A 55,083-nucleotide genomic window follows, 5' to 3' on the forward strand; every position below is an offset into this window, starting at 1 on the left:
CGCTCTCGGCCGTGACCGGTGAACCTTGTAAACCCGCTACCGCACCGAGCGAAGCCGAAAAGAGTACAGTTCGCGCCATGGCCGGCAAGCTGGCACACGACGCAGGATGGTCAAATCCGGTTAACCACACAGGTCCCGGTTATGGACAGCTTTACCGTTCTAGCTGAACCCCGGGATGTTTAACCCGGGCGGCAGGCCCATGCCCGACTGCATCTTCGCCATCTCTTCACCTGCCACCTGATCGGCCTTGCCGCGCGCGTCGTTGAAGGCGGCGGTAATGAGATCCTCGAGCATCTGCTTGTCGTCGGGCACGATCAGGCTGTCGTCTATGGACACAGCGAGGATACGACCCTTGGCGGTGGCGCGCACCTTCACCAGTCCGCCACCGGCAGCGCCCTCCACTTCGAGGCTGTCGAGCTTCGCCTGGACGTCGCCCATCTGCTGCTGAATCGTTTCGGCGGCCTTCTGTGCGGCGGCTAGCATCTCTTCCATCGACTTCATGCGTTGCGTCTCCATGGGGGTGCGCCAGAGCCGTCCTCTTCAGGAACGAACTCGGCGTCGGGGAATGCGGCGAAGGCGGCTTCCACCAGCGGATGCGCGCGTAGTCGGGCGTCGGCGTCGTCCTTCGCCGCTTGCTCGCGCTCGACGAGGGTCGGCTCGCCGCCGCCATCGACCCGGTCCACCTGCCAACGCCGGCCCGTGAGGTCGAGCAACGCTTGGCGCAGTTCTGGTGCAAGATCCTGCGAGAAACCGGGCGCCTGTTCGTAGACCAGGTGGCCTCCGGTGATCTCCACGGGGCGGACCTGCATCCGCAGACGAGAGGCGAGGTGCAGAGAGCCGGTTTCGCGCTCGATACGCTCCACGAGTTCGAGCCAACTCATAGCAGGGGTGGCTGCTGCAGGGGCCGAGGCGCCTTCGCCCGACGCTGCGCCGGGTGCGAGGGCGGCACGCGCCGCAACGTCCTCGAGCCGCTTCGCCAGCGCACCGGGATCCGGCAATTCCGCGGCATGCAGCGCGCGCAACAGTGCCATCTGGGCGGAAACGAGCGGATCGGGCGCGCCCTTCACCTCGTCGTAGCCCTTGAGCAGGAGCTGCCACAGGCGATGAAGTTGACCGGGTGCAAGACGCGCGGCCCATTCCTCGATCACCGCGCGTTCCTCAGCGGTGGGTGCGTCGGGGCCGCTGCCGCCGACTTGCGCAACCGTGATCTTGTTCGTGAGGTCCATCAGCGACCGCATCAGCGCAAGCGGTTCCACCCCTAGCGAATACTGGTCCGCCAAGGCGGTCAGGAGGGTTCGCGAATCGCCTTCCAGAAGACTCGCGAACAGCCGTCGCTGCGCACCGCGGTCGGCAAGGCCGAGCATGTCGCGAACCCGCTCGGCAGTTACCCGGCCATCGGTATCCAGGTCGGCATGAGCAATCGCCTGGTCGAGGATGGAAAGCCCATCGCGCACAGAACCCTCCGCAGCACCCGCGATCAGTTGCAGCGCCTCCGCGTCGGCTTCGACGCCTTCCTGGCGGCAGACGCTGGCGAAATGCTGTTGGAGCAATTCGGCGGGAATCCGGCGCAGATCGAACCGCTGTGTCCGGCTGAGCACCGTGACCGGCAGCTTTTCGACTTCCGTTGTCGCAAAGAGGAACTTCACGTGGCTCGGCGGTTCCTCAAGTGTTTTGAGCAACGCGTTGAAAGCATTGCGCGACAGCATGTGGACTTCGTCGATGATGTAGATCTTGTACCGCGCGGTCACGGCCGCATAGCGCACGGCCTCTATTATTTCGCGTACGTCGTCGACGCCCGTGTTCGAAGCGGCGTCCATCTCGATGACGTCGATATGCCGGCCCTCCGCAATCGCCTGGCACGGCTCGCATTCGCCGCACGGATCGATCGTCGGGCCGCCCTTCCCGTCGGGGCCGATGCAGTTCAGCGCCTTGGCGATGAGCCGCGCGGTGGAAGTCTTGCCGACGCCGCGTACCCCGGTCATCAGGAACGCGTGCGCCAGCCGGTCGCGCTTGATCGCGTTGGCGAGCGTGCGAACCATGGGCTCTTGCCCGATCAGCTCGCTAAAAGTCTGCGGCCGGTATTTCCTCGCTAGCACCCGATAGGGTTGCGTGCTCGCTTCTGCCGGTGTCGAGGGAGGGGGCGGCGGCGTTGCCGGTGCTGGCTCGCCGAACATCGAATTCTGCCCCGCCGCCTCGAGCTCCGCCGTGGTCGGGCCGGGCTCCTGCTCGTCTTCGGGCGGGGTCTCGCCGAAAATGTCTCCGGATTCGGTCATCGGCCGACGCTAGGGGTTGGGGACGAGATTGTCATCGGCGAAGAGAGGAGCCGGCCGACCCGCCGCAACCCGTTGTGGCTGCTTCCTTCCGGACCTGACCAGGTTGGCGGACGCAAGCGTCCGACCGACTCCCGGCGGCGCATATGGCGGGGACCAAAGCTAAAATCAACTCAGCGAAAGTTGTCGGCGTAAGCCTGCAACTTGAGGCGCTTGGGCGGGGTCGGGATTACCCGCGCGGCGATGCCGTACTTGTCGGCATAGGCCCGCGCCTCGTCGCAGGAACTGAAGCTGAGCGATACCTGCGCCTGCGTGTCGCCGCTCCCCGCCCAGCCCATCAGGGGGTCGGGACGGCGGGCTTCGGACTGCTCGAATTCGAGAATCCATTGATCTGTCTGCGCCTTGCCGGACTGCATGGCGTTCTTCGGGCGTTGGTAGATTCTGGCGGCCATGGCGAACCCTTAGGTCAGCTTTCGGAGCGTTGGAAGGCGTTCTTGGTCTTGAGGCTGGGCTTCTCGGTCCACGGCTCGTCGGGCCAGCGGTGGCGGGGATAGCGGCCCTTCGTCTCCCGCTGCACGTCGCGCCAGCTTCCGCGCCAGAAGCCGGGCAGGTCCCGCGTCGACTGCAAGGGTCGTCCGGCCGGGCTGGTGAGCTTGAGCAGTAGCGGCGTTTCGCCGACCATTGGGTGGGCATCGAGACCGAAGAGAGCTTGCACGCGAACCTCGACGCTAGGCGCGTCGTCACCCGCATAGTCGATCGGATGCCTGGTCCCGGCGGGACTGGCGAACTCGCGCGGAGCGAGCCGGTCGAGCCTTTGCCGCGAGTCCCAGTCAAGCAGGCCGAGCAAGGCTTCGGTCACTTTGCCGAGCGGCAAGTCAAGGTCGCGGCGGCCTGCAACCAATGGCCTAAGCCAGACTTCGGCGTTTTCTCGCAGGGCTGCGGGGGAAAGGGCCTGGAGACCGGCAAATTCGGCGCGCGCAAGAAGCTCCGCTGGGATGACTGCCGACAGGTTCTCCAGAGCCTTGTCCACAAGCAGCCGGGCAACCGCTTCACCGTCGGGCGCGGGATCAGGACCGCTCGCCAACGTAATGGCGCCGATGCGCCGTTCGAGACGCGCCTCGACCCGCGCGCCGGTCCAGTTCAACACGCTGCGCCGCTCGACGCGATGCGCCAGCCATAGGTCGACATCGGCTGCCTCAAGCGCGAGCGCAGCGGTTATCCGAGCACCCTTGGCCGCTCCCTGGGCATCGCCGATCGCGAGCCATTCGGCGCGCGCCAGCGGGCTCGCTGGATCGAGCAGGTAGCCGCGGCCCGCGGCGGACAGCCATTGTTCGCCCGAAGCATCTCGCCGTCGTGCAAGGTTGCCGGGCCGGCCCTCGAGCAAGGCGACGGATACCGGCATGCCTTCCCGGCCGGACGGTGTGGCCAGATCGCGCGCCGTGCGTGCCCATCCGGCCGCCAGCTTGCGGCTGGCCTCCGCTCTGGGCGAGCGTTCGCCGCTCCACCGCTGGAGGCGCGCAGCCAGGTCTTCCCCGCGCCCGCCGAGGCCTCTTTCCTGCAACAGGAGCGCGACCCGCGCCGCATCGTCGGCCACCCCTGCTTCAGCGCCGGCCAGCACCATCGCCGCATGCGGGGGATCCAGCGGTAGCGCGGCGAGCTTGCGGCCGCGCTCGGTAATGCGCCCTTCCCGATCCATCGCGCCCAATTGCTCGAGGCGAACGCGCGCCGCGGCGAGCGCTGCGGACGGCGGCGGATCGAGCCACGGCAGAGTAGCAGGGTCACCTGCGCCCCACCGCGCCAGAGCAAGCACCAGCGGGGCCAGGTCCGCCCCGAGCATTTCCGGCGGGTCGAACGGCGGCCGCCCGGCATGCGCGGCCATCTCCCACAACCGATAGGCCACCCCGGGCCCTTGCCTGGCCGCGCGGCCCGCGCGCTGCGCGGCGGCAGCCTGGCTGGCCCGGCCGGTCAAGAGGTGCATGGTGCCGGCGGCCTTGTCGAACTCGGCTCGGCGCGCAAGCCCGGCGTCGACCACGACCGACACTCCATCGAGCGTGAGCGACGTTTCCGCGATTGCCGTCGCCAGCACGATCCGCCGTCGCCCCTCCGGATCGAGCCGGATTGCCGCCCGCTGGCCCGCAGGCTCGACTTGCCCATGAAGAGGGAGGATCGGTGTCTCGGGCAGGCGAGCCTCGAGCCGCTCGCGCAGGCGCTCGATCTCGCCGACCCCGGGCAGGAAGGCCAGGATATCCCCATCCTGCTCGCGCCAGGCGGTCAAAACCGCCATCGTCATGGCGTCCTCCAGACGCTTGTCAGGAAAGGAGCCCAACCATCTGATATCGAGCGGGAAAGCCTTGCCCCGGCTCTCGATTACCGGCGCGCCGTCGCCGAGCAGGCTGGCGAACCGGGCGCCATCGATGGTCGCCGACATGACGACCACCCGCAAGTCTTCCCGCAGCACCGCTCGCGCTTCCAGCGCCAGCGCGAGACCGAGATCGCCCTCCAGGTGCCGCTCGTGCGCTTCGTCGAACAGCAGCGCGGAAACGCCGGCGAGTTCCGGATCGTCGAGCAGGCGATTGACGAGAATCGCTTCGGTCACGACGAGGACCCGCGTTTTCGCCGAATACCGGCTGTCCATGCGGGTGAGGTAACCCACGGTCTCTCCTGCGCGCTCGCCCAGCAACTCGGCCATCCGCTCGGCGGCCGCGCGGGCCGCTACCCGGCGGGGGCCGGTGACGATGACCTGACCGGTGCACCACGGCTCCGACACCAGGGCAGGAGCGACGGCAGTCGTCTTGCCCGCTCCCGGAGGGGCGATGAGTACAGCGCCGGTCTGTTCGCGCAATGCCCCGATGAGCGCTGGCAGCACCGCCCGGATCGGTAGTTCGGTCACCGGCTTGGCACTCCGACCGGGGGGTCTTCAAAAACTTCGCCGGCCCGCGTGCTATCCGTAAAACGGTGTTTGCGGACCGTGCCGTCGTGATCTTCCAGACTATCGGCCGCAGCGCGGGTAGCGAAGGGAGCGGTGGCGAAGAACTGGATCACGCCGCGTCAATTGCACACCTGCGCGGCTGTAGGAAAGCGGCCTGGACGCAGCGCAGGCGCGCCGAGCGCGCCGGTTGGCTCAATACCCGCGCGCGACTGCGAACTCGGCGGCCTCCGACATCGCCCTTCGGGCGGCGCCGTCGGGAAAGATCGACAAGGCATCGATCGCGCGATCGGCGAAGTGGCGGGCTCGTTCGCGCGTGGCGGCAAGGGCACCGTGCTTGGCGATCAGGCGAGTGGCTTCGGCGAGCGCATCGTCGCCCTCGCGATGCCCGGCGATGGCAGCCTGCCAGAACTTGCGCTCCGTGTCGCTCCCGCGGGCGTAGGCGAGGATGACCGGCAGGGTCATCTTGCCCTCGCGGAAGTCATCGCCGCGCGCCTTGCCCATCGTGCTCGCATCCGAATCGTAATCGATCGCGTCGTCGACTAACTGGAACGCGATGCCGAGGTTGCGGCCATAATCGTCGAGCGCCTGCTCGCGCCGCTCGTCGGCCTCGGCGACCACGGCGGCGATACGGCTCGCGGCGGCGAATAGCGCCGCCGTCTTGGCGCCGATGATGGCGAGATAGCGTTCCTCGCTGGTTTCGATCTGGCGCTGAGCGGTCAGCTGGTCGACCTCCCCTTCGGCGATCACCGCGCTGGCGTGCGAAAGGATCTTCAGCACCTTGAGGCTGCCGTCTTCGACCATCAGCTCGAATGCGCGGCTGAAGAGGAAGTCGCCGACCAGCACCGTCGCCGGGTTACCGAAGACGATGTTCGCCGCGGCCTTGCCGCGCCTGAGGTCGCTGCCGTCGACGACGTCATCGTGTAGCAGGGTGGCCGTGTGGATAAACTCGACCGCGGCGGCGAGCTTGAAGTGGCGCGTGCCGTTATAGCCGACCAGTTCCGCCCCCGCGAGCGTGAGCATCGGCCGCAGCCGCTTGCCGCCGCCGGAAATCAGGTGCCCGGCCAGCGCCGGGATCAGCGGGATCTTCGACTGCATCCGGTCGAGGATCACCGCATTGACCGAATTCATCCCTTGCGCGGTCAGGCCGAGCATCGGATCCAGTGAAGGAGTGGCGGCGCCGCGACGCTTCAGCGGAACGATCTCGGCGGTCATGCGGCGCACATGGTAGGCCCTACCCCGCTTGGCAAGCGGGGAATCGCCGCTATCACAGGTTAGCAATGAGCAACGAGCCCGATCCCGTCCTGGCGGCTTATCGCAAGAGCATCGACAACTTCGATGCCGCGTTGATCCACATCCTGGCGGAGCGCTTCCGCATCACCCAGGCAGTCGGGACTTATAAGGCCGAGGCCAACCTGCCGCCCGCTGATCCCGACCGCGAAAGTGCGCAGATCGCTCGCCTGCGCGCGCTTGCCGAAGAAGCGCAGCTCGATCCCGAGTTCAGCGAGAAGTTCATTCGCTTCGTGATCGACGAGGTCATCCGGCACCACGAAAGCGCGCGCACCGCCTAGCCGGCGCTCATCGCGCCCGCGGCAAAATCAGTCGCACCAGCAGCCCGCCCAGGTCCTCGCTTTCGCCGAGCGTCACGCCGCCGCCATAGATCTCCGCCACGTCACGCACGATGGCGAGACCGAGGCCCGTGCCGGGCTTGCCCGTATCGAGCCGCGCGCCGCGGTCGAAGATACGCCCGCGCTCGGCCTCGGGGATTCCGACGCCGTCATCCTCGATCCAGATCACGCAGGCCTCTTCCTTGGGCTCGGCGTCGACCGTGACGAACACGCTTCCCCCGCCGTACTTGGCGGCGTTCTCGATCAGGTTGCCCAGGATCTCGTCGAGGTCTTGGCGCTCGATCGCCACACGCGCGTCGCGATTGCCGTCGAGATCGAAGCGAACGCTGGGATAAAGTCGCTCGACCGCCCGGCGGACGGCCTCGGCGCTTTCGCACACCGGCGTTACTGCGAGGCCGACGGCGCGACGGCCCACCGCGCGGGCGCGCGCGAGGTGATGGTCGACATGCCGCCGCATCGTGCCGGCTTCGCGGATTACCGTCTCCGGCAGGTCCGGGGCGTGCGCGGTGGCCGCATTGTTGATGACGGTCAGCGGGGTCTTCAGCGCGTGCGCGAGATTGCCCGCGTGGGTGCGTGCTTCTTCCGCCTGCCGCTCGGAATGCTCGAGGAGCGCGTTCAATTCCTCGACCAGGGGCTGCACCTCGAGCGGCAGGGGATCGGTCACCCGGTTGGCACCCCCCGCGCGCATATGCTGGATCGCCAGCCGCACGCGCCGCAACGGCCCTAGACCGTACCACGTCTGGAGCATGGCCATCCCCATCAGCCCCAACCCGAGCACGGCGAAGCTCCACACGAGGATCGAGCGGATGCGGGCTAGCTGTGAATCGAGTTCGCCGCGGCTTGCCGCCACGGTGAACCACCACGCGGTGTCGCTGCCCGGCAGCACGATCGAGCGCTCGGCCACACGGAGCGGCTCGCCGGGGAATTGATCGGAATCGTAGAGGTGCGTGTCGGAATCCTGGTGGTCGCGCCGCACCTGAAGGCTGCGGTCCCACAAGCTGCGGCTGGGGAAGTCGTCATGACCATCGCCGCTGATCTGCCAGTAGAGACCGCTATTGGGCTCGAGGAAGCGTTGGTCGCCGAGTGGGCGGTTGAAGAATACCTCGCCGTCCGGGCCGATCTCCGCCGAGGCGATCATCGCAGTCAGCATGTAGCCGAGCTGGTCGTCGAAGTTCTTTTCGACGAGGTTGGTCAGCGTGCGATCGAGCGTGAAGCCTCCGGCCAGCAGCAGGACGGCGATCCAGCCGAAGGCGATGAGCATCATCCGCCGCGACAAACTTCCGCGATGCGCAGCGGGGGCTAGCGCCCCGCTCACCGGCGCGTCGGCTGCCCCCGCAAGCGGGGCCGCCGATGCCGCCGGGTCAGTTGGCGCGCGGCTGTTCGTCGGGGTCGTCGAGGCTGTAACCGAGGCCACGGATGGTTGTGATGACGTCTGCACCCAGCTTCTTGCGGATGCGGGTGACAAAGACCTCGATCGTGTTCGAATCGCGGTCGAAATCCTGGTCGTAGATATGCTCGATCAGCTCCGTGCGGCTGACGACTTTGCCCTTGTGGTGCATCAGGTAGCTCAAGAGCTTGTATTCCTGCGCGGTCAGCTTGACCGGCTCGCCGGCCAGCGTGACGCGGCCCGAACGCGTGTCGAGGCGAACCGGTCCGGCCGTGAGCTCGCTCGAAGTGTTGCCGCTGGCGCGGCGGATCAGCGCGCGCAGACGGGCGATCAGCTCTTCGGTCTGGAACGGCTTGGCGAGGTAATCGTCGGCCCCGGCGTCGAGCCCGGCGACCTTGTCGGACCAACTGTCGCGCGCGGTCAGCACCAGGACGGGGAACTTGCGCCCCTCCTTGCGCCACATGCCGAGCACCGTGAGCCCGTCGATCTCCGGAAGGCCCAGGTCGAGGATCACGGCGTCGTATTCTTCGGTGGAGCCGAGGAAGTGCCCGTCTTCGCCGTCGGTCGACAGATCGACGGCATAACCGGTCTGTTCCAGCGTCGATTTCAGCTGCTTGCCGAGGGTCGGCTCGTCCTCGACGATCAGGATGCGCATGGTCGAGTAGTCCCTGTTTACCTTGCGACCTTGATGTGGGCGCAAGATATGAACGCGTCAACCGAAGCGCTGGTTTCCGAAGGCCTCAGCGGGACACCCCGAGGACGCGCCCGGTGCGCGCGTCGACATCGACGTAAGTCACCTGCCGTCCCTTTATGAACTTTAGCCGATAAGCCATCGCCGTGGAATCGTACGCCGGGCCGAGATACTGGTGCCCCTCGTAGTCAGGCAGCACACGCGCCTCGATTTGTCGCAGGCTCAAGACGTTGCCGGCGCGCATTTCCTTGCGCGCTTCGCCTTGGTCGTTGCGCTGGGCAAGCGCCGGAGCGCTCGGGAGGAGCGCCGCGGCAACCAGTATCGGGGCGAGCAATTTCTTCATGACGCTCAGATGCCTAGTTGCCGCGCATTGAACAACCCGTGAATGCTCCCTCCGCGCCCGGTTCAGGCGATCAACGAGTCATTTCGAAGGTGATCGAGACGGTCACTGACGTGCCCACCAGGCCGGGTTCGACGGGGGTCGCTTTGGCGTCGGCGGCCTGGCCTACCATCGGCCGCTCCATCATCGGTATTGGACGGCCCGGATTGACCGCTTCGCTGATGGATAGAAGGCGAACGCCGGAGAAGCCCGCCCAACGGGCATATTCGCCGGCCTGCGCCTGTGCTTTTTCGAAAGCCGCCTTGCGTGCCTGGGCTCGTGGACCGGCGTCGTCATCGATCGAGAAGTTCGGGCCGGCTATGTCAGTTGCCCCGGCGGCCACTAACGCGTCCAGTACAGGACCGGTGCGCTTCACCTCGCGCAACGTCACGCTGACCCGGTTGGAGGCTTGATAGGCCCGAAAGGTCGGTCGGTTGCGCGCCTGGTCGTAATCGTATTGCGCGCCGAGGTTGATGCCGGTCGTCTGGATGTCGTCGGCTGCAATACCGAGCGCCTTGATGCGCGCGATCACCGCCTCCATCGCGCGGGCATTGGCATCCATCGCGGCAACCGCCGTGGGCGCCTCGGTCGTCACTCCTGCGCTTACTTCGGCCAGGTCTGGCTTGGCTTTGACGGTTTCGGTCACCGCCAGTTCGACCACTGGCCCTTGCGAAGTGACCTGGACTTCGGTGGCTACGGCCGGAACGGCGATAGCGGCAGCTGCAAGCGGGAAGAGGACGCGGATCATAAGTTGCTCCAAGTTAGGAATACAGGTTGTGCAGGGCGCGATTACGCGCTGCTGAACCGGCTTGTTCCGCAGCGGGCAAGCAGCCAATGACAACGCAGAGGGGGAACCGATGTCGCCAATCCGCTTGCTTGCCTTCGTTGCCACGCTCCTGGTCCAAATCCCGCTACTAGCACAACCTCAGATGGAGCGCGTGCCCGAACGAACGGCGGGAGAGGGCGAAGGGCCCTTCACTACCCTGCTCATCACCGGCGCCACGGTGATCGACGGCACAGGTGCGCCCCCCATGCGCCCGGTGGACATCGAGATTTCGGGCGACCGGATCGCCACGCTCCACCCGGGCGGCGCGCCGGCCGAAGTCGCGGCCCGCGCTCAGCGGACGATCGACGCCAAGGGAATGTATGTCCTGCCGGGCTTCGTCGATGTGCACGGCCACAACGGCGACCCGATCAAGGCTCCGCAGCCGAGCTACGGCTACAAGCTGTGGCTGGCGCACGGGGTGACCACGGTGCGCGGGGTATCGTTCTATTTCGGCCCGGGCGACGATCTCAGCGACGCGGCGCGCAGCCGGGCGAACACCATCGTCGCGCCGAGGCTGGTTCCTTACGCCGCGTTCGGCGACAAGTGGTCGCAAGGAACCCCCGATACGCCGGAGAAGGCCCGCGCCTGGGTCCGCGCGATCGCGGCGCAGGGCTTCGAAGGCGTGAAGTTCTTCAACTCTGAGAGCCCCGCGGTTCTAGCCGCCGCGCTAGACGAAGCGAAGAAGCTCAAGCTCGGGACCGTCACGCATCTCAAGCAGGAAGGCGTGGCCGAGGTCAACGCAGCCAAGGCAGCCGAGCTCGGCATGGGAGGCATCACTCATTTCTACGGCCTGTTCGAGAGTCTTCTCGACGGCCGCGCGATCCCCGAATATCCGGCCGACTTCAATTACTACGACGAGCAGGATCGCTTCGGCTGGGTCGCCCGTACCGCGGACCAGGCGGTCGAACCGGGCAGTGCGAAGTGGGACGGCTTCCTTGACGGCCTCGTCGAGAAGAAAGTCACTCTGAGCCCCACGTTCAACATCTACGCCGCCAGCCGCGATGTCTCCCGCGCCCGCACGCTCGAATGGCACGACAAGTACACCCTGCCTAGCTTGTGGGACTTCTACCAGCCGAGCCTGACCAACCACGGCAGCTATTACCACGACTGGACCAGCGAGACCGAGGTCGCGTGGAAGAAGTTCTACCGCAAGTGGTTCGATCTCACGCGCGACTTCAAGAATCGCGGCGGCCGCGTGACTGCCGGCTCGGATCCCGGCTACATCTACCAGACGTGGGGTTTCTCCTACGTCTCCGAGCTGGAGATGCTGCGCGAGGCGGGGCTCACCCCGCTGGAGGTAATCCGGGCTGCGACGATCGACGGGGCGCGCGAAATCTACGATCCGAAGGGTATTGAGCCCCCGATGGGCAGCGTGAAGGCTGGCAAGCTCGCCGATCTGTTGATCGTACCCGAGAACCCGCTCGCCAACCTCAAGGTGCTCTATGGCACCGGCTTCCAGCGCCTCGACCGCGAGACGAACCAGGTCGAGACCATCGGTGGGGTGCGATGGACGATCAAGGATGGGGTGGTTTACGATGCCCCTGCCCTGCTCGCGGATGTCGAGCGAATGGTGGAGGAAGCCAAGGTTGCGGGCGGCGCCGCCAACCCCTAGGGGCCGCGCGTCATGGCGCAGCCTCCAATCCTAAGCTGGGAAGGCCTCGGCCTGCAACAGGGCGGACGCTGGCTGTTCGCCGACCTCGACCTCCACGTCGGCCCGCGCGACCGCATCGCGCTCATCGGCCGCAACGGGGTCGGCAAGACCACGCTGTTCAAGCTGATCGACGCACAGATCGAGCCCGACAAGGGCCTGCGCAAGGTCAAGCCAGGGACCCGCATCGTGCTGCTGGAGCAGGAGCCGGACTTCGCCGGCCACGCCACGCTGATGGACTGGGCTTTGGCGGGTGACTTGCCCCCCGCCCCGCACGAGGTCGAAGCGATTGCCGGCCAGCTCGGTATCGACATGCGCCGCGCCGCCGACAAGGCGAGCGGTGGCGAGCGGCGCCGCGCAGCGGTCGCCCGTGCGCTCGCCCAGGATCCCGACCTGCTGCTGATGGACGAGCCGACCAACCACCTCGACCTCGCAGCGATCGACTGGCTCGAGGACTGGCTGAGCCGCTTCAAGGGCGCGTTTCTCGTCATCAGCCACGACCGCACGTTCCTCAAGCGGCTGACCACCACGACGCTCTGGCTCGATCGCGGAGCTATGCGCCGCAAGGAAGTCGGCTTCGGCGGGTACGAGGCGTGGGAGGAGCAAGTCTACGCGGAGGAAGCGCGCAACGCCGAGCGGCTCGACGCCAAGCTCAAGATCGAGGCACACTGGCTCGAACGCGGCGTGACCGCGCGGCGCAAGCGCAATCAGGGCCGGCTCGAGAAGCTGTGGCAGATGCGCGCAGCCCGCGCGTCGATGCTCGGGCCGCAAGGGACCGCCAAGCTGCAACTCACGGTGGCGGAGGATTTCAAGTCGAAGTCAGTCATCGTCGCCGAGGATGTCTCGAAATCATTTGGCGAGCGGCGGATCATCCGCAACTTCAACCTGCGCATCCAGCGCGGCGACCGCGTCGGCGTGGTCGGCGCCAACGGTACGGGCAAGACGACGTTGCTCAAGCTGCTGACCGGCGAACTGGCGCCCGACAGCGGCAAGATCACTATCGCCAAGACCCTCACCGGCGTGCTGATCGACCAGCAGCGCAGCCTAATGTCGCCAGAGAAAACTGTCCGACAGGTCCTCGCCGAGGGCGGCGACTGGATCGATGTCGGAGACGGGCGCAAGCACGTGCAAGGCTACCTCAAGGAATTTCTGTTCGACCCCTCAATCGTCGACGCGAGGGTCGGCACTCTCTCGGGCGGCGAGCGCAGCCGGCTGCTGCTGGCGCGCGAGTTCGCCCGCAAGTCAAACCTGCTGGTCCTCGACGAGCCGACCAATGATCTCGACCTCGAAACGCTCGACCTGCTGCAGGAAGTAATCGCCGACTATGACGGCACCGTCCTCATCGTCAGCCACGACCGCGACTTTCTCGATCGGACGGTGACGATGACGCTCGGCCTCGACGGCAGCGGCAAGGTCGACGTGGTGGCCGGCGGTTACGAGGACTGGACGGCGCGGCGCAAGGCGGCGTCGGCGCCGCGGCCCGCAGCTAATCGCAACGCAAGCTCGGAAGGGGCGCCACCGCCGCCCCCGCCACCCCGGGCCGCAAAGCTCACCTACAAGGATCAGCGCGACTACGATTTGCTGCCGGCGCGGATCGAAGACCTGGAACGCGCGATCGCCGAAGGCGAGCGTGAACTGGCGGACGCGCAGCTCTACATGCGCGACCCCAAGCGCTTCGACGCGGTGATGAAGGCGCTCACCAAAGCGCGCGCCGAGAAAGATGCGGCGGAGGAGCGTTGGCTCACGCTCGCCGAACTGGTCGAGGGTTGATCAGGCGATCCGGTAGAAGTCGGCCACCCGGTCGAGCGCAAGCCGCAGAACGAGCTTGCCGCTGCGCGCGGGCCACGCGAGCGCCCGTTCAGCATGGGGCAGCGCTTCGCCAGCGCAGACAACGCGCCACAATACGTCTTCCAGCCCCTTGCCGGCGGCGGCAATCGCGCCGTCGAAGCGGGCCTTAGCGGCAATCTGACGTTCCCCCGGCGTGAGCTCATCATGGCCGGTGGTTCTCACTCGCACTGGATCCCAGCGCATCGTGATGCTGGGCGCGAGCTGCGCGCGCTCGTAGTCGGCACGGAGACGCTCACCCGCGGCGAACAGGCGGTCCTCCAGATGGCCGCGGGCGTGAAGCCAGGTGAGGGGCGATTCGGCGAGGTTTACGGTGACTGTCCGCGGTCGGCCTTTGGCCGTGCCCATCCGGCGGGGTCCTTCGGGGGTCAATTCGCGTTCGACGAGGTGGCGCATGCGCTTCTCCGGGTAGCTCGAATCGCGCTTGCCAAAGGCCGGATGCTGTAGGAAAGAGAAAACCGATTTGGTTAGGACTTTCGAGATGATAAACCGTATTCGTGACTTCCGGCGTGACAAGGGCATGACCCTTGCCGATCTGGCCGAAGCGTGCCGCCCGCCAACCACGGCGCAGACCATCGGTCGGCTCGAAACGGGTATGCGTAACCTTTCAACCAAATGGATGGACCGTATCGCCGCGGCGCTCGGGGTTGATCCGGAGATGCTGGTGCGATCCGAAGGGAACGCCCGCGCGCAAGTCGTAGCGCAACTGAGCGGGGGCGGGCCGGAGGCATTGCCCGCGCCCCGCGACGCCCTGCTTCCAACCGAGCTAGGCGGAAACGACATTCGCGTGGTGCTTACGATAGAAGCGGCGGCGGGAGAGTATCGGACAGGCGACCAGTTGTGGTTGCGGCAGATCGAACCGGATCAGGCCGGCAAAGCCATCAACCGCGACGTTCTCGTTCCCCGCAAGGGCGGCCGCTTTGCATTCGGGCGGCTGATCGACCGGCAAGGCGGCAAGGTCGGGGTGCTACCGGTCGGGACCGGACAGAAGCAGCAGGTAGTCGACGACCCGCCGTGGATCGCGGTCGCCGAGATGCTCGTCCGGAAACTCTAATCGTGAAGCCGCGCCGGGTTCTCTCGCTGGCGACGCTCTATCCTAACGCGGCCAATCCGCGCTTCGGGACATTCGTCGCGCGGAGTCTCGAGGCGCTGGCGGCCCAGGGCGACTGGCAAGTTACGGTCGTCAACCCGATCGGCCTGCCGCCAGTCGCGCTCGGCCGGTACCGGTCGCTGAAAGCCGCCGCCGTCGATGGGCGCGAGAACGGAGTGGAGGTTCATCGCCCGGTCTTCCGCACGATCCCGCGGCTCGGCGCAGCGATCAATCCGCGGCTCATCGCGCGCGCCATCCTGCCCCTTGCACGCCGGCTCCACGCCGCGCAGTCCTTCGACCTCATCGATGCGCAGTTCTTCTATCCCGACGGCCCAGCGGCCGCGGCCCTCGCCGCGGACCTCGGCCTCCCGCTGTCGATCAAGGCACGAGGTTCGGACATCCTTTACTGGAGTCTCCGAGACGATACGCGGCGCCAGATTCTGTCGGCGGGCGCGCAGGCGAACGGACTGCTCGCGGTCTGCGCGGCGCTGGCCGGGGACATGGTGGAAGTTGGCCTGCCGCGCGACCGGATCACGGTTCACTATACCGGGCTCGACCGCGACCGTTTCCGGCCGCTGCAGCACCCGCAACTCCGCCGGCGGCTTTCGCGCGAACTGGGAATTATACTTCCCGATGGCGCGCCGGTTCTGGCAACGGTCGGGGCCCTCGTCGCGCGCAAGGGCCAGTCCCTCGCGATCGAGGCGCTCGGCGGACTGCCGGATGACACCGTTCTCTTGCTAGTCGGAAGCGGCGAGGACGAAGCCAAGCTGCGTGCTCTCGCCGCTGCGCGCGGTGTCGCGGCTCGCGTTCATTTCCTCGGCAGCCTCGACCATGACTTGATGCCGCTGGTGCTCTCGGCCGCGGACGCGATGGTTCTGCCATCAGAAAGCGAAGGCCTCGCAAATGCCTGGATCGAAGCGCTCGCCTGCGGCACGCCGTTGGTGATCACTGACGCAGGTGGAGCGCGTGAGGTCATTATCGCGCCCCAGGCGGGCTGCATCGTCGCGCGCAATCCCGGTGCGATCGCTGCTGGCGTGCGCGAATTGCTGGCCGACCCACCCCAGCGTGAAGCGGTCGCCGCGATGGCGGATCGCTTCAGCTGGCAGGCCAACGCCGCGGCGCTGGCCGAGTACTACGAAACCCTGGTGGGCTAAGCCGGCTCGCCGCGCGCCGCACGTTCCGCCTTGTCGGGCCCTTCGTTAGGCACAAAGCTATCCGAGGTAACCCCCAGCCACAGCAGCAGCGGCGTCGACATGAAGATCGAGCTGTAGGTGCCGACGAAGATACCGAATGTGATTGCCGCCGTGAACCCGAAGATCACGTCGGGCCCGAGAATGAGCAGCGCCGCCAGAGTGATCAGCAGCGACAGCGATGTCACCACCGTGCGGCTCAAGGTCTCGTTAACCGACAGGTCGAGCAGCTCGGTGAACGGCATGCGGCGGTACTTCTTGAGGTTCTCGCGGATGCGATCGTACACCACGATATTGTCGTTGAGCGAGTACCCGATCAGCGTCAGCAGCGCGGCCACGATATTGAGGTCGAACTCCATCTGCGTCAGCGAGAACAGGCCGAGCGTCAGCGTCACGTCGTGCACCAGCGCGAACAGCGCGCCTATTCCGAACTGCCACTCGAAGCGCACCCAGATGTAGATCGAGATGCCGATCGCCGCGAGGAGCAGTGCGAGGATGCCGTCGCGGAACAGTTCGCCGGAAACCTTGCCGGAAACCGAATCTATGCCGTCGATGCGGACCTGCGGGTAGGCTTGGCGCACCGCCGAGACGATGTCGGTCGTCATCTTGGCCGCGAATTCGGTGCGGTTGGCTGAATCCTCGGGCAGCCGCATGCGGACGGAAATCTCGTTCGGCTTGCCGAACTGCTGGATAATCGGTTCGCCGTAACCGAGGTCGTCGATCCGCTCGCGCAAGTCGGCGAGCGGCGCGGCTTGCTGCTCGACGAAGGTCATGCGGATCATCTGCCCGCCGACGAAGTCGACACCGAGGTTGAGCCCTTTGGTGAACAGCAACCCGACCGAGGCCGCCATCAGCAACAGGCTGACCGCGTAGAATGGAACCCGCCAGCGCAGGAAACGGATGTTGGTGTTGTCGGGAATGAGCTTCAGGAGCTTCATCGTCCTGCTTTCCTAAAGCACGAGGTCATTGGGCCGCGTGCGCCGCAGCCACCCGGCGACCCACATGCGGGTCAGCGTGACCGCAGTGAACACCGACGTGACGATGCCAATTATGAGCACCACGGCAAAGCCGCGGATCGGGCCGCTACCGAAGATGAACATGATCACCGCGGCGATGGTGTTGGTGATATTGGCGTCGAAGATCGCGACACTGGCTTCCTTGTAGCCCATCTCGATCGCCTGAACGACCTTGCGCCCCTTGGCCCGCTCCTCGCGAATGCGCTCGTTGATCAGCACGTTGGCATCCACCGCCGCGCCGACCGTGAGAACGAGGCCCGCGATGCCCGGCAGCGTCAGTGCCGCCGCGCCGCCTAGCCAGGCCATGACGCCGAGGATCATCAACACGTTTATGATCAGCGCCAGGCAGGTGTACACTCCGAACCGACCGTAAGTGGCGATCATGAAAGCCATCAACAGGCCGAGACCAACGGCAAGCGCGATGGCCCCCTTCTTGATCGAGTCTGCGCCGAGGTCCGGCCCCACGGTCCGCTCTTCGATTACGGTGAGGTCGACCGGCAGCGCGCCGGACCGCAGCGCAATGGCGAGCTGGTTGGCGGTATCTACCGAGAAACCACCCGAGATCTGCGCGGTCCCGCCGCGGATCGGCTCGTTGATGTTGGGTGCGGAAAGCACCTTCTCGTCGAGGATGATCGCGAAGGGCTTGTTGACGTTCTGCGTCGTCAACTGCGCGAACTTGGCCGCACCCTGCTGGTCGAACTGTATCGAGACAACCGGTTCGTTGGTCTGGGGGTCGAAGGTCTGCTGCGCGTTGACGAGGTTATCCCCCTTGATCCCGCCCAGGCGGCGAACGGCGAGCGGCTGGCCCGGCGTCGCCGATCCTTCGGAGAAGGGGAATATCTGGCTGCCGGCGGGCGCGATGCCCTGCTGGACGTCGCTTGGCAGCGCATTTTCATCGACCAGCTTGAATTCGAGCTTGGCGGTCTGACCGAGCAGATCCTTCAATTGCTGCGGATCCTGGAGACCGGGAACCTGAACGACGATCCGCGTGTCGCCCTGGCGAATGATAGTCGGCTCGCGCGTGCCGAGGGCGTCGATACGCTTGCGCACCACTTCGGTCGCGCTGGTCATGGCGCTATCGACTGCCGCCTCGAGACCCTGGGTGGTCGGCGTGAGGACGAACCGGTTGCCGTCCATCACCTGCAGATCCCACTCACGAACGGTGCCGGTGCCGTTGATCGTAGGGAGAAGCAGCTCGCGCGCCCGGTCGAGCTGGCTGACATCGTCGAGCATGAAGCTCAGCCGGCCGCCGGAGGTCGAAACGTCGCCGATGCGGATGCGCGGGCTCGCCTGGCGCATCGTCGTGCGGACGGTCTCTTCCATGTTCTCGAGGCGCTGGGCAGCGATCTGGCTGCCTTCCGCCTCGAGTAGAATGTGGCTACCGCCGGCGAGATCGAGCCCGAGGTTTACGATTGGGTTCGGCAGTGCGGCAGGCCACGGTATGCCGGCGAGCGAGAACAGCGAAGGCAGTGCGGCAAGAGCGGCGGCGGCGGTTACCAGCCACAGCCACGCCTTCTTCCACCTGGGAAAATCGAGCATCGGGCGGCGCCGCCCTTAGTCGTTCGCGGCGGCGGTGCCGCCCGGCTGGATTACGTCGCCGATGGTATGCTTGACCGCTTTCACCTTCACGCCTTGGCCCAGTTCGAGATCGACGTAGTTCTCGTCGACCTTGAGGACTTTGCCCACCAGGCCGCCGGCGGTCACCACCTGGTCGCCCTTCTTGAGGCCGGCGACTTTCTCGCGGTGAGCCTTCTGCTGGCGCATCTGCGGACGGATGAGGAGGAACCAGAAGATCGCGATCATGCCGACGATCGGCAACCAGCTGATCCATACCGGAGGCGCTTCGGCGCCGGCTGCGGCGGCGAGAATTTCGAGCATCGTCAGTTCGGTCCATTCGAACGAAAGGGAAGCGGGCGCGAGCTGGGGGTGAACCCGCCGGCCGCAATGGCGGCGCGCCTAGCAGCATCGTTCGGCAAGGGCAATTCATGCCCGCCCGTTGCCCTCGCGCAACGCCTTGCCTTGCCCGAGAGCCGCACCTATAGGCGCGCCTCCACTGGTCTCGGGACGTAGCGCAGCCTGGTAGCGCATCACACTGGGGGTGTGGGGGTCGGAGGTTCGAATCCTCTCGTCCCGACCAGTGGTTCTAATCGCCAAAGTAGCCCGGGCACCCGCTCGGTTCGCTGGGGTCGCTCCGCAGCCGCCGTGCTCTGTGCCCTTTCGGTCACATATTGAGAATCGTTTAGCCGGCGAGGAACGACGGTCGCGGCGCGCCGTTTGCCGTCGAAGCCAACCCCAGCTCTCGGGTCATCCGAAAAGGAACTATATGCGCTCGCTCACCACCGCCTCGATCATCGCCCTCGCCTCGGTCGCTCAGCCTGCTGCGGCGCAGAGCACTCCGACCACCTTCGATGGTCTCTATGTTTCCGGTGCCGTCGGCCTCGACCAAGTCGACAGCGGGGCCAAGGGGCTCGAGTTCGATACCAATCGCGATGGCACGTTCGGCGATACAGTGACGACCGTCGCGGGAGCCGACGCCTTCGCTCCCGGGTTCTGCACGGGGGCCGCCAACGGTAACAACGTCGGCGCGGGCTGCACCGGCGACGACGACGATCTCGGCTACGCATTGCGCATCGGGTTCGACAAGCGCTTCGGCTCGTTCGTCGGTGGGCTGCTGATCGAAGGCAGCATGACCGACGCCGTCGATTCCGAGACCGGTTTCAGCTCGACTCCCGCCAGCTACACGTTCGCCCGTCAGGTCGATAACTCGATCGCCGCGCGCGCGCGCCTGGGCATTTCGCCGGGCGACGGCCGCGGGCTGTTCTACGCCACCGGCGGCTTGGCCTATGCGGACATCGACCGGGCTTTCACGACCACCAACATCGCCAACTCGTTCACGCTGACCGAAGACGGCGACGACCGGGTTTGGGGCTGGCAGGGTGGCGGCGGCGCCGAGCTGCTGCTCGGCGGCGGGCTCACCCTCGGCCTCGAGTACCTTTACTCGCGTTACAAGGACGACGATGCGTTCGTGGCGGTGGGTCCGGGCACCGCGCCGGCCACCAACCCGTTCTTGCGGAATGGCGGCGGCACCAACCTGCGCCCGGCGGACAGCCACCTCGACCTTCATTCTTTCCGACTGACTGCCGGCTTCCAGTTCTAGGTAAGGAACGCGCAGCGCTCCGAGCATCTCTCACTCACTGTGGCGGCCCCTGAGCGATCGGGGGCCGCCCTTTTTCTTCACCCAGATTCGCTCTGGCCCGAAAGCGATTCGGTTCGGCGCTTCACGCGGAACGGGCTGATTCGACCGAGCGCTGGCGCATCATGCCAGTCCAGGAACTCCACTCGTCGTCAGCCATCGAGCGCATTGCCTACAACCCGGCAAGCCGCGATCTCAGCGTCTGGTTCAGGAGCGGCCGGCGTTATGTTTACGCGGACGTTCCGCCCCAGATCTACCGTGCCTTGTGCGATAGCGATTCCGCCGGGACGTTCATCAACAAGTCGGTCAAGGGGTACTTCCACTGCTGCGAGGTCCCCCCTCGTCGGCGCTATTACGACTAGTGCGGGACCCCTGCGTCTGGGCGGGAGTTGAACCGGACAGTCAGGGCGCATTCAGCGCCTGATCCCCAGAGGCCGCGCACTCACCACTCAGAGGAATCCATTCGCATGTCGTCACGCAAGATCGCGCTTGCACTCGCCACCATGGTTGGCGGAAGCGTCGCCGTCACAGCTCTGCCCGTCGCCGCCCAAACCGCGGCGCCGGCGCCCCAGCGCAGCTTCAACCTATCGAAGGCCGAGAAGAAGGCGATCGACCCGCTGCTGACCGCCAATACCGCCGCCGATACCGCCCGCAAGGCGGGCCAAACGCCCGACTGGGCTGCGGTTCGTGCGTTGCTCCCTGCCGCCGAGGCCGCCGCCAACAGCAACGACGCACGCTATCTCCTCGGCCGCGTCCAGCTCAGCCTGGCGCTCGGCGCCAACGATCTTGCAGCACAGGAACGCGTCCTGACGGCGCTGCTCGCCAATGCGTCGACGCCCGCCGACGAGCGGAGCATCTATCGCACCGCGATGAACCAGATCGTCGAGAAGCGGGCGGAAGCCGCCTTCGCGGCCAACGACTTCGCCACCGCCGAGCGCATCTACCGCGAGCTGATCCAGACCAATCCCTCCGACACGCGGCTCCAGAACAACCTGCGCATCGTGCAGACCCGCTCTGGCAACACCGCCGGCGCGCTGCAAAGCGTCGCGGAGCAGATTCGCACTGCCGAGGCGTCTGGCGGCATCGCGGGCGAACAGCTCTACCGGACCGCGTTCGAGACCTACTATCGCGCTCAACAGCGCCCGCAGGCGCTGACCGCCCTTGGCACGCTCATTCGCAATTACCCGACACCCGCGAACCTGCAGAATGGGATCGCCTTCGTTCGCGAGCGCGCCGGGTCCGACCGTGTTCTGCTGATCGACACGCTGCGGTTCGCGCGCGCGGCGAACATGCTGCGTACCTCCGACTACCTGCCGCTGGCGGTGGAACTCGACCTCGCCGGCCTGCCAGGAGAGACGTTGGCCGTCATCGATGCAGGGGCCGCAGCGGGCGCGCCGCGCGACGCCCGGTTCGCCCAGCTTCGCTCGACCAACGAGCGGCGCTCGGGCGAAGACCGCCGCGGCCTCAACCAGCAGATCGCCCAGGCGCGCAGCGCCGCCAACGGGCGCTCAGCCCGCCTCGTCGGCGACCTGCTCTACGGCTACGGCCGCTATGCCGAGGCCGCCGATCTCTACCGCGTCGCGCTCAGGAAGGGCGGCGAGGATGCCGGGCTAGTCAACACCCGTCTCGGCGCCGCGCTGGCACTCGCCGGCAATCGGGCCGAGGCGGAAGCGGCGTTTCGCGCGGTGACCGGATCGCGGGCAGAGCTGGCGCAGCTGTGGCTCGCCTGGCTCGGCCGCCGCTCAGCCTGACGCTGGCGGCCGGACGCTTCCGCGTTCGACCAGGCGGACCGGGATGCGGGTGACGGGCTCGGCATTGTCGAGCTCGCACACCCTCGCGACGAGCGCGCGGCCGGCCTCGGCAAAGTCGGGCTCGATCGTGGTGAGCGGCGGATGGCTGTGCTCGCCCGCGGCGAGCCCGTCGAAGCCGATCACCCCGAATTGTCCCGGGACCGCGACACCCGCCCGATCGAGCGCCTCGAGCGCGCCGAGCGCGATCATGTCGTTGGCGGCAAAGATCGCGTCGGGCCGGTCAGTGGAGGCGAGCAGTTGGCTGACCGCCTCACGTCCACCCTGGGTCCGGTCGTCCCCCGGGACCCCGATCGGTGCTCTCGCTTCTAGACCGTGGCCAGCAAGGACCTGGCGGTAGGCCTCATAGCGTTCCGCGAATTGCGGGTGGTCGCCGTCGACCGAGCCGACGAAGGCAATCCCGCGATGCCCCCCGGAAACGAGCCGCTCGACCGCCAGGCGAGCACCCGCGATGTTGTCCGCGCGGACCCAGCGCGCGTCGTCGAACGGCGCGCCCCACAGCGCAACCGGGCCCGCTGGGGCCGTCGCGAGCAAGTCGGCCCAGGCTGCGCGGTTGACGCTGGTGCCCATTACGATCAGGCCGTCGGCCTGCCCCTGGGCCGCATAGTTCCACGCAAATTCACCCGGTTCAGACTGGAATGAGACCAGCGACTGGTAGCCGCACTCGGCCGCCGCGGCGCAGGTGCTGCCGAGCAGCGCATAGTGAAACGCGCTGACCCGCGTCGGATCAAGCCCCGCCCGACCGATCACGACGACCGCCAGGGTACCCGTCCGCCCACTGCGCAGCCGCGCGGCTCGGGCATCGACATGGTAACCTAGCGCCGCGGCGGCCGCTTCTACCCGCGTGCGGGTCTTATCGGTGATCGCCGGCGAACCGGCCAGAGCGCGGCTGACAGTCGACTGGCTTACGCCGGCCGCTTCGGCCACGTCGAACGAAGTGATCCGCGTGCGGCGCACTCGGCTAGCCGTCCCTATTCATAGGTCACCCCGGGTAGACCCCGCCCGCCGTCCGCAATGTAGGCATCGATGCGAGTCTCGAGCACTGGCAGCGGGACCGACCCGAGCGCGAGCACGACGTCGTGGAACTTGCGAAGGTCGAACGCGGCGCCGAGCTCCTTTTCGGCCCTGGCACGTAGCCGCAGGATGGTCAGTTCACCCAGCTTGTAAGCGGTCGCCTGACCCGGCCACGAGATATACCGGTCGACTTCGGTCTCGACCTCGTGTCGCGAAAGCGCGGTGCGATCGGCGAGGTATCGGACTGCGTCGTCGCGGGTCCAGCCGTAGTGATGGATGCCCGGATCGATCACGAGGCGGACCGCGCGCCACATCTCGTAGCTCAACCGGCCGAACCGCTCGTAAGGCGTCCGGTATATGCCCATCTCCTGGCCGAGATACTCGGTGTAGAGTCCCCAGCCCTCGCCCATTCCGGAGAAGTAGAGGTTGCGGCGGAACTTGGGTGTTTCCCCCGCGACCTCGCGCTGGAATGCCATCTGGAAACTGTGCCCTGGCGCGCATTCGTGGAGGGTCAAGGCGGGTATGTTGTAGAGGGGTCGCGAGGCCAGGTTGTGCGTGTTCATCTGGCACGAATCGAGCCCGCCGCGCCCGGCGGTGTAGAACGGCGCAATGGCTTCGGCGACCGGGCGGATTTCGAACCGCCGGCGCGGCAGGAATCCGAAGTAGTCCGCCAGCTTTCCGTCGACCCGCTTGGCGACATAGGCCGAAACGCCCATCAGCTCGTCCGGCGTGCGGGCGATGAACTGTGGATCGGTCCGGAGCTTTTCGTTGAACTCGGCGATCGAGCCGGTGAAACCGACCTCGTCCATGATCGCCCTCATCGCCGCCTCGATCCGGGCGACCTCCGCAAGGCCGGTCTCGTGGACCTGTTCGGCGGTCACGTCGAGCGTGGTATACTGGCGTAGTTGCTGGGCGTAATAAGCCGGGCCCTGCGGCATGGCCTCGGCCATTATCACCTTGCGGGTCTTGGGCAGGTATTCTTCCCGCAGGAAGGTCAGCAGGCGAGAGTAAGCCGGGACTACCCTGCCGGAAATGGCGGCGCGCCCTTCGGCGAGCAAACGCGCGCGATCGGCTTCCGAAAAGCGTGCAGGCATTTGCGCGAAGGCTGCCCAGAACGGGCTCTCTTCCGGCGTACCGACAACGTTCGCCGCGACCGATGCATCCCGCCCCACCAGGGTCTCGGCCGGCACGCTGAAGCCCCGCTTCAGGCCGGCGCGGGCGTTGGCGATGTGCTCCCCGAACGCGCGGGGCAACGCGTTCATCCGGGCGATGTAATTCTCGTACTCCGCCACCGTCTGCAAGGCAGCCGGCTCATCCCAGTAGCTCCAGAAATTGCTGTCGCTGTCGAACGGCATCTCCCATTCGGAGAACTTGGCATCGCCAATGGTCTCGTCCAGAGCGGCGCGCAGTACCGCGGCATTGACCCTCTCCTCAGCTGATAGCGCCGCGGCGTCGATCGCAACGAGCTGAGCCCGAAACTCCGCGGCCTTCGCCGCCCGGGCGCGAAAGGCCTCGGCAGTAGCCGACGGGACCTTGGCGCCGGGCTCGACCGAACCGTCCGCCTTCTCGGTCCAGCCGTTGTCGGCGACCTGCCAGGCCCAGTACGTTTCGTAGAGCGAACGGAGCGCCCGATCCGCATCGGATCGCGCGGGCTGCGCGCTGAGTGGAGAGGCGCTCGCAAGCCAGGCGGCAAGGCAAGCAATAACGACGGACTTCAAGCGGACCTCCCTGTGACGGCGGCGTTGTGGAAAGCTGCCGAGGCCAAGTCAAATGCAATTGCGGATCGCACTTGTCGGTTATTCCGTTTTCCTACACGAACCTATTTGGTTATGCCGATCGTTTTGTGGGAGATCAAGACATGCCCGTCCTCGAAACCCTGATCGGCCCGATTGCCTCCATCATCGACAAGGTGATCCCGGACAAGGAGGCCCGCGCAAGAGCCAAGCTCGAGCTAATTCAGCTCGAAGGAAGCCATGAACTGAAACAGATCGAGGCGCGCCTTTCCGCCATCGTCAGCGAGGCGCAGTCGCCCGATCCATGGACGAGCCGCGCGCGGCCGGGCTTCCTCTATGTCATGTACGCGATGATCCTGTGGTCGCTGCCGGTCGGCGTGCTTTCGCTGTTCGTGCCCGATATCGCCGCGCGCCTCGCCGGGTCGATGACCTCCTATCTGCGCGCTTTGCCCGACGAGCTCTATGCCCTCTTCGGGACCGGCTATCTCGGCTACACCGCTGCGCGCCAGTGGGGCAAGATCAGGGGCGTGGAGGGGTGATTTTTCTTCCCCTGAACTGTGTGCCAAGTGTGCCAAGTCCAACACGCCATGGCGCTTGCGCGCTCGAGCCCCCCGCCTAGAAGCCTACTCATGAGCAACCTCGTTTACGTCCTCAATGGGCCCAACCTAAACCTGCTCGGCACCCGCGAGCCGGAAATCTACGGTACCGCCACGCTCGACGATATCGCCGGCATGCTGGAGGACCGCGCGCGCGAGCTCGGGCTCGAAGTCGACGTGCGCCAGTCCAATCACGAGGGCCACCTCGTCGATTGGCTGCACGAGGCGCGCGCGGAGGGGGCTCGGGCTGTGCTGCTCAACGCCGGCGCGTACACTCACACCTCGATCGCGCTGCTCGATGCGATCAAGGCGATCGGGGTGCCGGTGATCGAAGTGCACCTGTCCGATCCCGCGAGACGCGAGCCGTTCCGCCATGTCTCCTACGTGGGCATGGCGGCGGTCGACGAGGTCAAGGGGCTGGGCCCGCAAAGCTACCTCGTGGCGCTGGAAAAGGCGGCCAAACTCTAGCGTCTTGCCCTTCCGGGCCGAGCCGCGCATAGGCACGCGCTTGAAATAGCAAGGGGCAGGCAATGGCCGAAACCAAGGGCGCCGCCGGGCGTAGCTCGGGAATGAACGTCGATACCAAGTTGGTCCGCGAACTCGCCGAACTGCTCGCCGAAACCGGGCTCACCGAGATCGAGGTCGAGGACGGCGACCGCAAGGTACGCGTCTCGCGCGGCGCGGTGGCGATGGCCGCGCAGGCCTACGCCCCGGCCCCGGCGACACACGCCCACGCGCCGGCTCCCTCCGCCCAGGCCCCGGTTGCGGAGGCACCCGCCGAGCACGCGGACGCGCTCAAGTCGCCGATGGTCGGCACCGTCTACCTCACCCCCGAGCCAGGCGCCGCGCCGTTCGTGAAGGTGGGCGACAGCGTCAAGAAGGGCGATACGCTGGTGATCGTCGAAGCGATGAAGGTCATGAACCCGATCACCGCCGACAAGGCCGGCATGATCAAGGCGATCCTCGTCGAGAACGCCCAGCCGGTCGAATACGACCAGCCGCTCGTCGTCATCGGCTGACGCCGCCATGCCGATAACCCGCATCCTGATCGCCAATCGCGGCGAGATCGCCCTGCGCATCCACCGCGCCGCCCACGAGATGGGCATCGAGACGGTCGCGGTGCACTCCACCGCCGACGCCGACGCAATGCACGTCCGCCTCGCCGATCATGCCGTGTGCATTGGCCCGCCGCCGGCGACCGACAGCTATCTCAACGTCGCCGCGATCATCTCGGCCGCCGAGATCGCCCACGCCGATGCCATCCATCCCGGCTACGGCTTCCTTTCGGAGAACGCCAAATTCGCCGAGATCGTCGAGGCACACGGGATCACCTGGATCGGCCCCAAGCCCGAGCACATCGTGACGATGGGCGACAAGGTTGAAGCCAAGCGCACGGCGGGCAAGCTCGGCTTGCCGCTGGTGCCCGGCAGCGATGGCGCGGTTAGCGATCTCGAGGAGGCGAAGCGCATCTGCGCCGAGATCGGCTATCCTGTCATCATCAAGGCGGCGAGCGGCGGCGGCGGCCGCGGGATGAAGGTCTGCGAGAACGAGGACACGCTCGAGACCTTGATGCAGCAGGCCGGCAGCGAGGCCAAGGCGGCGTTCGGCGATGCTACCGTCTACATAGAGAAGTACCTCGGCAATCCGCGCCACATCGAGTTCCAGGTGTTCGGCGACGGACGCGGCAACGCGGTGCATCTCGGCGAGCGCGACTGCTCGCTCCAGCGCCGCCACCAGAAAGTGCTCGAGGAAGCGCCCTCCCCGGTCATCTCGGCCGAAGACCGCGCGAGGATGGGCGGCGTCTGCGCCCGGGCCATGGCCGACATGGGTTATCGCGGCGCCGGAACGATCGAGTTCCTGTGGGAGAACGGCGAGTTCTACTTCATCGAGATGAACACCCGCCTGCAAGTTGAGCATCCCGTGACCGAGATGATCACCGGAATCGACCTCGTGCGCGAGCAGATCCGGGTGGCCGACGGCAAGGACCTGTCGTGCACGCAGGCCGACATCGAGTTCAAGGGCCACGCCATCGAATGCCGCATCAACGCGGAAGATCCGTGGACCTTTGCCCCTTCGCCGGGCCTCGTCACCGCCTACCACGCGGCAGGCGGCATGCACGTGCGCGTCGATTCCGGTCTCTACGCGGGCTACAAGATTCCGCCCTACTACGACAGCATGATCGCCAAGCTGATCGTCTACGGCCGCACACGCGAGCGGTGCATCATGCGCCTCCGCCGGGCGCTGGAGGAGATGGTAGTCGAAGGCGTCAAGACCAGCATCCCGCTACACCGCGAACTGCTTCACCAGGAAGACGTCCTCAGCGGCGACTACTCGATCAAGTGGCTCGAGGACTGGTTGAAGGAGCGGGAAGCCGGCGAACCGGCGAGCGACTTGCCTTAAGGCAAATCGGGAACGGCCGACTCCGGTCGGGATTGACCGACTGTGGTTGAAGATTCCGGCAAGTCGGCGGCCTCGCCGGGAGAGATGCCCGCCCTCGGCTGGAAGCAGGTGGTCGTGCGCACCTGGAAGGAATCCTCCTCCGACAGCATCGGGCTGGTGGCCGCCGGGGTGGCTTTCTACGCGTTCCTCGCGCTGGTACCCTTGCTCGGCGCCACGGTTCTCACTTACGGCCTCGTTGCCGACGTGCAGACCGTGGGCGCGCACATTACCAGGTTGATGAACGTCCTCCCTCGAGACGTCGCACCGCTGATCGCGGAGCAACTGGTGTCGGTGGTGAAGACCTCGGGCGAAAAGAAAGGGCTCGGCATCCTGCTCGCGCTCGTCATCGCTCTGTTCGGGTCGCGCAACGCCGCAGGCTCGATCGTGACCGCGCTCAATATCGCCTACGAGGAGAAGGAAAGCCGTGGCTTCCTGAAGGTGAACCTGCTCTCGCTCGCGATAACCTTGGGCGCGGTCATCACCGCGGCGCTCGGCATTCTCGGCATCGGCGCCATGCGCTTCATGCACCTGGCAATCCCCGAAGCCGCGCCAGGAATGGTCTCCGTCTCCAAGGTGGCCACCTACGTCGTGCTCGCGATCGCCGCAGCGACCGCCGCCGCGTTGCTTTACCGCTACGGTCCCTCGCGCCAGCGGTCGCGGTGGGCATGGCTCACGCCGGGTTCGGTCTTCTTTGCGGTCGGCTGGGTACTGCTGACGATCGGCTTCGGCATCTACGTCGCCCGCTTCGGCAGCTATGGTGCAACGTACGGTTCGCTCAGTGCCGTGATCGTGCTGCTAACCTGGTTCTATCTCACCGCGTACCTGTTGCTGTTTGGCGCCGAGCTCAATTCCGAACTCGAGCACCAGACCGCGCGGGACACCACCTCCGGGCCGGAACGACCGCTCGGGGATCGTGGCGCATGGGCTGCGGACCACGTCGCCCGGGGCACGGATGCGGGAGACTAGCCTCAGTCGAGCGGAACGCCTGGCTCCTGCTTCGCAGTCCGGATCGTGAGCGAGGTCTTGACGCTATCCACGTTCGGCGCCGGAGTCAGCTTGCTGGTGAGGAACTCCTGGAAGCTCTGCAGGTCCTGGCTCACGATCTTGAGGATGAAATCGATCTCGCCGTTGAGCATGTGGCACTCGCGCACTTCGGGCAGCGCCTTCATGTGGTCCTCGAACTCGCGCAGTGCGCTTTCGGCCTGGCTCTTGAGGCTGACCATCGCGAACACGGTGATCGCAAACCCCAGTTTCGACGGGTCGAGGTCGGCATGGTAGCCGCGGATTACCCCGTCTTCCTCGAGGCTCCGTACTCGCCGCAGGCAAGGCGGCGCGGTGAGACCCACGCGGCTGGCCAGTTCGACGTTCGTGACGCGGCCCTCGGCTTGCAATTCGGACAGCAATTTCCGGTCGATATCGTCAAGATTGGCCATTACCGCGCCCCCGGATCGTGCCATAACCCGGCGTCTGACCGGGCAACTAAGGCAGCACGGATTTGTACTGCCGCATAATTTTATTGTTTGTGCCAGCAATTGTCCCGCTTTGCAACGCGACCGCCGGGCCCCATGTTTCAGCTACGGCCCCGTGATAGCAGAGCCTCGCAGAAGCGGTCCTGCCGGTCAGGATCGTATGCCACACCCTCGGAGCGCCATGCATTTCGACGATCGCCTCGCCACGGTACTGCGCCACCGCGCGGCTGGCGAGCGCGCCGCGAAGACGCAGTTCCGCCAGTTGCTCGACTTGCTGGGCAACCGCCGGACCGGGCGCGATGAGTCGATGCTGGCCGCTGCGTGGCTACGACTGGCTGCCTTGGGGGAGACCATTGCCCCCTACGAGCGCGCCGAGATGATCCGTGAGCCGGGTCTGCGCTTCCGCAATCCCGAGCTCGCGCTTCATCTTGCCGAGGACGAACCGGAGGTGGCGGCAGCCGCTCTCGGGGTAGCCCAGCTTTTGGTGCAGGATTGGGACGCCCTCATCCCCCGGCTGCCCATTCGCGCGCGCGGATTCCTGCGCTTGCGGCGGGATCTCCCCCTCGCAACGCAGGAATTGCTCGAGCGGCTGGGTATCGGCGACCGGGGCCTTCCTCGTCCCGAGAGCATCGCCGAGGAGGTGCCGATTGAAACAGCACCCCAAGACGCTCTCCAACCGCTGCGCAGGCCGATTCCCGCCAACGATTTCGGCGACGAACCCGCGGCTCCGGACGACACCGAGATCGCCACGCTGGTTCGCCGGATCGAGGCCTTCCGCAAACACCGGGCAGGGCGCGGAAGCGGCGAGGAAGCCCCGCTTCTTCCGCTTGGTGAGGCCAACGAATCCCGACACCTGCCGTTCACCGGTTTCGCGTTCACGACCGATGCGGAGGGGCGGATCGACTGGGCCGATGCGACCGCCGCGCCGATGGTTGTGGGCGCCGTGCTTCCGGCAACCACGACGGCGGGGGGGCATCATCTGCCGCTGACTGGAGTCGGCCTGCAGTGGGACGGCGCCCCGGCCGTTTCTGGCGATTGGGTTATCGACGCGGCACCGCGTTTCAGCGAGATCGGCGGACGCTTCGTAGGCTACGCCGGGCGTTTTCGGCGCCCTTCCCCGCCGGATTTGCTTCCCGCTCGCACGGACCCGGCAAGCGATCGCATGCGGCAGCTGCTCCACGAATTGAAAACCCCGGTGAACGCCATCCAGGGGTTCGCCGAAGTGATCCAGCAACAGCTCTTCGGCCCGACGCCGCACGAGTACCGTGCGCTCGCAGCGTCCATCGTGGGTGACGCCGCGCGTATGCTCGCGGGATTCGACGAGCTCGACCGGCTTGCGAAACTGGAGAGCGGAGCCTTGGCGATGGAACCGGGCAATGCCGACTGGATGCGGATTGTTACTGGACTGGCCGCGCAGCTCGACGAAGTGCTGCGCCCCCGTGGCGGCAGCGTCAGTGTCGAAGCCGCTGGGCGAGCGCGCCGAATTGCGCTCGATCACGGCGAAGCGGAAGCGCTCGGCTGGCGGCTGCTGGCCACGTTGGCGGGTGCTGCGGGTCCTGGTGAGCGCATCGTCCTCATACTGACTGACCTCGAGGGTGCAGTGGCACTCTCAGCTACCATTCCCGCATCGCTCGCGCAACATGCCGATCCATTCGAAACCGACACTCGCGCCGGCGGTTCGGCGGTCAGCGCCGGCATGTTCGGCCCTGGGTTCGCACTCCGACTTGCCCGAGCGGAGGCACGGGCGGCAGGCGGCGAACTCCTCCGCGATGGCAATGCGCTTGTGCTTACCCTGCCCCGCTTGACCGTCGCCAGCGCCGCTCGTAGCCCGACCGACATCGACGCTGCGCACGGCTGACGGGTTTGCCGGTAGCGGCTGCTCGACGGAGGGGCTCGCATGGACCGGCCGATCACCGAACCGCCCGCAACCGGCAGCGCTGCTCGTTTTGCGCCGGGCTTTGGCAAGCGAGTGCTTCTCACCGTCGACACCGAAGAGGAATTCGACTGGCAGGGCCCCTTCTCGCGGACGCAGCATGGCCTGAGCCACGTGCGCCACATCGCAGAATTCCAGCGGTTTTGCGAAGAGCTGGAAGTATCGCCTGTCTACCTCGTCGACTGGCCGATCGCTGACTCGCCGGAAGCGATCGAGATCATCGGCAGTTCGGTGCGAGTGGGCAAGGCGGAAGTCGGCATCCAGCTTCACCCCTGGGTGAATCCGCCGTTCGAAGAGGACGTCAGTGTCGAGAACAGCTTTGCCGGCAACCTGCCGCTCGAACTGGAGCGGGCTAAATTCATGCGCTTGCGCGAGAAGATTGCCGAGAGCTTCGGGACGGAGCCGCTGATATACCGCGCGGGGCGCTATGGCCTCGGCGCCCGGAGTGCCGAGGTCCTGCAAGAGGCGAGCGTCCCGATCGACACATCCGTGCGCGCGAACTTCGACTACAGCGACGGCCACGGGCCCGACTACAGCCGGCATCCGTTGACCCCCTATTGGGTCGACGAGGACCGCCGGGTGCTCGAGCTTCCGTTGACCACGGTCTACTGGGGAATGTTGCGTCGGCAGGGACGCTGGGTGCATCCCCTGCTCGCGCGGCTCCCCCTCGCCGCGGGCCTGTTCTCGCGGATCGGGCTGCTTGAGCGCATATCCCTCACTCCCGAAGGGGTCACGGCGGAGGAAGCCCTGCGTGGGGTCGACATTGCGCTCGACGAGGGGCTGCCGCTGCTGGTGCTGAGCTTCCACAGTCCCTCGCTTGCGACAGGACACACACCCTACGTGCGTGATCAATCGGACCTAGCGACGCTTTATGACTGGTTTCGCCGCCTATACGCCTACCTCGACATCAGGGGAGTAAAGCCAACCACCGTCGCGGAGATCCTGTCGGCGGTACAGCGCTGAGCCGCTTGCCAGCCAGCCCGCTCATCGCTACCGCGCGGCCACCGGCTTGGACCAATGGTCCGGGAGGGCCTGTAGCTCAGCGGTTAGAGCTGGCCGCTCATAACGGCTAGGTCGCGGGTTCGAATCCTGCCGGGCCCACCACCGGCCGGCTGTGAAGGGTCGGGGAGTAGCGCAGCCCGGTAGCGCGCCTGCTTTGGGAGCAGGATGTCGCAGGTTCGAATCCTGTCTCCCCGACCAACCTTCCCAGTGCCTTAGCTCGGCTGCAGTGAGAGCGTTTTACAGGCGTTTTACCGACCCTGAGAGATGCGCTTGGCCAGTGCTAACATTATCGTGCCACGGTCGACATATTTCACGCGGATCTTCGAAACGTCTGCCGCGCTCCATCCAAGAATGTCGGCAGTCTCCTGATCCGACAATCCTGCGAGTATGCAACGCGTTGCGAACGTTCCTCGTAAGTCGTGCAGTCGGAGGGTAAGCCCCGCTTCCTTCTTGGTCTTGCCGAACACGGAACCGAGGCCCTCTGCAGTCCATGATTGCCAACCTTCGTTCGCGAGAATCGTAGCTGGAAGGTCCTTGCGCTTTTCCGGAGGGCGCGCGGACATCTCGGCAGCGTGACGCGCTTTAATTCGGTCAAGCAGTTCCAGTGTCTGATCGAGTAGGGGTATGATAGCGTCGGTCTTTCCGCCACTTTTGTTGGTTGGGCGAATGATGGCATCGGCCGTCACGTCAGACCACTGGACCTCCACCAAATCTCCACGGCGAAGGCCGGTCAGGCTTGCCAATGCAGCCGCCTCCTGAAGCGGCGGTGACGCTACCTTATTGAAGGCGTCGAGATCATCGTGTGACCATACGTCTTTCGCATGGTTGGCGGACCACAATTGCTTAATGCCGGCCGCGGGATTGCGATCAAGGAGGCCTCGGTCGATCGCCCAAAACAGAATACGCCGAAGAACCTTCACCGCCTCGTCGGCAGTTCTAGGCTTATCAAGCCACTGGTCACGCCATTCGAGGATGTCGGACCGAATGCGTCGTTCGTTGAAAGCTGCCAACGGCGCGCTACCAAATTTTTTTCGAACGAATTCTAGATAGTACGCGTAGTTCTTCTGAGACTTGGGATTTAGGTTGCGGAACTCGGCGCTGCCTTTGTACGAGATGATCAGGCCTTCGATTGAGCCGGTGGGAGTCACTAGACCAGACTCTGTCCTGGCTTTTGCAATCGCATCAATCAGGTCGCCGGTGATCTTCGGCTTAGGTCCCCCGACCTTGACCAGGACTTGCGGCCCGCCCCGCCAGGCGTAAACATAGTGGCGGACCGGCTTACCGCGGCGCGGGCGGGTGACGATGTGCGGTCCTCGTGCCATTACGCACCAGTAGCTTGCTTCCAAGCATCGTAGGCGGATGCTGCGTTGGTTGACGTGAGTTCATCGACTGAGCGGCGAGTCGAAGACAACACCTTGATGGCGCCCTCGGGAGTGCACTCTACGCCGCTAACGTCCATCCCAGCCTCCCTTGCTGCTTGAAGCAGACGGACCACTTGGGCCTTGGTAGCGTACCCTTTGCGCGGTTCCTTCCTGCGGTGTGCGGGCTTTCTCAGCGCTGTCTCAGGCTTTGGGTGCAGTATTGCTTCAGCAGTGCCGGGCTGAGTTTGCGCTTGATAGTGGGGCTTTGCGAATGCCCGTACTGTACTGTTCATCGGCCTATCTCCGAGTTAGTCTCCAACTCGCTGACCGATCCAATTGTCGGGCAAGTAGCCCTGAGTCACCGTTATTTCTAAATGTCGGTGTGCCAATGTGGGACGGTAAGACGTAGCAAGAAGCGCTGGAAGTCAGAAAGGCCAACCTCACGAAGATCTTCGGTGTCCGGAGGGCCAGTCAATTCTCCGCGGCTGAATACATTTTCGAGGAAACGGGCCACATTTGCCCAAGCTTCATGGCCCTCTTCGTCAGGATTCGCCTTCTTCATCACTTCGGTCAGAAGCTCTTCACGTTCGACGTATTCAGCGATGAGCAGGAGATCCTTCTGCAGATGCCCCCGCGCGACATTCGCGTAGGACCGAAGCTGCTCGGCGTTGCGGGTCCCCTTCAGCTTGTTGGCCTTGTCGCTGATCACCCGGACGTTGCCTTGGACGTATCCCTTCGTCGGTTCGATCCGATCCAGCGAGGGTGAGTGTCCTGACCTCTTCTGACCGATCACCAGAGGTATGCCGAGTGCGGGGCAGTGGGTCGGAATGATGACGGACCCTTGCGCCAGATCGAAAGGCACGCCCAGAAGCTTGGCGCGGTATTTCGCCCGCGCCCACAGCTCGCGATCGGGTTCGGACTGTCGGCGCCGCCACATGTACTCGCGCATGTAAGCGGCGTTACATTCACGGCACCCGGGCCGTTTGCTCGGCTTCCCGTGGATCGGGCACTGTGGCGTCGGACGTGCAATACGTGCCATATATGGTCCTCGACGTTGATGCGACTAAAATGCAATATGGGTGTTAAAGTGCAACTACAGCGCAGACCAGTGTCCCGGTTTGGTTCAATCGCATGATTACCGGAGCACAGTTGCGAGCCGCGCGCGGGCTTCTCAATCTGTCGATCCTAGCTCTTGCCGAAGAGACCGGGCTCGCAGTGAACACGATTCGCAGAGCCGAGGCCTCCCCAGGGCCCGTCATGGTGACTGTGGCAAATGCTACATCGTTGAAAAGTGCCCTAGAGGATGCAGGTGTGGTCTTTTTAAAACTGCCGGGACACGGGCCAGGAGTTTGCCTCAGGACAGACGATCCGATGCCAGTCCGACGCCGGCGACGTGCCCGCCAGGACTAGCGTCAAAGGCGTTTGCGTTCGTAATCTCACTGGCGGCTCACGGATTTCAGATGCGTTCGGAGTTCGGGCCCTCGATGCTTTGGAGCGGAAGCTTAACGATCTGCGCTTTACCCAAGGGCGGACGCGACGGCCGCTCCGCGCCCCAATTTCGGCCATTAATGCGGTCCCGATTTTTTACCTGAAAGCTGCCGTTCGTTCAGGATTGCTCGATGGCGGCTAAGCGCTCTCATTCAGGCATAGGACGATCCGGGAGCGGGTCGCGAAAGCACACGCGCCAAATACGCTCCATGGTCAGATGCCAAACGATGCGAGAATTGGGCACGGTCCTTTCGCGCCCTTTGCACATTGCTTAGCGAGTTTCTGCAACGCCTCCCGAGCCCGGCTCAGTTCAGCCATTTTTGCATCCAGGGCCTCGATGCGAAGCCGGGCCAGTTCTCGAGCTCGCGAGCGATCGTGACCGGCGTCTAACTCGATCAACTCTTTGATCTCTTCCAAAGTGAATCCCGCCGCCTGCGCTTGCCGTATGAACCGAAGCCTCCGCAGGTCCTCTGATCCATAACGCCGTATACCGCTCTCGCGCGTTGGGGTCTCAAGCAGCCCTTTGCGTTGATAAAAACGGATCGTCTCGACCCCCACACCGCCGCCGGCGGCGAGCTTCGAGATGGTGAGCGAATTCGGTGCTTGACTCTGTACCATAGTACAGAACCTATATGAGTGCCGACGCAATCACAAGGAGTGGTGAAATGTCGGATATGAGTAGTCCTCTCGCCAAGAAGGCGGTTCTCTACCGAATGGTTCAAGCCGATCATGTTTGTCCCTACGGACTCAAGGCTCTCGATTTGCTGAAGCGAAAGGGTTTCTCCGTCGAGGATCACCACCTCGCCACACGCGAAGAAACCGATGCGTTCAAGGCCAAGCATGGCGTCGCTACGACACCGCAGATATTCATCGGCGGTGAGCGTATCGGGGGGCACGACGACCTCGTTCGCTACCTGGGCGGCCAAGTGAAGGACAAGGATGCCGTTACCTATACGCCGGTGATCGCGCTGTTCGCGATGGCGGCGGCGATGGCACTGGCCGGTAGCTGGGCCTCGCTCGGCGAACTGTTCACAATTCGCGCCGCCGAATGGTTCATCGCGATCTCGATGTGTTTGCTGGCACTGCAAAAGCTCAAGGACATCGATTCCTTTGCGACCATGTTCCTGAACTACGATCTGCTCGCTGCGAGATGGGTTCCTTACGGGCGCATCTACCCCTTCGCCGAAGGGGCGGCCGGCGTTTTGATGCTCGCGGGCGCTCTGATGTGGCTCTCGATCCCCATTGCGCTCTTCATCGGCGCGATCGGCGCAGTCTCGGTGTTCAAGGCGGTCTATATAGATAAGCGCGAACTAAAATGCGCTTGCGTGGGTGGCGACAGCCGCGTGCCGCTCGGCTTTGTGTCACTAACCGAGAACGTGATGATGGTGGCGATGGCCGTGTGGATGCTTGCCAAGCCCGCGTTGCTAGTCACGCATTGACCGCATGAAAATTGACCCTTCTTTCGCTTACGCCTAGGACACCCTCCTGATGCTTCGCCGACTCCATCTCCTCCTGGCCGCGCTTGCCATGCTGGTCGCCCCGCTGGCGATGCAGTCGGGCATGGCCATGGCGGCGATGCCGATGGATCACGGCGAGATGGCGCAAACCGGGCATTGCGGCGACGAGGACGCCGGTGACGAAGACAGGTCCGGCGCGATGATGCAGTGCTGTATCGCGATGTGTTCGGCGGTGGCGCCGCTCGGTGCCGCCCCGGTCGAGCGGCTAGCCTTTCACGCACCGATCCTGGCGAGCTTCCGTTCGTCCGAACATGGTGCTTTCCTGGCAAAGCTGCCCACCCCTCCGCCCAGACTTGCGTGAAATCGCTCTTTTTTCGATTTCACGGAGTTGAGGATCATGAACAAGTTGATGACTGCGATCGCCTTCGCGATCGCTCTTCCCGGCGTTGCGCACGCCCAGGCTGCTCCCGCTGAAAAGCCAAAGATGGAATGCTGCGAGAAGATGAAGGAGAAGTGCGCGTGCTGCGACAAGATGGCGGGCAAGCCCGCCGGCGGCACTTCGGCACCTTCGGCTGACCCGCACGCAGGCCATAATATGAAGTCCGCGGCTCCGGCCGACGGGCACGCGCACCACTAAGCGGCACTGGACTTCCGGCGGGGCATTGCTCCGTCGGAAGACGGTCGTCGCTGTCAGTGAGCCCAAGGAATCCATCGATGAATGAACTCGTCCTCGGTCGGCGTGCGCTGCTACGCGCCGCCGCCGTCTCCGGCGCAGGCTTCGGCCTGGCGCAGGCCCTGCCCGCCTGGGCCCAACCTCTCTCAAAAGGTCTGGTCCGGCCCCTGCCTACCGTCAGTGGCAACGACATCTCGCTCGCCATCGGCCAGGTCAGCGTCGAGGTCGACGGCAAAGTCAGCCGTGCGATCGGCATCAACGGCACCGTGCCGGGACCGCTGATCCGCCTGAAGGAAGGCCAGCGCGTCCGCCTGCGCGTGCAGAACACGCTCGACGAAGACAGCTCGATCCACTGGCACGGCCTCCTGGTGCCGTTCGAGATGGACGGTGTGCCAGGCGTCAGCTTTCCCGGCATCATGCCGCGCTCGACCTTCGACTACGAGTTCGACCTCAGCCACGCGGGGACCTACTGGTACCACAGCCACAGCGCCTATCAGGAAGAGGACGGCGTCTACGGTCCGATCGTGATCGATCCTGCCGGGCCCGATCCGGTGGCCTATGACCGCGAACATGTGCTGGTTCTGTCGGACCACAGTCCGCTTGCAGGCGCGACGATCTACCGCAAGCTCAAGCAGATGGGCGGGCCCTATTTCAACCGCCAGCGGATGACGCTGTCGGGCCTGATGGCCGGCAAGGACCTTACCGCGCAGGAGCGCTGGGAATGGGCGCAAATGCGGATGGACGCAGCGGACATCGCTGATGTCACCGGCTCGACCTACGCCTTCACCATCAACGGGTTCGGACCTTACGACAACTGGACCGGCCTGTTCACGCCGGGTGAGCGCGTAAGGCTTCGGGTCATCAACGCCTCGGCGCAGACGACCTTCAACATCCGCATCCCCGGCCTCCCGATGACAGTCGTGCAAGCCGACGGCCTCAATGTACGGCCCGTGACCGTAGACGAGTTCCAGATCGGCACCGCGGAGACCTACGACGTCGTCGTCACTCCCGAAGATCGGGCCTACAGCTTCGTCAGCGAGGCGAGCGACCGGTCAGGCCTGGGCCGGGCCACGCTTGCCCCGCGCGAGGGTATGAGTGCGCCGGTTCCGCCGCTGCGCCCGCGGCCACTGCTGACCATGAAGGACATGGGCATGGGCGATATGAACCATTCCGGCATGGGACATGGCGGTATGGATCATGGCGCGATGAGCGGTGTATCAACCGCCCCTGCGAAGGCGCGCGGCGTCGATCCGACTGCCCGACAGAACGCCTCCGGCGAGTTGTGGAAGCTGACCGGCTGGAAAGAGACAGGCGCCGCGGGGGCGACGGGAGCAGCAGCTGGGACGGCGGGCATTGATCACGCGGCGATGGGGCACGGTCCAAGCGCAAGCCCGGCCACAGCCGTCACCCCCGTCGATCACGCCGCCATGGGCCATTCGATGCCGGCGTCGGCACCAGCAGGCCAGGCGGCCGCTTCGATGGACCACGGCTCGATGGGCATGCGCGATTTCGCCAACGCGCCGCAGGTCGACAGGAACCCCGGCGTGCAGACGATCTCGCCGATGCCGGTCGACCGGATGGGCGATCCTGGGACAGGTCTCGAGGACGTCGGGCACCGGGTGCTAACCTACCGCGATCTCATGGCGCTCGAGCGCAATCCCGACGTGCGCGCGCCGTCCCGCCAGCTCGACATCCACCTCACCGGCAACATGGAACGCTACATGTGGTCGTTCGACGGCATGAAGATGAGCGAGCCTGCCGAACCGATCCCGTTTCGCTACAACGAGCGGGTAAGGGTGCGGCTGGTCAACGACACGATGATGCAGCACCCGATCCACCTGCACGGCCACTTCTTCGAACTGGTGACCGGGCATGGGGGGTATTCCCCGCGCAAGCACACGGTCAACGTGCAACCCGGCGGGACGGCGACGTTCGACGTCACGCTCGACGCACAGGGCGACTGGGCCTTCCACTGCCACAATCTCTATCACATGACTGCCGGGATGATGCGTGTCGTCACCGTGCGTCCCGAGAAGGGAGACGCGTAAGATGATCTTGCTCCACAGACTTCCGCTCCTTGCGCTGGCGGCCTTCGCCAGCGTGCCTGTACTCGGACAGGACCAGGCCGCGGCACCCAAGCAGCCCGCTCCCTCGGCGCTGACCTGCACGCCCGAACACGCTGCCATGGGCCATTGCACGCTGCCTAGGCCTTTGCCCGCAGCAAAGTCGGAACCGGCCCGACAGAGCCAACCTGCGTGCTCTCCGGAACACGCGGCGATGGGGCATTGCACGGCCGAGGCGGGGCCACCTCCGGCTCCCGAGGCGGCGCCTCAGGCTCAACCGGCCTGTACGCCCGAGCATGCCGCGATGGGTCACTGTACGCTTCCCTCGCCCGCCCCAGCGATGCCACAACAGGCGCCGCCAAGTCAGTCGACATGCACACCGGAGCATGCGGCGATGGGGCATTGCTCCCTTCCGGCACCGCAACCCGCGCAGCCGGCTGCATGTTCTCCGGAACACGCGGCGATGGGGCATTGCACCCCGACTGCGACCTTGGGGGCCGAGGGAACGGACCTGCCAGTGGGCTCGGGATCGGCTCCGCCGGTGCCTACCGACTACGCGGCAGATGCGATCTATGGACCGTCCGCGATGGCGATGGGGCGTCACCATCTCTCGCTGCATCACGGGGGCCAGAACTTCTTCATGGCGATCCTCGACGTCGCCGAGGTGAAGGTCAAGGATGGGCGCGATGCCTACGAATGGGGCGGCGAGGCCTGGTATGGCGGCGACATCAACCACCTGGTCGTCAAGACGGAAGGGGAAGGCGAGTTCGGCGCTGGCGTCGAATCCGCCGAAGTTCAAGCTCTCTACAGTCGCGCTATCGGGCCTTACTTCGATCTTCAGACGGGTATCCGTTACGATTTCGAGCCCGACCCGTCGCGCGTTTACGCCACCATCGGGTTCGAGGGGCTCGCACCGGGCTTCTTCGACGTCGAAGGCGCGCTGTTCCTGTCGGACCGGGGCGAGCTGCTAGGACGGCTGGAGGGCTATTACGACCAGCGCATTAGCCAAAAGCTTATCCTGCAACCGCGCGCCGAACTCAATTTCGCCGCGCAGAGCAGCGCAGACATCGGGGTTGGAGCGGGCCTGACCGATGCCGAGATCGGCGTCCGGCTGCGCTACGACATCGCCCGCGAGTTCGCCCCTTACATCGGGGTCCAGTACGAGCGCGCCTTCGGGAAGACCCGCGATTTCCTGCGTGAAGAAGGCGAATCGCCCGGAGGCTTCAGCTTCCTGGCGGGCATTCGCTTCTGGTTCTGAGGGGAGAAAAGCAATGCTGATCACCGCCATAATGGCAGCCGCCCTGGCAGCCCAGTTGACGCCCGATGCTCACACCTCCCAAGCCGCGTCAGTGGCGGAACAATCCGCTTCGCTGAATGCTGACGAGAGTGCGGTTCGTACCGTGCTTGCGCAATACAAATCCGCCATTGAGCGGCTGGACGCGACCGGCACCGAAGAACTGTTCACCGAGGATTCTGCGGTGTTCGAGACCGGCGGGGTCGAAGGGTCCTACAAGGAGTATCTCGCGCACCATCTGGGCGCGGAACTCGCGGCGTTCCGCACGTTCACGTTCTCGGACTATAAGGTCACTGTGCGCATCGAAGGCGATCTCGCGCTCGCCACCGAGACCTATAACTACCGCATCGAGCCGAAGACGGGAGAGACCGCGACCCGCAAGGGCGTTGCCACCAGCGTGCTAAAGCGGACCGCAGAGGGCTGGAAGATTCTGGTCATGCACAACTCAGCCCGCAAGCCGAAGGGGGCATGAGATGAGCAAGGTCATCCCGCGCTCCCACCCATGGTTCATACGCTCGGTATTGGCGATACTGACAACGATTGCTGTGCTGTTGCTAGCGGCGGCCCCCCTGTCCGCGCACAAGGATCACAAGGCGAAGCAAGAGGCAGCGAAACTTGAGGCGCGGCGTGCGGGGGCTGGTGGATCGCCGCAGACGGTTCCCATGGCTCACGACATGTCGATGCCAGATCATGCAGCGGCCATGGCTGGCATGGCCGATGCCGAGAAGCCGCCCCAGAGCTTTGGCGTGCGATTGCTTGACTGGCTCGGTCGCTTCCATCCGATGCTGGTGCATTTTCCGATCGCTTTCATCCCTGCGGCGCTTTTCACCGCGATCGTCGGGCGCAAGCGGCCGGGGTTCGCCAAGCCCGTCCAGTTCCTCGTGGTGACCGCGGGGGTGACCGCACCGTTCGCCCTTCTGACCGGCTGGCTGAGCGGCGGCTTCGCACTCGGCCTCGACGACTGGGTCATGCAGAGCCACCGCTGGCTCGGGACCGGGATCGGGATCGGCGCGTTTGCCTTGGGAGTGTTTGCGCTCAAACGCCCCGAGCAGGACCGCGGCACGGCCATGATCGTAGGGCTGTCGATCCTAACGGCAGCGATCCTCGTGCAGGGATGGTTCGGCGGCGCGCTGGTGCACGGCGTCGATCACCTGAATTGGTAAGGAGAACGACCGATGGAAGACCACGCGAAGTCCGCGCATCCCGGTGGCGGGTCGAAGCCCTATGTGATGCTGGCCGTCAATCTCGGGCTCAGCTTACTGGTGATGTACGTCGCCATGTTCGCGATGATCTGGACCTGGGGCGAGTTCATCCAGAACGTGAACTTCTTCTATATGGCCCTGGTGATGTGGGCGCCGATGGGCGCGATCATGCTTGCGACAATGGGAGGCATGTATCGCAACCGGAAGCTCAACGCCGCGCTCTATGTGGCGTTTGCAGCGATCTTTGTCCTGTCGCTTGTCGGCATCCGGCAACAGAGCCTCGTCAGCGATGACCAGTTCTTGCGTTCGATGATCCCGCACCACTCGGGGGCTATCCTGATGTGCGAGGAAGCCAAGCTTACCGACCCCGAGATACGCCGGCTCTGCCGCGAGATCATCCAGGCTCAGAAAGATGAAATTGCCGAGATGAAGCGGATCATGGACCGCCTCTGATCCGATACGCCCTAGAATCACGGAGATACACAATGACCAAACTCACCGGAATTGCCGCACTTGCGCTGCTCGCATCGCTGGGCGCCTGCGGAAGCGCCGACCAGCCTGCCGAAGACACCGCCCCTGAAGCCGCGATGACGATGGACGGCCCCTACGCTGAGTCCGAGATGGCGATGGACAAGGCCATGAAAGATGCCGTCGGCGTCGATGCCGCCGATACCTGGGTCAAGAAAATGATCGCGCATCACGAAGGCGCGATCGACATGTCGCGGATTGTGCTTGGCCTGGAGCCCACGGCCGACGTCGCAAAGATGGCGCAGATGACGATCGACAATCAGGGAGCGGAGATCGAGGAGCTCAAGTCGCTCGCCCGCAATGGCGCGGCCGATCCCGCCAGCGCCTCGCTCTACGATGCGGCGATGACCGAGATGCACGGCGAAATGATGGCGGCGTCGGGCGCGACGCCTTCGGAAACCTATCTCGCCAAGATGCTCGCCCACCATCGCGGTGCCATCGCGATGTCGGACATCGCGCTCGCGAATGGCGCGAGCGGCACGGTGCGCGCGCAGATCGAGGAAACGCGAGCCGAGCAGCTGAAGGAAGTGGGGATGGTCGAAGCGATGCTGCGCGGCGAGCCGATGGCCATGCAAACGCCTGTAAGGAGCGATACCGTCCCGCCCGCTCCTGTTGCGAAACCCGCTGCACCGAAGGCGACCGCCGCCAAGCCCGCCCCAGCCAAAGCAGCCACGCCCAAGACCGCCCCGGAGCCTGCAAAGGCGCCCGAGGAGTCGCCGACCTGCGCTCCCGAACATCGCGAAGCGGGCCACTGCTGATCGCGGCTTGATGGCCCCGGCGAAGATGCCGCCGAGGCCATTCCCCTTCCAGGATTGGGATTTTTCTCCAGCCGATGCGAACCCATTTAGTCGCCCGCAAGACGCACAAATGGTTCGGGCTGTTCATCGGCCTGCAGGTGGTGGTCTGGTCGCTCAGCGGCCTTTACATGACGATCGTCCACATCGACACGATCCACGGCGACCATCTCGTTCGTGAGGCGGCCAATCCCGGCATCGACGCGGGGGTCTTGCAAGATCCGCTCGCGCTTGCCGCCCGGGCAAAGGCCACCGGCATCAGACTGGCGTGGGTCGGCGAGCGCCCGATTTACGTGACGGAGGGACCGTCGCGAGCACGCGCCTTTTCGGCAACCTCGGCCGTGCGCCTGGATCCGCCTAACGAGCAGGCGATCAGAGCCTTGGCGTCGTCCTACTACACCGGGACCGAACCCATCGCATCGGCCGATCTCATAACCGATGTGCCCGGGGAAATCCGCGGACGAACGCCGCCGCTCTGGCGCGTCGAGTTCGATCACTGGAACCGGCCGACCTTTTATCTCTCTCCCGTCACCGGCGAACTGCTGTCGCGTCGCCACGAGCTGTGGCGCGTCTTCGACTTCGTGTGGATGCTCCACATCATGGATTATGACGAGCGCGAGAACGTCAACAACGTGCTGCTGCGCGTCTTTACTTGGGGCGCGGTGCTGATGGCGCTCTCGGGCATCGGGCTGCTTTTCTACGCCTTTCCCAGGCGCAAGAAGAAGGGGCGCGGCACCCCATGACAATCAAGTCGATTTGGCTGCGCAGGATCCACAAGTGGGTCGGACTGGCGATTGGTCTGCAATTCGTGATCTGGGCGATCAGTGGCGCCGCGATGGCGCTGCTCGACATGGAGACAGTTGCCGGAGGCCCCCAGCCTCAAGCGACCCAAGCAGCACTCGCTGGCGAGGCGACCGCGTGGCCAGCAATCGTCCGCCAATTGGGCAGCGCAAAAATCGAGGGGTTGCGGCTGAAGACTCTGCTTGATCGGCCGGTAGTCGAAGTGCGAACCGCGCGATTTGTCCGGATGTTCGACGCCCAAACAGGGGTCCGACTGACGATTGATGCAGCCGTCGCTCGCGCCATCGCGCAGTCACACCATCCCCAGGAGGCGATTCCCGGCGCGGCTAAGCTTCTACGCGAAAGATCGCTACCGGCCAGGGACCACGAGCCGCCGATGTGGCAGATCGATTTCGCCGACGATGAGGCGAGCACCTATTATGTGTCGGCCACGACGGGCGCTCTGCTCGAGCGGCGGAACGACACCTGGCGCTGGTGGGATTTCTTTTGGATGCTTCACAACATGGACTATGCCGACAGGACGAGTTTCAACCATCCGCTTATTGTCACAGCGGGCGTTGCGATGGCCTGGCTTGCGGTGACAGGCTTCTGGCTGCTGTTCCGGACTATGTGGCGGCACGATTTCGCCTGGATTGGCGGGCGTCGGGCCCGGAAGCTCTAGCCTCAGCCCATCTTGGGCTGCCGCGCGAACGCAGAACTGCGGAAGAGGCAAAGTCGGTTGGATAATTGCGTGTTTAGCGCCTGCGTCGCGCTTCCCGAGGCCCAGAAGCGGACGCTCCACTTTCGGGGCCGTCAAGGCTAGTCTGGTCTGCGCCCAATCGCTCTCGTTGAAGGCTTCTTAGCTAGGTACGGAGCCTCCAGGTCGGGACTTCGGCCAAATTTTGCCGCTGCCCTGCCGCGGAGTGGGGCATGTGCTGTGCCAGAAAGGCGACGATTCACGCTTCCTGCGCGGGTGGACCTCCTCATAGGGGCATGGCATGACTAGAACCTGGGTATGGGGGCCTTCGAATGTGCTTTTCGCCAGAGGCCAGCTTCACCGCGGGCGCGGTCCTGATCGGGATAGGAAGCCTAACCGTCAAGCGGGTTCGCCATGGACGGGAGGTTCCTTACGCTTTGATCCCGGCGGCCTTTGGCGTGCAACAGATACTGGAGGGCGGCTTATGGCTGACCTTCGCTGACCAAACTTCACACCTTCATTCGGCGCTTACGCACCTCTATCAGTTTTTCTCACACGTCTTTTGGCCGATCTTCGTCCCCCTAGCCGTACACGCGCTCGAGCCGGTTTCCTGGAGGCGCAAGGTGCTTCTAGGGTTCACTCTGATCGGCGCCTCGGTCGGCCTGTACCTGTTCTATTTCTTGTTGGTCGACCCGACCATTGCACGAGTGGTCGGCAGGCACATCGACTACATCTCACCTCACTTCTACGCGAAGCTTATTCTCGTCGGTTACCTGCTAGCAACGTGCGCAAGTTCGTTCTTATCGAGCCACCGTTCGGTTCAATGGTTTGGTTTTGCGACCACGGTCGCTATGCTGGCCGCTGCAGCATTTTTCCGAGCTTGGTTCATTTCGGTGTGGTGCTTTTTCGCGGCGGCAATCAGCGTAATCGTCCTAGCCCATTTCATAAAGATAGGTCGATCAGACTTTCGCCGTTCGGAGTCGGAGCGAATTGAGCACCACGGAGAGCGATGATGCACTCATCGCAGATGCGGCGAACATGGGACTGATAAGCATGCCCGTGAACGGGTAAAGCAGACCCGCCGCAACGGGGACGCCCGCAGCGTTGTAAATCAGGGCGAAGAACAAATTCTGGCGAATGTTGCGCATCGTCGCTCGGGCGAGACGCCTCGCGCGGACGATGCCTTCCAGGTTGCCCTTCACCAGGGTTATCCCAGCGCTTTCGATGGCAACGTCTGCGCCGGTGCCCATCGCAATGCCGACGTCCGCCTGGGCGAGCGCCGGAGCATCGTTTACCCCGTCACCCGCCATGGCCACTTTGCGGCCCTGATGTTGAAGCTCGGAAATGATGCGCGCCTTGTCTTCAGGGAGCACGTCAGCGCGAATCTCGTCGATCCCGAGACGTGCCGCTACCGCCCGGGCGGTGCGTTCGTTGTCTCCGGTTGCCATGATGATGCGGAAGCCGAGCTCGTGCAGGGCCCGCAACGCTCCAGGCGTCGTGTCCTTGATCGGGTCGGCCACGCTCACAAGCCCGGCGACGGAGCCGTCGATAACGACGAACATCACCGTCTCGCCCTCATCGCGCCGCTGGTTCGCCTTGGTGACAAGCTCGTCGGCCTGGAGGCCAAGGTCGGCCACAAGTTTGAGATTGCCGAGCGCGACTTTTCTGCCGTCCACGGTGCCCTTCACGCCCTTGCCGGTGATAGCCTCGAAATCCGCCGTGAGGCCAAGCGCTAAGCCCCGCTCCTCGGCGCCATCGACGATGGCCTCGGCAAGCGGATGTTCCGAGCCTCGTTCGAGCGTTGCAGCCAGCCGCAGGACTTCCTCCTCCGCATGTCCGTCCTCGGGCAGCACAGCAACCAGACGCGGCTTGCCCTGCGTCAGGGTGCCGGTCTTGTCGACGATTAGCGTGTCGACCTTCTCGAACCGCTCCAGCGCCTCGGCATTCTTGATGAGCACACCCGCTTGCGCCCCCCTTCCGGTGGCGGTCATGATCGACATCGGTGTCGCCAAGCCAAGGGCGCAAGGACACGCGATGATGAGAACGGCAACCGCCGCTACAAGCGCGTAGGACAGCGCGGGTGATGGCCCCCAGACTGCCCAGGCTACAAAGGAAAGAGCGGCGATCGCGATCACCACAGGCACGAATAAGCCGGCCACCTTGTCGGCATACTTCTGGATTGGCGCGCGCGAACGCTGCGCATTGGTGACCATCTGCACGATCTGGGCCAGCATCGTATCGCTGCCGACCCGTATTGCTTCGATCACGAAGCTTCCCGTGCCGTTGATCGTGGCGCCTGTGACAGGGTCTCCGGCAACTTTTTCGACCGGCAGCGCTTCACCGGTAATCATGCTTTCGTCGACCGAGGAACGGCCTTCGATCACGGTGCCATCAACCGGCACCTTGTCGCCCGGGCGGACTCGCAAGCGCTCGCCAACGCGGACATTCTCGAGCGGGATTTCTTCTTCACTGCCGTCGTCGCGCACGACGCGTGCGGTCTTCGGGGCCAGGTCGAGCAGTGCGCGGATTGCTTTGCCAGTTCCTTCACGTGCGCGAAGCTCCATGATCTGCCCAAGCAGAACGAGCGTCACGATGACCGCAGCCGCCTCGAAATACACGCCGACATGTCCCTCGTCATCTCGAAATCCGGGTGGGAAAATGCCCGGCGCGAGTACGGCGACCACGCTGAATAGCCATGCCGCCATGACTCCCATCGCGATCAGGGAAAACATGTTGAGCCGGAGGGTCCGAAACGAAATCCAGCCCCGCACAAGGATCGGCCAACCACACCACAAGACGACCGGAGTGCCCAAGGCCATCTCCAACCAAAGGGTCCCCCGTTCGCCGAAGATCTCGCGTACTTGCCCGGCGCCGAGATAGGGCCCCATCGTGAGGACGAGCAGGGGCAGGGTCAGTATCGCCCCCACCCAGAAGCGCCGCGTGAAGTCGACTAGTTCCGGGTTCGGCCCGTCGTCCATGGCGGCGGACTCGAGTTCCAATCCCATCCCGCAAATCGGGCAAGAGCCGGGTTTGATCCGCCTCACTTCAGGATGCATCGGGCAGGTGTAAACCGGGCCTGAATACCCCTCAGGGACTTCATCGAACTTCCCCGCAGGGGCTATCCGTCCCTTTGCGTGGCCGGAAGGCTGGCTGTGTGAGCAATGCTCGCCCGGTGAGTCGTGTGCGGCGTCGGCCGGCTTATCGTGTGCGTTCATAGGTTCACCTTATGGCGATCGCTTTACGGGGTGCATCAGAGACCTCATCTCCGTGGCCAACAAGGGCCCGAGAGAAATGGCATTGCTCGGGTGCGGGATAGAGTCGGTGGAGATCACGCGCGCCGCCCCGCTTGCGAGCATATCCTCATAGGCGTTGGCCGCGAACACCGCATGGATTACCAGACATATGGGGGGAGCGGATCCCATTGCCGTGAGTTGCCTGATGGCTTCGATCATTGTCCTCCCGGACGACGCGATGTCGTCGACGATAACCGGAGTGCTTGACTGGAACGCTCCGTTCAGAGGGGTACTCATCTCCACTCGCCGGTCCCCGCTGCGGATTTTGTCCAGGACTTCGAACGGGCATCCGGCCAGTTCGGCTACTTCGGCCACCCATTGCGCGCTTTCGCTATCGGGCCCGAGCAGCACGGGGTTCGTGACATGAGCGCTGATCCAGTCTGCCAGGAGACGGGCTGTAGCTGCCCGTCGGACAGGGATGGTGAAGATGGCATCTAGCGTGGGGATGCGATGGAGATGGGGATCGGCCGTAACCAGCCAGTCAAAGCTTTCCTCGATGAAACGGGCAAACAAGGGGCCGGATACGGCTTGGCCCGGCGCGAAGCGGTGATCCTGCCGCATGTAGGCAAGATAGGGCGCGACGAGCCCGACACTCTTCGCGCCCATTTCACGCGCGGTCAGGCTTGCAAAGCGCAGCGGCAAGGCCAGCGCGTCCGGGTGCCGGAGGGTGGCGACGAAGGCGACATCGAGCCCGGCCAGCTCGCCGGGTAACGTGACGAGGCTCTCGCCGTCGGGGAACCGATGAATATCAACCTGGGCGAGATCAACGGCAAGCAAATCGGCGATCGATTGACCGAGCTTTTCCATGCCGGGGAAGGCCATCAAGAGGGTCACGGTCGGTCATTCAGCATAATCGGCGGCGATCCGGACCGGGCATAGTCGCGAGCCCAGGCGAGTTCCCCCGGGGTTTCGGCGTGAATCTCGTAAAGAGGTGCTCCCGCTTCGAGTCGGTCGCCCGGTCGCACTAGCAGGTCGAGGCCAGCGGTCTGCCGCCCTGGCGCACCTGCAAGCTTGGCGGTCCTGGCGATACGGCGATTGTCGATCGAGACGACGGTGCCGGCCATCGGGGCATGCTCGACCGCCCTGTGCGGCGCTGCCTTCGGCTCGCGAAACCCACCCTGAGCCTCGCAAATTGCCAGAAACTTCGCTTCGGCTGCTCCGGATTGCAGCAGCTCCTCGGCCTGTCTCCGTCCCCCGTCGCCAGCAAAATCCAGCAGGATGCCGGCAAGATCGAGCGACCGCTGGCGCAGATCCTCCGGTGCTGCGGGATCACCGCGAAGCACGGCGAGGAGATCCCGTGCCTCCAGAGCGGGGCCGATGCCGCGACCTACCGGCGCCGACCCGTCGCTCTGATGCACCGACAGGTGCATGCCCATGGCATTGGCAACAGTGACCATACGTGCCGACAGGGACGCCGCGCTTTCCGCCGTGCGCACCTTTGCGGTCGGGCCGACGGGCATGTCGATCAGTACATGCGTGGAACCCGCCGCGGCTTTCTTCGAGAGAACGCTTGCAGTCAGCTGCCCGTCGCTATCGAAGTCGAGCGGTCTTTCCACCTGAATCAGCAAGTCATCCGCCGGGCTCAAGTCCAGGCCACCGCCCCACACGACGCATCCTCCTTCGGTCTCGACCACCCTGCGCATCGTGGCGATATCCAGAGCCACGGGTGCCATGACCTCCATGGTGTCTGCAGTGCCAGCCGGCGAAGTGATCGCCCGGCTGGAAGTTTTCGGAATACGAAAGCCCGCTGCGGCGACGATCGCCACCACGATCGGCGTCGTGCGGTTGCCCGGCAGCCCGCCTACGCAGTGTTTGTCCAGAACGAGGCCCTCCCCCCAGTCGATTGTCTGGCCAGCGGTCTGCATTGCCCGGGTCAAAGCTATCGTCTCCGCGACGTCGAGCCGGTTCCCGGCGCAGGCGGTGACGAAGGCAGCCAGGTCGAGATCAGACAGGCGGTGAGCGACGATGTCATCCACCAGCACCCGAGCCGAAGCGCTATCGAGTACGCCCCCGTACGCTTTGCTTCGGATTATGGATGCTGAGGGCGGAGGTTCGGGATGAGAGAGGATTGCCCGATCCCCGGTATTCGCGGCAAGCGCAATCCACGCGGCATCGCTGAGGGCTGCCGTCTCGGGCGGCAACCAATCAGTCGTCGTCACCACGTTGAGGGTAGCAATCAGCGACCGCTTGCCGAGGTCGAGCTTGACGCGAGTGAGCGCCGAGAAGCCCTCCGATCGGCACAAGTGGCAATCTTCGCGCATGTACAGAACCGGCTGCCTGTAGGTGTCGATGCCGGCCCTGATGAGCGGAATGGAATACGGACCACTCATCGAGGTTGCAGCAGGTCGACCCGTTCCAGGTGCTCGGGGACGCGCGCCCTCCAACCAAGCTCGTGCTCGATTCGGAAGCGCAGCCTGTCCGCGCTGTCAGGCTCGCCGTGCGTGATATAAGTCATCTCGGGGGCGGTTCCGTTTCTCATCCAAGCCAGCAGCTCGTTGGCGTCGGCATGACCCGAGAGCCCTTCGATCTGGACCACCTCCGCGCCGATAGGAACGTCTTGGCCGAAGATCCGCAGCGTCCGCTTACCCTCGACTAATGCTGCACCCCGCGTTCCGCCCGCCTGGAATCCGCTCAACACGATCGCGTTTTTTGGATCGGGGCCGAAGCTTGCCAGGTGATGCAGCACTCGGCCGCCGGTCAGCATTCCACTGGCTGAGATCACCACGAACGGTCCATCTCGGCGGTTGAGTTCCTTCGACTCCTCTACCGTCCTGATCCGCTGGGCGACTTCGAACATCGCGCGACAATCGTCCTCGCTGACATGGTGCTCGTCGTGATGGTCGTGATAAATTTGAGTAGCATCGACCGCCATCGGGCTGTTGAGAAACACTGGCACGTCCGGGATCGCACCCTTTGCCTTCAGTCGCGCGAGCTGAAGCATAACCCCCTGAGCTCGTCCCACGGCGAACGCCGGGATGATCACCACGCCCCGCCGGCGAGCGACCCGGTTGATGACGGCCGCCAGTTCCGCCTCTGCGTCAACTACCGGATGGTCCCGGTTTCCGTAGGTGGACTCGCAAATCAGAACATCGGCCCCCTCGAAGCCATGGGGCGCTCGCATCATCGTGTCGACCGGCCGCCCCACGTCGCCACTGAAGTGAACGGTACGCCCGGCGACGTGCATGCGGATCTGCGCGGCTCCCAGCAGATGGCCCGCCGGAATGAAACGGGCGGTCGTGCCGCTGCCGAGGTCCACTTCGCGGCCGAAAGGAACGACATTCAGCTGGTCAAGCGCGGTTTGGGCGTCTTCGATCGTGTAGAGCGGCTGTGGAGGTCGATGGCGCGAATAGCCGCGATGCTGAGCATAACGAGCCTCTTCCTCTTGGAGATGCGCGCTGTCAGGCAACAGGATCGCACTCAGCTCAGCGGTAGCCGGGGTGCAATGTATCGGACCTCGGAATCCGTTGCGGACCAGCGCCGGTAGATATCCTGAATGATCGATGTGTGCGTGTGTCAGTAGCACCGCGTCGATCGAGGCCGGAGGAACGGGGAAAGGACTCCAGTTGCGGAGGCGAAGTTGCTTGTAGCCTTGGAACAACCCGCAATCGACCAGGATCCGCTGGCCTCCTGCCTCCACCAGGTAGCGTGATCCTGTGACCGTGCCCGTCCCTCCGAGAAATGTCAGAGTGGGGTGGGCGGGCGCATCCATCAGCAATTCCTTCGTTTAGGACAACGCGATCGTAGCCTGCCAACCGCAGTCGCCCGGGGCTTAGTGATGCCTGCTTTGATGAAAGAAGTGCATCAGCGGACAGGCTGCGAGCAGCAGATAGGGCAGGTATGGTATAGTGTTTGACGGGTGTTGGCTGAGCAGGAAGCCTGCTGTGCTGACAGCGACCAGGCTAAACGCAGCTAGCCCGACCGTCTTCGGGTGGATGGCCCAGAAAGCAGAGAGCGACGCCGTTGCCTCCGTCTGGGCGGTGGTTTCGGCCGGGGCCGCTCCTTTTGTTATGCGCGCCATGTGTCGCCTCCCGCTTCAATGCTGATGTTGCTCAGGGGCGGCTTTTGGAGTGCTTTCTTCTTGAGGCTTAGCTTTCCCTCCGTGCTCCGCCATCTTCTTGCAGCAGGGGCAACAGCAGGCCTCCATGTGCCTGCCCATTTTCATCATCGGAGCTGGCATCGCTTCCGATCGAGGCACCGTGTTTCCCGGCGGTTGAGCCGAATGGTCGTTCTCCGCATGGTTGGCGCCTTGTGCCTGAGCTTCCGATTGTGCGTGAGCCGCGGCCGGGAGTGCGAAAAGCAGTCCGCTAGCAACTGCTAAACTGAGCTTGCTCATAGGTCAGGTCCTTTCGATGGAGAGGCAGAAGCGGCACCACAGCAAGTGGTAGTCTTTCCATCGCTGCGGGACGGGCGGCGGCCCACGCCATTGGAGACCAGCGCAAGCTTGTGACATCACGGGAGTGTGCTGAATAGGTGATATCCTCCCGATGTGGTCACCCCTGGGACGTCGGAAAATAACGGTAAGCAAGGCTCGAACTCTCATCATTCAAATCGCCGCTTTGCGTCTCGAGCTATGTTTTCAGTGCACCAGCGGGCGTAAATCGGACCGAGCAGTCGACCGAGCAAGGTCCAGGGCGCCGGTGCGTCATCGTGTTCGACGAAGACCTTCAGACGTGATTTCCCTTCGCGTTCGCCGATCTCGAAGCCCATCCGATATCCACCAAGGACCAGCAGACGCGGCGGGCCGACCGTTTGCCACTCCTTGCGCGTCGGCGGCGCTCGCTCGGTCACGACTTCCTCCAAGTTCAGTTCGAAGCCCAGAATTTTGCCCACATTCGGATCCTAGATCCCACCGATCTTCCGCCGGCATCATCGAACTCGACCCGCATAGCGCTGCCGGCCATCATTGGTGACGACTGCATCATGTGCGCAGAAAGGCGTTCATGGTCGTCAAGTTCTTCGAACAACTCGGCGGGTGATGCGTTCACATCCACGCTTGTTTCGAACCTGTGCGAATAAATCGTACCAGTCATGAGGGCGCTATGCGGATCAACCGCTACGAGTGAGGGATCAGTCGCGTGACACCCCATACTGCCCTCACTGGCTCGCAAGCATCTGGCGGCAGCGGTCGTGGGTCACGTTCATCGGATTAAGGCCCATACCCTTGGCCTCCGAGTGGCTGTGCGTGTGTTGGAGGCCCATTTCCGTTTCCATCTTTTTGCAATACGCCAGTTCGTCCGCTCTGCTTTGCGGCGTCGTCACGCATGCAGCCGTGAAAAGGATGATTGCAAGCAGAGAAGCGATCTTTTTCATAAGCCCTCCTGATGTGTACGAGGTGTCTTAGCGCCCGCGTCAATTTGTGCTTTGACAGAGATCAAAAACGCTAATTATGTTTGCAACAATCCGGCGTGCCATATCATGCTTTTATCTGAGGGACGTCATCCTTTCGGTATAGAAATGCGCGGTATCCAAGGAAAAGCGTAAGATGCTCTATTTCTTCGCGGAATTGAATTAGTGGAATAACCAGGCGAGTCTTCTCATCGCCTTTTGCCATGGTGAGCACTGGTTTGTTTTCTTTCGCAGAATAAGATTGCCATCTCGGATCATACAGCTCGCTTGACTCGCGAACGTCAGCTAATGACGTGCTGCGACCCAGCAGCAGCCGATCCACTTCCGGCCCAGAAGCTGCCGGGCAGCAGAGCGCCCCAAATCAGGACATTCGAAGGTCTCAAGGATAGACCCCAAAGCTGCCCCTCAGCGATCGTCGGACGCGCGGAGCCATATTGGACGCCGCGCCGCGGCGCGCCCGCACGACATGTTGAAGCGAAAACCAATCAGAGGTCACACTCGCTCCTTGGCGGCTTAGCCACATAGGGCAACAAAAGTATCATTTCTCCTTGCCTCTGCAGTCAGGCGGAACCTCCTACGACCGCCCTCGGGTCACGGTATCCGAGTAGTCGCAGCGCATTGATCACGACTAATAAGGTCGATCCCTCATGCATCGCTACAGCAGGACCGATCCCGAGCCCGAAAATCGTGGCGGGCACCAGGATGGCTACCACTCCGAGGCTGACGAAGACGTTTTGCCTGATGACGGAGCGGGTGCGGCGGCTGAGCCCCACGGCGAACGGAAGGTGCGACAGGTCATCCGCCATGAGCGCGACGTCTGCGGTTTCGAGCGCCACGTCGGACCCTGCAGCGCCCATGGCAATCCCGACCGTCGCGCTTGCCATAGCCGGCGCGTCGTTCACGCCGTCGCCCACCATCGCGACCTTGCCCTCGGCGCTGAGCTTCTTGATCGCATCGACCTTTTGCTCGGGCATGAGATCGCCCCAGGCTTCGTCCAACCCGACCTCGGCCGCGATCCCCTCGGCGGCACGCTGATGATCGCCAGAGATCATGATCATTCGGGTAATGCCGAGAGCGCGTAGCGTCGCGAGAGTTTGTTTGGCGGCCTCACGAGGTGTGTCGAGCAGGCCAATGACGCCAAGATCGATCTTGGCCCGCCGCACGATCATCGTTGTGCGACCCTTTTCGCGCAAACCTTCGACGGCCGCCTGGGCCTCTGGAGAGAGCGGCGGAATTCCTTCAGCGCCGAACAGTTCCGCCTTGCCAATGAGCACCGTCTGTCCGTCGAGCATGGCGCGCACACCGCGGCCAGTGAGACTTTCGAGGTCGGACGCGGCCGGTATCGACGTCTCTCCCAGCCGTTCCCGCCCACCCTTCACGATGGCTTCCGCCAGAGGATGATCACTCAGGCTCTCGACAGCCACGGCCGTGGCGAGCAGGTCAGTTTCCGAAGTGCCGCCAAGCGGGAGAAGGTCCGTGATCCTCGGCTCACCATTAGTGAGCGTGCCCGTCTTGTCGAAAGCGATCGCCGTCAACGAGCCAAGGTTTTCCAGTGGCCCCCCTCCTTTAACCAGCACGCCGCCCCGAGCGGCGCGAGCTACCCCGGACAGAACTGCGCTAGGGGTGGCGATCGCAAGCGCACAGGGGCTCGCTGCCACAAGGACCGCCATTGCGCGATAGAAGCTATCGCGGAACGGCTCGTCGACAACCACCCATGCAAATAGCAGTAGCACGGCCAGGACCAGAACCGCTGGCACGAAGAAGCGTTCGAACTTGTCCGTAAACCGCTGCGTGGGAGACTTCTGCGTTTCGGCTTGGCTTACCAGCTTCACGACCTTGGCCAACGCGCTGTCGGTCGAAAGCCGCGTCACCTCAATTTCGAGCGTTCCGCTACCGTTGATCGTACCGGCAAATACGCGATGTGCCGCTTCGACGCGCTCTGGCGCTTCGCGCGCTGTTGCTGGGTCGCTGACCGCCCGCTTGTCGACCGGCATGCTCTCGCCGGTCACGGGAGCCTGATTGAC

55 protein-coding genes, 3 tRNA genes, 1 other RNA gene and 1 pseudogene (2 of these 60 cut by a window edge) are annotated in these 55,083 nt (G+C 64.6%); 30 read left to right on the forward strand and 30 right to left on the reverse strand.

What is annotated here, in order from left to right; genetic code table 11:
- From ACWPM1_RS10855 to ACWPM1_RS10885, 7 genes are all read right to left on the reverse strand, one after another.
- On the reverse strand, window positions 1-79 hold the 5' end (the start) of the coding sequence (locus ACWPM1_RS10855; RefSeq protein ID WP_455694846.1) for a Csu type fimbrial protein. 395 nt of this gene lie to the left of the window's left edge; the window shows 79 of its 474 coding nt (coding positions 1-79); its start codon is at window positions 77-79; its stop codon lies off the left edge, out of view.
- Between the two features lie 80 nt (window positions 80-159).
- Window positions 160-501, reverse strand: coding sequence for a YbaB/EbfC family nucleoid-associated protein (locus ACWPM1_RS10860; RefSeq protein ID WP_455694847.1), 342 nt, complete (start codon window positions 499-501; stop codon window positions 160-162).
- Complete coding sequence (locus ACWPM1_RS10865; RefSeq protein WP_455694848.1) at window positions 498-2,273, reverse strand: DNA polymerase III subunit gamma/tau; 1,776 nt, start codon at window positions 2,271-2,273, stop codon at window positions 498-500. The genes ACWPM1_RS10860 and ACWPM1_RS10865 overlap by 4 nt, the downstream gene beginning before the upstream one ends.
- A 40-nt stretch (window positions 2,274-2,313) precedes the next feature.
- Window positions 2,314-2,408: signal recognition particle sRNA small type (gene ffs / locus ACWPM1_RS10870), an RNA gene on the reverse strand.
- Window positions 2,409-2,443: 35 nt separating this feature from the next.
- Entirely contained in the window at window positions 2,444-2,722 is a 279-nt protein-coding gene (locus tag ACWPM1_RS10875) for an ETC complex I subunit (protein ID WP_455694849.1), read from the reverse strand.
- Window positions 2,723-2,736: 14 nt separating this feature from the next.
- On the reverse strand, window positions 2,737-5,160 hold the full coding sequence (hrpB, locus tag ACWPM1_RS10880; protein ID WP_455694850.1) for an ATP-dependent helicase HrpB: 2,424 nt from the start codon (window positions 5,158-5,160) through the stop codon (window positions 2,737-2,739).
- A 231-nt stretch (window positions 5,161-5,391) separates the two neighbouring features.
- Window positions 5,392-6,411, reverse strand: coding sequence for a polyprenyl synthetase family protein (locus tag ACWPM1_RS10885; RefSeq protein ID WP_455694851.1), 1,020 nt, complete (start codon window positions 6,409-6,411; stop codon window positions 5,392-5,394).
- Between the two features lie 65 nt (window positions 6,412-6,476).
- Between ACWPM1_RS10885 and ACWPM1_RS10890 the strand changes: the two genes are divergently transcribed.
- Window positions 6,477-6,767, forward strand: coding sequence for a chorismate mutase (locus ACWPM1_RS10890; RefSeq protein WP_455694852.1), 291 nt, complete (start codon window positions 6,477-6,479; stop codon window positions 6,765-6,767).
- A gap of 7 nt (window positions 6,768-6,774) precedes the next feature.
- Here the strand turns inward: ACWPM1_RS10890 and ACWPM1_RS10895 are convergent, their stop codons facing one another.
- The 4 genes from ACWPM1_RS10895 to ACWPM1_RS10910 form a co-directional block, all read right to left on the reverse strand.
- Window positions 6,775-8,088 carry an ATP-binding protein gene (locus tag ACWPM1_RS10895; protein WP_455694853.1) on the reverse strand — a complete coding sequence of 438 codons (1,314 nt, stop codon included), beginning with the start codon at window positions 8,086-8,088 and terminating at the stop codon, window positions 6,775-6,777.
- 97 nt (window positions 8,089-8,185) lie between these two features.
- Window positions 8,186-8,866 carry a response regulator transcription factor gene (locus tag ACWPM1_RS10900; RefSeq protein ID WP_126175710.1) on the reverse strand — a complete coding sequence of 227 codons (681 nt, stop codon included), beginning with the start codon at window positions 8,864-8,866 and terminating at the stop codon, window positions 8,186-8,188.
- 85 nt (window positions 8,867-8,951) lie between these two features.
- Window positions 8,952-9,245, reverse strand: coding sequence for a PepSY domain-containing protein (locus tag ACWPM1_RS10905; protein ID WP_455694854.1), 294 nt, complete (start codon window positions 9,243-9,245; stop codon window positions 8,952-8,954).
- Between the two features lie 70 nt (window positions 9,246-9,315).
- Window positions 9,316-10,029 (reverse strand): SIMPL domain-containing protein, encoded by a 714-nt coding sequence (locus ACWPM1_RS10910; RefSeq protein WP_455694855.1) that lies wholly within the window; start codon window positions 10,027-10,029, stop codon window positions 9,316-9,318.
- Between the two features lie 109 nt (window positions 10,030-10,138).
- On the opposite strand from ACWPM1_RS10910, the gene ACWPM1_RS10915 reads away from it, so the two are divergent.
- Window positions 10,139-11,719: an amidohydrolase family protein gene (locus ACWPM1_RS10915; RefSeq protein WP_455694856.1), complete on the forward strand. Its 1,581-nt coding sequence runs from the start codon at window positions 10,139-10,141 to the stop codon at window positions 11,717-11,719.
- A gap of 12 nt (window positions 11,720-11,731) precedes the next feature.
- Window positions 11,732-13,525, forward strand: coding sequence for an ABC-F family ATP-binding cassette domain-containing protein (locus tag ACWPM1_RS10920; RefSeq protein WP_455694857.1), 1,794 nt, complete (start codon window positions 11,732-11,734; stop codon window positions 13,523-13,525).
- On the opposite strand, the gene ACWPM1_RS10925 is transcribed toward ACWPM1_RS10920, so the two are convergent.
- A complete protein-coding gene (locus tag ACWPM1_RS10925) occupies window positions 13,526-13,996 on the reverse strand; it encodes a DUF6456 domain-containing protein (protein ID WP_455694858.1) in 471 nt (156 codons plus the stop codon).
- 85 nt (window positions 13,997-14,081) lie between these two features.
- On the opposite strand from ACWPM1_RS10925, the gene ACWPM1_RS10930 reads away from it, so the two are divergent.
- A complete protein-coding gene (locus ACWPM1_RS10930; protein ID WP_455694859.1) occupies window positions 14,082-14,654 on the forward strand; it encodes a helix-turn-helix domain-containing protein in 573 nt (190 codons plus the stop codon).
- Window positions 14,655-14,656: 2 nt separating this feature from the next.
- A complete protein-coding gene (locus tag ACWPM1_RS10935) occupies window positions 14,657-15,844 on the forward strand; it encodes a glycosyltransferase (RefSeq protein WP_455694860.1) in 1,188 nt (395 codons plus the stop codon).
- On the opposite strand, the gene secF is transcribed toward ACWPM1_RS10935, so the two are convergent.
- Genes secF through yajC form a run of 3 tightly spaced genes read right to left on the reverse strand, consistent with a single transcriptional unit; the run spans window position 15,841 to window position 18,774 of the window.
- The gene (gene secF / locus ACWPM1_RS10940) at window positions 15,841-16,818 is read right to left on the reverse strand and encodes a protein translocase subunit SecF (RefSeq protein ID WP_455694861.1); all 978 of its coding nucleotides are present in this window, start codon (window positions 16,816-16,818) and stop codon (window positions 15,841-15,843) included. The genes ACWPM1_RS10935 and secF overlap by 4 nt on opposite strands.
- Before the next feature lie 12 nt (window positions 16,819-16,830).
- The gene (gene secD, locus ACWPM1_RS10945) at window positions 16,831-18,435 is read right to left on the reverse strand and encodes a protein translocase subunit SecD (protein ID WP_455694862.1); all 1,605 of its coding nucleotides are present in this window, start codon (window positions 18,433-18,435) and stop codon (window positions 16,831-16,833) included.
- Window positions 18,436-18,450: 15 nt separating this feature from the next.
- Window positions 18,451-18,774 (reverse strand): preprotein translocase subunit YajC, encoded by a 324-nt coding sequence (yajC, locus tag ACWPM1_RS10950; protein ID WP_455694863.1) that lies wholly within the window; start codon window positions 18,772-18,774, stop codon window positions 18,451-18,453.
- Window positions 18,775-18,956: 182 nt separating this feature from the next.
- Between yajC and ACWPM1_RS10955 the strand changes: the two genes are divergently transcribed.
- The 4 genes from ACWPM1_RS10955 to ACWPM1_RS10970 all read left to right on the forward strand — a co-directional run bounded on the left by ACWPM1_RS10955 (window position 18,957) and on the right by ACWPM1_RS10970 (window position 21,840).
- Window positions 18,957-19,033: transfer RNA gene (locus tag ACWPM1_RS10955), tRNA-Pro, on the forward strand.
- Window positions 19,034-19,219: 186 nt separating this feature from the next.
- Window positions 19,220-20,053, forward strand: coding sequence for an outer membrane protein (locus tag ACWPM1_RS10960; protein WP_455694864.1), 834 nt, complete (start codon window positions 19,220-19,222; stop codon window positions 20,051-20,053).
- 161 nt (window positions 20,054-20,214) lie between these two features.
- Entirely contained in the window at window positions 20,215-20,451 is a 237-nt protein-coding gene (locus tag ACWPM1_RS10965) for a KTSC domain-containing protein (protein ID WP_455694865.1), read from the forward strand.
- Between the two features lie 105 nt (window positions 20,452-20,556).
- The gene (locus tag ACWPM1_RS10970; RefSeq protein ID WP_455694866.1) at window positions 20,557-21,840 is read left to right on the forward strand and encodes a tetratricopeptide repeat protein; all 1,284 of its coding nucleotides are present in this window, start codon (window positions 20,557-20,559) and stop codon (window positions 21,838-21,840) included.
- Here the strand turns inward: ACWPM1_RS10970 and ACWPM1_RS10975 are convergent.
- Together ACWPM1_RS10975 and ACWPM1_RS10980 are read right to left on the reverse strand one after the other, a co-directional pair.
- A complete protein-coding gene (locus tag ACWPM1_RS10975) occupies window positions 21,832-22,854 on the reverse strand; it encodes a LacI family DNA-binding transcriptional regulator (RefSeq protein ID WP_455694867.1) in 1,023 nt (340 codons plus the stop codon). The two genes, ACWPM1_RS10970 and ACWPM1_RS10975, sit on opposite strands and share 9 nt — an antisense overlap.
- 14 nt (window positions 22,855-22,868) lie before the next feature.
- A complete protein-coding gene (locus ACWPM1_RS10980; protein ID WP_455694868.1) occupies window positions 22,869-24,629 on the reverse strand; it encodes a DUF885 domain-containing protein in 1,761 nt (586 codons plus the stop codon).
- 140 nt (window positions 24,630-24,769) lie between these two features.
- Here ACWPM1_RS10980 and ACWPM1_RS10985 point away from each other — a divergent pair, with 140 nt between their 5' ends.
- From ACWPM1_RS10985 to ACWPM1_RS11005, 5 genes are all read left to right on the forward strand, one after another.
- Window positions 24,770-25,183, forward strand: a complete 414-nt coding sequence (locus ACWPM1_RS10985; RefSeq protein ID WP_455694869.1) for a holin family protein — start codon at window positions 24,770-24,772, stop codon at window positions 25,181-25,183.
- Between the two features lie 90 nt (window positions 25,184-25,273).
- Window positions 25,274-25,708, forward strand: coding sequence for a type II 3-dehydroquinate dehydratase (aroQ, locus tag ACWPM1_RS10990; protein WP_455694870.1), 435 nt, complete (start codon window positions 25,274-25,276; stop codon window positions 25,706-25,708).
- 62 nt (window positions 25,709-25,770) lie between these two features.
- Window positions 25,771-26,259: an acetyl-CoA carboxylase biotin carboxyl carrier protein gene (gene accB, locus ACWPM1_RS10995; protein WP_455694871.1), complete on the forward strand. Its 489-nt coding sequence runs from the start codon at window positions 25,771-25,773 to the stop codon at window positions 26,257-26,259.
- A gap of 7 nt (window positions 26,260-26,266) precedes the next feature.
- Entirely contained in the window at window positions 26,267-27,640 is a 1,374-nt protein-coding gene (gene accC, locus ACWPM1_RS11000) for an acetyl-CoA carboxylase biotin carboxylase subunit (protein ID WP_455694872.1), read from the forward strand.
- Between the two features lie 84 nt (window positions 27,641-27,724).
- On the forward strand, window positions 27,725-28,645 hold the full coding sequence (locus ACWPM1_RS11005) for a YihY/virulence factor BrkB family protein (protein ID WP_455694873.1): 921 nt from the start codon (window positions 27,725-27,727) through the stop codon (window positions 28,643-28,645).
- Window positions 28,646-28,647: 2 nt separating this feature from the next.
- Here the strand turns inward: ACWPM1_RS11005 and ACWPM1_RS11010 are convergent, their stop codons facing one another.
- The gene (locus tag ACWPM1_RS11010; RefSeq protein WP_455694874.1) at window positions 28,648-29,112 is read right to left on the reverse strand and encodes an Lrp/AsnC family transcriptional regulator; all 465 of its coding nucleotides are present in this window, start codon (window positions 29,110-29,112) and stop codon (window positions 28,648-28,650) included.
- Window positions 29,113-29,329: 217 nt separating this feature from the next.
- Between ACWPM1_RS11010 and ACWPM1_RS11015 the strand changes: the two genes are divergently transcribed.
- From ACWPM1_RS11015 to ACWPM1_RS11030, 4 genes are all read left to right on the forward strand, one after another.
- On the forward strand, window positions 29,330-31,006 hold the full coding sequence (locus ACWPM1_RS11015; protein WP_455694875.1) for a sensor histidine kinase: 1,677 nt from the start codon (window positions 29,330-29,332) through the stop codon (window positions 31,004-31,006).
- 39 nt (window positions 31,007-31,045) lie between these two features.
- On the forward strand, window positions 31,046-32,044 hold the full coding sequence (locus ACWPM1_RS11020; protein WP_455694876.1) for a polysaccharide deacetylase family protein: 999 nt from the start codon (window positions 31,046-31,048) through the stop codon (window positions 32,042-32,044).
- Between the two features lie 65 nt (window positions 32,045-32,109).
- A tRNA-Ile gene (locus ACWPM1_RS11025) sits at window positions 32,110-32,185 on the forward strand.
- Window positions 32,186-32,204: 19 nt separating this feature from the next.
- A tRNA-Pro gene (locus tag ACWPM1_RS11030) sits at window positions 32,205-32,281 on the forward strand.
- A 50-nt stretch (window positions 32,282-32,331) separates the two neighbouring features.
- Here the strand turns inward: ACWPM1_RS11030 and ACWPM1_RS11035 are convergent.
- The 3 genes from ACWPM1_RS11035 to ACWPM1_RS11045 form a co-directional block, all read right to left on the reverse strand.
- Window positions 32,332-33,405 (reverse strand): tyrosine-type recombinase/integrase, encoded by a 1,074-nt coding sequence (locus ACWPM1_RS11035; RefSeq protein ID WP_455694877.1) that lies wholly within the window; start codon window positions 33,403-33,405, stop codon window positions 32,332-32,334.
- Window positions 33,406-33,814: 409 nt separating this feature from the next.
- A complete protein-coding gene (locus tag ACWPM1_RS11040) occupies window positions 33,815-34,393 on the reverse strand; it encodes a hypothetical protein (protein WP_455694878.1) in 579 nt (192 codons plus the stop codon).
- Between the two features lie 752 nt (window positions 34,394-35,145).
- A complete protein-coding gene (locus tag ACWPM1_RS11045; RefSeq protein WP_455694879.1) occupies window positions 35,146-35,550 on the reverse strand; it encodes a MerR family transcriptional regulator in 405 nt (134 codons plus the stop codon).
- Between the two features lie 47 nt (window positions 35,551-35,597).
- Here ACWPM1_RS11045 and ACWPM1_RS11050 point away from each other — a divergent pair, with 47 nt between their 5' ends.
- From ACWPM1_RS11050 to ACWPM1_RS11105, 12 genes are all read left to right on the forward strand, one after another.
- Window positions 35,598-36,371 (forward strand): MauE/DoxX family redox-associated membrane protein, encoded by a 774-nt coding sequence (locus ACWPM1_RS11050; RefSeq protein WP_455694880.1) that lies wholly within the window; start codon window positions 35,598-35,600, stop codon window positions 36,369-36,371.
- A 49-nt stretch (window positions 36,372-36,420) separates the two neighbouring features.
- The gene (locus ACWPM1_RS11055; protein WP_455694881.1) at window positions 36,421-36,750 is read left to right on the forward strand and encodes a hypothetical protein; all 330 of its coding nucleotides are present in this window, start codon (window positions 36,421-36,423) and stop codon (window positions 36,748-36,750) included.
- Window positions 36,751-36,786: 36 nt separating this feature from the next.
- On the forward strand, window positions 36,787-37,026 hold the full coding sequence (locus tag ACWPM1_RS11060; RefSeq protein WP_455694882.1) for a hypothetical protein: 240 nt from the start codon (window positions 36,787-36,789) through the stop codon (window positions 37,024-37,026).
- A gap of 77 nt (window positions 37,027-37,103) precedes the next feature.
- The gene (locus tag ACWPM1_RS11065) at window positions 37,104-39,110 is read left to right on the forward strand and encodes a copper resistance system multicopper oxidase (RefSeq protein WP_455694883.1); all 2,007 of its coding nucleotides are present in this window, start codon (window positions 37,104-37,106) and stop codon (window positions 39,108-39,110) included.
- 478 nt (window positions 39,111-39,588) lie between these two features.
- Window positions 39,589-40,383, forward strand: a complete 795-nt coding sequence (locus ACWPM1_RS11070; protein WP_455694884.1) for a copper resistance protein B — start codon at window positions 39,589-39,591, stop codon at window positions 40,381-40,383.
- Between the two features lie 13 nt (window positions 40,384-40,396).
- The gene (locus ACWPM1_RS11075) at window positions 40,397-40,891 is read left to right on the forward strand and encodes a YybH family protein (protein ID WP_455694885.1); all 495 of its coding nucleotides are present in this window, start codon (window positions 40,397-40,399) and stop codon (window positions 40,889-40,891) included.
- 1 nt (window position 40,892) lies between these two features.
- Window positions 40,893-41,582 carry a DUF2231 domain-containing protein gene (locus ACWPM1_RS11080; protein WP_455694886.1) on the forward strand — a complete coding sequence of 230 codons (690 nt, stop codon included), beginning with the start codon at window positions 40,893-40,895 and terminating at the stop codon, window positions 41,580-41,582.
- 12 nt (window positions 41,583-41,594) lie between these two features.
- Window positions 41,595-42,074: a DUF305 domain-containing protein gene (locus tag ACWPM1_RS11085; protein WP_455694887.1), complete on the forward strand. Its 480-nt coding sequence runs from the start codon at window positions 41,595-41,597 to the stop codon at window positions 42,072-42,074.
- 32 nt (window positions 42,075-42,106) lie between these two features.
- Complete coding sequence (locus ACWPM1_RS11090) at window positions 42,107-42,907, forward strand: DUF305 domain-containing protein (RefSeq protein WP_455694888.1); 801 nt, start codon at window positions 42,107-42,109, stop codon at window positions 42,905-42,907.
- Window positions 42,908-42,981: 74 nt separating this feature from the next.
- Window positions 42,982-43,686, forward strand: a complete 705-nt coding sequence (locus tag ACWPM1_RS11095; RefSeq protein ID WP_455694889.1) for a PepSY domain-containing protein — start codon at window positions 42,982-42,984, stop codon at window positions 43,684-43,686.
- Window positions 43,683-44,405, forward strand: a complete 723-nt coding sequence (locus ACWPM1_RS11100) for a PepSY domain-containing protein (protein WP_455694890.1) — start codon at window positions 43,683-43,685, stop codon at window positions 44,403-44,405. The genes ACWPM1_RS11095 and ACWPM1_RS11100 overlap by 4 nt, the downstream gene beginning before the upstream one ends.
- 347 nt (window positions 44,406-44,752) lie before the next feature.
- A complete protein-coding gene (locus ACWPM1_RS11105) occupies window positions 44,753-45,433 on the forward strand; it encodes a DUF6629 family protein (RefSeq protein WP_455694891.1) in 681 nt (226 codons plus the stop codon).
- On the opposite strand, the gene ACWPM1_RS11110 is transcribed toward ACWPM1_RS11105, so the two are convergent.
- From ACWPM1_RS11110 to ACWPM1_RS11150, 9 genes and pseudogenes are all read right to left on the reverse strand, one after another.
- A complete protein-coding gene (locus ACWPM1_RS11110; RefSeq protein WP_455694892.1) occupies window positions 45,380-47,635 on the reverse strand; it encodes a copper-transporting P-type ATPase in 2,256 nt (751 codons plus the stop codon). The genes ACWPM1_RS11105 and ACWPM1_RS11110 overlap by 54 nt on opposite strands.
- Before the next feature lie 9 nt (window positions 47,636-47,644).
- A complete protein-coding gene (locus tag ACWPM1_RS11115; RefSeq protein WP_455694893.1) occupies window positions 47,645-48,547 on the reverse strand; it encodes a ribose-phosphate diphosphokinase in 903 nt (300 codons plus the stop codon).
- Entirely contained in the window at window positions 48,544-50,043 is a 1,500-nt protein-coding gene (locus ACWPM1_RS11120) for a thymidine phosphorylase family protein (RefSeq protein ID WP_455694894.1), read from the reverse strand. The genes ACWPM1_RS11115 and ACWPM1_RS11120 overlap by 4 nt, the downstream gene beginning before the upstream one ends.
- Window positions 50,040-51,422: an MBL fold metallo-hydrolase RNA specificity domain-containing protein gene (locus tag ACWPM1_RS11125; RefSeq protein ID WP_455694895.1), complete on the reverse strand. Its 1,383-nt coding sequence runs from the start codon at window positions 51,420-51,422 to the stop codon at window positions 50,040-50,042. Before ACWPM1_RS11125 ends, ACWPM1_RS11120 begins: the two co-directional genes overlap by 4 nt.
- Window positions 51,423-51,482: 60 nt before the next feature.
- Window positions 51,483-51,731, reverse strand: a complete 249-nt coding sequence (locus ACWPM1_RS11130; RefSeq protein WP_455694896.1) for a DUF2933 domain-containing protein — start codon at window positions 51,729-51,731, stop codon at window positions 51,483-51,485.
- Between the two features lie 521 nt (window positions 51,732-52,252).
- The gene (locus tag ACWPM1_RS11135; RefSeq protein ID WP_455694897.1) at window positions 52,253-52,543 is read right to left on the reverse strand and encodes a hypothetical protein; all 291 of its coding nucleotides are present in this window, start codon (window positions 52,541-52,543) and stop codon (window positions 52,253-52,255) included.
- Between the two features lie 264 nt (window positions 52,544-52,807).
- Complete coding sequence (locus ACWPM1_RS11140; RefSeq protein ID WP_455694898.1) at window positions 52,808-53,023, reverse strand: hypothetical protein; 216 nt, start codon at window positions 53,021-53,023, stop codon at window positions 52,808-52,810.
- Window positions 53,024-53,126: 103 nt separating this feature from the next.
- Window positions 53,127-53,381, reverse strand: a complete 255-nt coding sequence (locus ACWPM1_RS11145) for a hypothetical protein (protein ID WP_455694899.1) — start codon at window positions 53,379-53,381, stop codon at window positions 53,127-53,129.
- 238 nt (window positions 53,382-53,619) lie between these two features.
- Window positions 53,620-55,083: pseudogene (locus tag ACWPM1_RS11150) on the reverse strand (heavy metal translocating P-type ATPase); its annotated part runs 564 nt beyond the window's last position; the annotation flags it as partial.

This window comes from Tsuneonella sp. HG249, from assembly GCF_053819205.1.

Excerpts from the sequence above, each read along its gene's own strand:
- secF (WP_455694861.1), bottom strand. The coding sequence starts at position 16,818 with ATGAAGCTCCTGAAGCTCATTCCCGACAACACCAACATCCGTTTCCTG.
- ACWPM1_RS11110 (WP_455694892.1), bottom strand. The coding sequence starts at position 47,635 with ATGAACGCACACGATAAGCCGGCCGACGCCGCACACGACTCACCGGGC.
- ACWPM1_RS11130 (WP_455694896.1), bottom strand. The coding sequence starts at position 51,731 with ATGGCGCGCATAACAAAAGGAGCGGCCCCGGCCGAAACCACCGCCCAG.
- ACWPM1_RS10970 (WP_455694866.1), top strand. The coding sequence starts at position 20,557 with ATGTCGTCACGCAAGATCGCGCTTGCACTCGCCACCATGGTTGGCGGA.
- ACWPM1_RS10925 (WP_455694858.1), bottom strand. The coding sequence starts at position 13,996 with ATGCGCCACCTCGTCGAACGCGAATTGACCCCCGAAGGACCCCGCCGG.
- ACWPM1_RS11100 (WP_455694890.1), top strand. The coding sequence starts at position 43,683 with ATGACAATCAAGTCGATTTGGCTGCGCAGGATCCACAAGTGGGTCGGA.
- ACWPM1_RS11060 (WP_455694882.1), top strand. The coding sequence starts at position 36,787 with ATGAACAAGTTGATGACTGCGATCGCCTTCGCGATCGCTCTTCCCGGC.
- ACWPM1_RS10965 (WP_455694865.1), top strand. The coding sequence starts at position 20,215 with ATGCCAGTCCAGGAACTCCACTCGTCGTCAGCCATCGAGCGCATTGCC.
- ACWPM1_RS11040 (WP_455694878.1), bottom strand. The coding sequence starts at position 34,393 with ATGCGCGAGTACATGTGGCGGCGCCGACAGTCCGAACCCGATCGCGAG.
- ACWPM1_RS10920 (WP_455694857.1), top strand. The coding sequence starts at position 11,732 with ATGGCGCAGCCTCCAATCCTAAGCTGGGAAGGCCTCGGCCTGCAACAG.
- ACWPM1_RS11020 (WP_455694876.1), top strand. The coding sequence starts at position 31,046 with ATGGACCGGCCGATCACCGAACCGCCCGCAACCGGCAGCGCTGCTCGT.
- ACWPM1_RS11075 (WP_455694885.1), top strand. The coding sequence starts at position 40,397 with ATGCTGATCACCGCCATAATGGCAGCCGCCCTGGCAGCCCAGTTGACG.
- ACWPM1_RS11105 (WP_455694891.1), top strand. The coding sequence starts at position 44,753 with ATGTGCTTTTCGCCAGAGGCCAGCTTCACCGCGGGCGCGGTCCTGATC.
- ACWPM1_RS11055 (WP_455694881.1), top strand. The coding sequence starts at position 36,421 with ATGCTTCGCCGACTCCATCTCCTCCTGGCCGCGCTTGCCATGCTGGTC.
- ACWPM1_RS11125 (WP_455694895.1), bottom strand. The coding sequence starts at position 51,422 with ATGGATGCGCCCGCCCACCCCACTCTGACATTTCTCGGAGGGACGGGC.
- accC (WP_455694872.1), top strand. The coding sequence starts at position 26,267 with ATGCCGATAACCCGCATCCTGATCGCCAATCGCGGCGAGATCGCCCTG.
- secD (WP_455694862.1), bottom strand. The coding sequence starts at position 18,435 with ATGCTCGATTTTCCCAGGTGGAAGAAGGCGTGGCTGTGGCTGGTAACC.
- ACWPM1_RS11045 (WP_455694879.1), bottom strand. The coding sequence starts at position 35,550 with ATGGTACAGAGTCAAGCACCGAATTCGCTCACCATCTCGAAGCTCGCC.
- ACWPM1_RS11010 (WP_455694874.1), bottom strand. The coding sequence starts at position 29,112 with ATGGCCAATCTTGACGATATCGACCGGAAATTGCTGTCCGAATTGCAA.
- ACWPM1_RS10915 (WP_455694856.1), top strand. The coding sequence starts at position 10,139 with ATGTCGCCAATCCGCTTGCTTGCCTTCGTTGCCACGCTCCTGGTCCAA.
- ACWPM1_RS10985 (WP_455694869.1), top strand. The coding sequence starts at position 24,770 with ATGCCCGTCCTCGAAACCCTGATCGGCCCGATTGCCTCCATCATCGAC.
- ACWPM1_RS11070 (WP_455694884.1), top strand. The coding sequence starts at position 39,589 with ATGGGGCATTGCACCCCGACTGCGACCTTGGGGGCCGAGGGAACGGAC.
- yajC (WP_455694863.1), bottom strand. The coding sequence starts at position 18,774 with ATGCTCGAAATTCTCGCCGCCGCAGCCGGCGCCGAAGCGCCTCCGGTA.
- ACWPM1_RS10905 (WP_455694854.1), bottom strand. The coding sequence starts at position 9,245 with ATGAAGAAATTGCTCGCCCCGATACTGGTTGCCGCGGCGCTCCTCCCG.
- ACWPM1_RS10895 (WP_455694853.1), bottom strand. The coding sequence starts at position 8,088 with ATGATGCTCATCGCCTTCGGCTGGATCGCCGTCCTGCTGCTGGCCGGA.
- ACWPM1_RS11015 (WP_455694875.1), top strand. The coding sequence starts at position 29,330 with ATGCATTTCGACGATCGCCTCGCCACGGTACTGCGCCACCGCGCGGCT.
- accB (WP_455694871.1), top strand. The coding sequence starts at position 25,771 with ATGGCCGAAACCAAGGGCGCCGCCGGGCGTAGCTCGGGAATGAACGTC.
- ACWPM1_RS10860 (WP_455694847.1), bottom strand. The coding sequence starts at position 501 with ATGAAGTCGATGGAAGAGATGCTAGCCGCCGCACAGAAGGCCGCCGAA.
- ACWPM1_RS10900 (WP_126175710.1), bottom strand. The coding sequence starts at position 8,866 with ATGCGCATCCTGATCGTCGAGGACGAGCCGACCCTCGGCAAGCAGCTG.
- ACWPM1_RS10885 (WP_455694851.1), bottom strand. The coding sequence starts at position 6,411 with ATGACCGCCGAGATCGTTCCGCTGAAGCGTCGCGGCGCCGCCACTCCT.
- ACWPM1_RS10910 (WP_455694855.1), bottom strand. The coding sequence starts at position 10,029 with ATGATCCGCGTCCTCTTCCCGCTTGCAGCTGCCGCTATCGCCGTTCCG.
- ACWPM1_RS11090 (WP_455694888.1), top strand. The coding sequence starts at position 42,107 with ATGACCAAACTCACCGGAATTGCCGCACTTGCGCTGCTCGCATCGCTG.
- ACWPM1_RS11080 (WP_455694886.1), top strand. The coding sequence starts at position 40,893 with ATGAGCAAGGTCATCCCGCGCTCCCACCCATGGTTCATACGCTCGGTA.
- ACWPM1_RS11085 (WP_455694887.1), top strand. The coding sequence starts at position 41,595 with ATGGAAGACCACGCGAAGTCCGCGCATCCCGGTGGCGGGTCGAAGCCC.
- ACWPM1_RS10875 (WP_455694849.1), bottom strand. The coding sequence starts at position 2,722 with ATGGCCGCCAGAATCTACCAACGCCCGAAGAACGCCATGCAGTCCGGC.
- ACWPM1_RS11120 (WP_455694894.1), bottom strand. The coding sequence starts at position 50,043 with ATGAGTGGTCCGTATTCCATTCCGCTCATCAGGGCCGGCATCGACACC.
- ACWPM1_RS11095 (WP_455694889.1), top strand. The coding sequence starts at position 42,982 with ATGCGAACCCATTTAGTCGCCCGCAAGACGCACAAATGGTTCGGGCTG.
- aroQ (WP_455694870.1), top strand. The coding sequence starts at position 25,274 with ATGAGCAACCTCGTTTACGTCCTCAATGGGCCCAACCTAAACCTGCTC.
- ACWPM1_RS10890 (WP_455694852.1), top strand. The coding sequence starts at position 6,477 with ATGAGCAACGAGCCCGATCCCGTCCTGGCGGCTTATCGCAAGAGCATC.
- ACWPM1_RS11035 (WP_455694877.1), bottom strand. The coding sequence starts at position 33,405 with ATGGCACGAGGACCGCACATCGTCACCCGCCCGCGCCGCGGTAAGCCG.
- ACWPM1_RS11050 (WP_455694880.1), top strand. The coding sequence starts at position 35,598 with ATGTCGGATATGAGTAGTCCTCTCGCCAAGAAGGCGGTTCTCTACCGA.
- ACWPM1_RS11005 (WP_455694873.1), top strand. The coding sequence starts at position 27,725 with ATGCCCGCCCTCGGCTGGAAGCAGGTGGTCGTGCGCACCTGGAAGGAA.
- ACWPM1_RS10960 (WP_455694864.1), top strand. The coding sequence starts at position 19,220 with ATGCGCTCGCTCACCACCGCCTCGATCATCGCCCTCGCCTCGGTCGCT.
- ACWPM1_RS11065 (WP_455694883.1), top strand. The coding sequence starts at position 37,104 with ATGAATGAACTCGTCCTCGGTCGGCGTGCGCTGCTACGCGCCGCCGCC.
- ACWPM1_RS10930 (WP_455694859.1), top strand. The coding sequence starts at position 14,082 with ATGATAAACCGTATTCGTGACTTCCGGCGTGACAAGGGCATGACCCTT.
- ACWPM1_RS10865 (WP_455694848.1), bottom strand. The coding sequence starts at position 2,273 with ATGACCGAATCCGGAGACATTTTCGGCGAGACCCCGCCCGAAGACGAG.
- ACWPM1_RS11140 (WP_455694898.1), bottom strand. The coding sequence starts at position 53,023 with ATGAAAAAGATCGCTTCTCTGCTTGCAATCATCCTTTTCACGGCTGCA.